Annotated in this window: 54 protein-coding genes, 1 tRNA gene, 1 pseudogene and 2 riboswitches (1 of these 58 only partly in view); of the genes and pseudogenes, 28 read left to right on the top strand and 28 right to left on the bottom strand. The window is 67.0% G+C overall.

Annotated features, from left to right (window positions below; all coding sequences use genetic code 11):
* Positions 1–310, bottom strand: the 5' portion of a protein-coding gene (locus AC06FD_RS12695; protein WP_259209761.1) for an alpha/beta hydrolase. 764 nt of this gene lie to the left of the window's left edge; only the first 310 of its 1,074 coding nucleotides appear in the window; it begins with the start codon at positions 308–310; its stop codon lies beyond the left edge, outside the window.
* A gap of 141 nt (positions 311–451) precedes the next feature.
* Positions 452–778 (bottom strand): nuclear transport factor 2 family protein, encoded by a 327-nt coding sequence (locus tag AC06FD_RS12700; protein ID WP_478077994.1) that lies wholly within the window; start codon positions 776–778, stop codon positions 452–454.
* A gap of 87 nt (positions 779–865) precedes the next feature.
* Here AC06FD_RS12700 and AC06FD_RS12705 point away from each other — a divergent pair, with 87 nt between their 5' ends.
* Positions 866–1,210 (top strand): winged helix-turn-helix transcriptional regulator, encoded by a 345-nt coding sequence (locus AC06FD_RS12705; protein ID WP_478077995.1) that lies wholly within the window; start codon positions 866–868, stop codon positions 1,208–1,210.
* A gap of 55 nt (positions 1,211–1,265) precedes the next feature.
* Positions 1,266–2,243 (top strand): DUF2268 domain-containing putative Zn-dependent protease, encoded by a 978-nt coding sequence (locus tag AC06FD_RS12710; protein ID WP_478077996.1) that lies wholly within the window; start codon positions 1,266–1,268, stop codon positions 2,241–2,243.
* A gap of 774 nt (positions 2,244–3,017) precedes the next feature.
* Here AC06FD_RS12710 and AC06FD_RS12715 read toward each other — a convergent pair.
* A complete protein-coding gene (locus tag AC06FD_RS12715; protein WP_478077997.1) occupies positions 3,018–4,304 on the bottom strand; it encodes a hypothetical protein in 1,287 nt (428 codons plus the stop codon).
* 979 nt (positions 4,305–5,283) lie between these two features.
* Between AC06FD_RS12715 and AC06FD_RS12720 the strand changes: the two genes are divergently transcribed.
* From AC06FD_RS12720 to AC06FD_RS12730, 3 genes are all read left to right on the top strand, one after another.
* Positions 5,284–5,616, top strand: coding sequence for a hypothetical protein (locus AC06FD_RS12720; protein WP_478077998.1), 333 nt, complete (start codon positions 5,284–5,286; stop codon positions 5,614–5,616).
* A gap of 807 nt (positions 5,617–6,423) precedes the next feature.
* Complete coding sequence (locus tag AC06FD_RS12725; RefSeq protein WP_478077999.1) at positions 6,424–7,599, top strand: ImmA/IrrE family metallo-endopeptidase; 1,176 nt, start codon at positions 6,424–6,426, stop codon at positions 7,597–7,599.
* Positions 7,596–8,066 carry a PIN domain-containing protein gene (locus AC06FD_RS12730; protein WP_478078000.1) on the top strand — a complete coding sequence of 157 codons (471 nt, stop codon included), beginning with the start codon at positions 7,596–7,598 and terminating at the stop codon, positions 8,064–8,066. Before AC06FD_RS12725 ends, AC06FD_RS12730 begins: the two co-directional genes overlap by 4 nt.
* A 147-nt stretch (positions 8,067–8,213) precedes the next feature.
* Here the strand turns inward: AC06FD_RS12730 and AC06FD_RS12735 are convergent, their stop codons facing one another.
* On the bottom strand, positions 8,214–9,005 hold the full coding sequence (locus tag AC06FD_RS12735; RefSeq protein WP_478078001.1) for a hypothetical protein: 792 nt from the start codon (positions 9,003–9,005) through the stop codon (positions 8,214–8,216).
* Positions 9,006–9,287: 282 nt separating this feature from the next.
* Complete coding sequence (locus AC06FD_RS12740) at positions 9,288–9,656, bottom strand: hypothetical protein (RefSeq protein ID WP_478078002.1); 369 nt, start codon at positions 9,654–9,656, stop codon at positions 9,288–9,290.
* Between the two features lie 6 nt (positions 9,657–9,662).
* On the opposite strand from AC06FD_RS12740, the pseudogene AC06FD_RS12745 reads away from it, so the two are divergent.
* Positions 9,663–10,493, top strand: a pseudogene (locus AC06FD_RS12745) (contractile injection system protein, VgrG/Pvc8 family); the annotation flags it as partial.
* On the opposite strand, the gene AC06FD_RS12750 reads toward AC06FD_RS12745, so the two are convergent.
* Positions 10,490–11,890: a PIN-like domain-containing protein gene (locus AC06FD_RS12750; protein ID WP_478078003.1), complete on the bottom strand. Its 1,401-nt coding sequence runs from the start codon at positions 11,888–11,890 to the stop codon at positions 10,490–10,492. The pseudogene AC06FD_RS12745 and the gene AC06FD_RS12750 sit on opposite strands and share 4 nt — an antisense overlap.
* Positions 11,891–12,030: 140 nt before the next feature.
* Entirely contained in the window at positions 12,031–12,492 is a 462-nt protein-coding gene (locus tag AC06FD_RS12755; RefSeq protein WP_478078004.1) for a helix-turn-helix domain-containing protein, read from the bottom strand.
* A gap of 84 nt (positions 12,493–12,576) precedes the next feature.
* On the opposite strand from AC06FD_RS12755, the gene AC06FD_RS12760 reads away from it, so the two are divergent.
* The 4 genes from AC06FD_RS12760 (at position 12,577) to AC06FD_RS12775 (ending at position 14,255) form a co-directional block, all read left to right on the top strand.
* Entirely contained in the window at positions 12,577–12,792 is a 216-nt protein-coding gene (locus tag AC06FD_RS12760) for a helix-turn-helix domain-containing protein (RefSeq protein WP_478078005.1), read from the top strand.
* A 9-nt stretch (positions 12,793–12,801) separates the two neighbouring features.
* Positions 12,802–13,128 (top strand): ogr/Delta-like zinc finger family protein, encoded by a 327-nt coding sequence (locus AC06FD_RS12765; RefSeq protein ID WP_478078006.1) that lies wholly within the window; start codon positions 12,802–12,804, stop codon positions 13,126–13,128.
* Between the two features lie 55 nt (positions 13,129–13,183).
* Positions 13,184–13,447, top strand: coding sequence for a hypothetical protein (locus AC06FD_RS12770; protein WP_478078007.1), 264 nt, complete (start codon positions 13,184–13,186; stop codon positions 13,445–13,447).
* A gap of 274 nt (positions 13,448–13,721) precedes the next feature.
* Positions 13,722–14,255 (top strand): site-specific integrase, encoded by a 534-nt coding sequence (locus AC06FD_RS12775; RefSeq protein ID WP_478078008.1) that lies wholly within the window; start codon positions 13,722–13,724, stop codon positions 14,253–14,255.
* A 69-nt stretch (positions 14,256–14,324) separates the two neighbouring features.
* Here the strand turns inward: AC06FD_RS12775 and AC06FD_RS12780 are convergent.
* The 4 genes from AC06FD_RS12780 to dtd all read right to left on the bottom strand — a co-directional run bounded on the left by AC06FD_RS12780 (position 14,325) and on the right by dtd (position 18,607).
* Positions 14,325–14,400, bottom strand: a tRNA-Ile gene (locus tag AC06FD_RS12780).
* Positions 14,401–14,478: 78 nt separating this feature from the next.
* The gene (gene yjjJ / locus AC06FD_RS12785; RefSeq protein WP_478078009.1) at positions 14,479–15,879 is read right to left on the bottom strand and encodes a type II toxin-antitoxin system HipA family toxin YjjJ; all 1,401 of its coding nucleotides are present in this window, start codon (positions 15,877–15,879) and stop codon (positions 14,479–14,481) included.
* Positions 15,880–16,230: 351 nt separating this feature from the next.
* Entirely contained in the window at positions 16,231–18,078 is a 1,848-nt protein-coding gene (rpoD, locus tag AC06FD_RS12790) for an RNA polymerase sigma factor RpoD (protein ID WP_259209798.1), read from the bottom strand.
* An 88-nt stretch (positions 18,079–18,166) separates the two neighbouring features.
* Positions 18,167–18,607 (bottom strand): D-aminoacyl-tRNA deacylase, encoded by a 441-nt coding sequence (dtd, locus tag AC06FD_RS12795; RefSeq protein ID WP_259209799.1) that lies wholly within the window; start codon positions 18,605–18,607, stop codon positions 18,167–18,169.
* A gap of 85 nt (positions 18,608–18,692) precedes the next feature.
* Between dtd and AC06FD_RS12800 the strand changes: the two genes are divergently transcribed.
* From AC06FD_RS12800 to AC06FD_RS12815, 4 genes are all read left to right on the top strand, one after another.
* The gene (locus AC06FD_RS12800; RefSeq protein ID WP_478078010.1) at positions 18,693–19,610 is read left to right on the top strand and encodes a lauroyl acyltransferase; all 918 of its coding nucleotides are present in this window, start codon (positions 18,693–18,695) and stop codon (positions 19,608–19,610) included.
* A 68-nt stretch (positions 19,611–19,678) separates the two neighbouring features.
* The gene (gene ribA, locus AC06FD_RS12805; protein ID WP_478078011.1) at positions 19,679–20,815 is read left to right on the top strand and encodes a GTP cyclohydrolase II RibA; all 1,137 of its coding nucleotides are present in this window, start codon (positions 19,679–19,681) and stop codon (positions 20,813–20,815) included.
* A gap of 144 nt (positions 20,816–20,959) precedes the next feature.
* On the top strand, positions 20,960–21,439 hold the full coding sequence (locus AC06FD_RS12810) for a PH domain-containing protein (protein WP_478048472.1): 480 nt from the start codon (positions 20,960–20,962) through the stop codon (positions 21,437–21,439).
* The gene (locus tag AC06FD_RS12815) at positions 21,436–22,983 is read left to right on the top strand and encodes a PH domain-containing protein (RefSeq protein ID WP_259209806.1); all 1,548 of its coding nucleotides are present in this window, start codon (positions 21,436–21,438) and stop codon (positions 22,981–22,983) included. The genes AC06FD_RS12810 and AC06FD_RS12815 overlap by 4 nt, the downstream gene beginning before the upstream one ends.
* Positions 22,984–23,093: 110 nt before the next feature.
* Here the strand turns inward: AC06FD_RS12815 and AC06FD_RS12820 are convergent, their stop codons facing one another.
* The gene (locus AC06FD_RS12820; RefSeq protein ID WP_259209850.1) at positions 23,094–24,152 is read right to left on the bottom strand and encodes a CDP-glycerol glycerophosphotransferase family protein; all 1,059 of its coding nucleotides are present in this window, start codon (positions 24,150–24,152) and stop codon (positions 23,094–23,096) included.
* On the opposite strand from AC06FD_RS12820, the gene AC06FD_RS12825 reads away from it, so the two are divergent.
* Positions 24,151–24,969, top strand: coding sequence for a glycosyltransferase family 2 protein (locus AC06FD_RS12825; RefSeq protein ID WP_394164816.1), 819 nt, complete (start codon positions 24,151–24,153; stop codon positions 24,967–24,969). The two genes, AC06FD_RS12820 and AC06FD_RS12825, sit on opposite strands and share 2 nt — an antisense overlap.
* On the opposite strand, the gene AC06FD_RS12830 is transcribed toward AC06FD_RS12825, so the two are convergent.
* From AC06FD_RS12830 to def, 5 genes are all read right to left on the bottom strand, one after another.
* Positions 24,954–26,252 carry an O-antigen ligase family protein gene (locus tag AC06FD_RS12830; protein WP_478078012.1) on the bottom strand — a complete coding sequence of 433 codons (1,299 nt, stop codon included), beginning with the start codon at positions 26,250–26,252 and terminating at the stop codon, positions 24,954–24,956. The genes AC06FD_RS12825 and AC06FD_RS12830 overlap by 16 nt on opposite strands.
* A 108-nt stretch (positions 26,253–26,360) precedes the next feature.
* Positions 26,361–28,085, bottom strand: coding sequence for an ArnT family glycosyltransferase (locus tag AC06FD_RS12835; protein ID WP_478078013.1), 1,725 nt, complete (start codon positions 28,083–28,085; stop codon positions 26,361–26,363).
* 25 nt (positions 28,086–28,110) lie between these two features.
* A complete protein-coding gene (rsmB, locus tag AC06FD_RS12840; RefSeq protein ID WP_478048469.1) occupies positions 28,111–29,451 on the bottom strand; it encodes a 16S rRNA (cytosine(967)-C(5))-methyltransferase RsmB in 1,341 nt (446 codons plus the stop codon).
* Between the two features lies 1 nt (position 29,452).
* Positions 29,453–30,376: a methionyl-tRNA formyltransferase gene (gene fmt / locus AC06FD_RS12845; protein WP_259209814.1), complete on the bottom strand. Its 924-nt coding sequence runs from the start codon at positions 30,374–30,376 to the stop codon at positions 29,453–29,455.
* 99 nt (positions 30,377–30,475) lie between these two features.
* The gene (gene def, locus AC06FD_RS12850; protein WP_259209815.1) at positions 30,476–30,988 is read right to left on the bottom strand and encodes a peptide deformylase; all 513 of its coding nucleotides are present in this window, start codon (positions 30,986–30,988) and stop codon (positions 30,476–30,478) included.
* A gap of 126 nt (positions 30,989–31,114) precedes the next feature.
* On the opposite strand from def, the gene AC06FD_RS12855 reads away from it, so the two are divergent.
* The 9 genes from AC06FD_RS12855 (at position 31,115) to AC06FD_RS12895 (ending at position 40,927) form a co-directional block, all read left to right on the top strand.
* On the top strand, positions 31,115–32,245 hold the full coding sequence (locus tag AC06FD_RS12855) for a LysM peptidoglycan-binding domain-containing protein (protein WP_259209819.1): 1,131 nt from the start codon (positions 31,115–31,117) through the stop codon (positions 32,243–32,245).
* A gap of 73 nt (positions 32,246–32,318) precedes the next feature.
* On the top strand, positions 32,319–33,458 hold the full coding sequence (gene dprA / locus AC06FD_RS12860; RefSeq protein WP_478078014.1) for a DNA-processing protein DprA: 1,140 nt from the start codon (positions 32,319–32,321) through the stop codon (positions 33,456–33,458).
* Positions 33,459–33,500: 42 nt separating this feature from the next.
* Positions 33,501–33,974 (top strand): DUF494 family protein, encoded by a 474-nt coding sequence (locus tag AC06FD_RS12865; RefSeq protein ID WP_259209824.1) that lies wholly within the window; start codon positions 33,501–33,503, stop codon positions 33,972–33,974.
* Between the two features lie 37 nt (positions 33,975–34,011).
* A complete protein-coding gene (locus AC06FD_RS12870) occupies positions 34,012–34,773 on the top strand; it encodes a GYF domain-containing protein (protein ID WP_478048466.1) in 762 nt (253 codons plus the stop codon).
* A gap of 45 nt (positions 34,774–34,818) precedes the next feature.
* Positions 34,819–35,775: an RDD family protein gene (locus AC06FD_RS12875; RefSeq protein WP_259209828.1), complete on the top strand. Its 957-nt coding sequence runs from the start codon at positions 34,819–34,821 to the stop codon at positions 35,773–35,775.
* Between the two features lie 221 nt (positions 35,776–35,996).
* Complete coding sequence (locus AC06FD_RS12880) at positions 35,997–38,495, top strand: DNA topoisomerase I (protein ID WP_394164809.1); 2,499 nt, start codon at positions 35,997–35,999, stop codon at positions 38,493–38,495.
* Positions 38,496–38,601: 106 nt separating this feature from the next.
* Positions 38,602–39,162: an L-threonylcarbamoyladenylate synthase type 1 TsaC gene (gene tsaC, locus AC06FD_RS12885; protein ID WP_478078015.1), complete on the top strand. Its 561-nt coding sequence runs from the start codon at positions 38,602–38,604 to the stop codon at positions 39,160–39,162.
* A 44-nt stretch (positions 39,163–39,206) separates the two neighbouring features.
* The gene (locus AC06FD_RS12890; protein WP_478078016.1) at positions 39,207–40,019 is read left to right on the top strand and encodes a DUF4124 domain-containing protein; all 813 of its coding nucleotides are present in this window, start codon (positions 39,207–39,209) and stop codon (positions 40,017–40,019) included.
* A gap of 110 nt (positions 40,020–40,129) precedes the next feature.
* Positions 40,130–40,927, top strand: coding sequence for a hypothetical protein (locus AC06FD_RS12895; protein ID WP_478078017.1), 798 nt, complete (start codon positions 40,130–40,132; stop codon positions 40,925–40,927).
* Positions 40,928–40,934: 7 nt separating this feature from the next.
* Here AC06FD_RS12895 and AC06FD_RS12900 read toward each other — a convergent pair whose 3' ends face one another.
* Positions 40,935–41,711 (bottom strand): SDR family oxidoreductase, encoded by a 777-nt coding sequence (locus tag AC06FD_RS12900; protein WP_259209835.1) that lies wholly within the window; start codon positions 41,709–41,711, stop codon positions 40,935–40,937.
* 173 nt (positions 41,712–41,884) lie between these two features.
* Between AC06FD_RS12900 and AC06FD_RS12905 the strand changes: the two genes are divergently transcribed.
* Positions 41,885–42,097 carry a hypothetical protein gene (locus tag AC06FD_RS12905; protein WP_478078018.1) on the top strand — a complete coding sequence of 71 codons (213 nt, stop codon included), beginning with the start codon at positions 41,885–41,887 and terminating at the stop codon, positions 42,095–42,097.
* A gap of 629 nt (positions 42,098–42,726) precedes the next feature.
* Here the strand turns inward: AC06FD_RS12905 and sppA are convergent.
* The 4 genes from sppA to AC06FD_RS12925 form a co-directional block, all read right to left on the bottom strand.
* Complete coding sequence (gene sppA, locus AC06FD_RS12910; protein WP_259210281.1) at positions 42,727–44,631, bottom strand: signal peptide peptidase SppA; 1,905 nt, start codon at positions 44,629–44,631, stop codon at positions 42,727–42,729.
* A gap of 85 nt (positions 44,632–44,716) precedes the next feature.
* Positions 44,717–46,087: an MATE family efflux transporter gene (locus AC06FD_RS12915; protein ID WP_478048463.1), complete on the bottom strand. Its 1,371-nt coding sequence runs from the start codon at positions 46,085–46,087 to the stop codon at positions 44,717–44,719.
* Positions 46,088–46,233: 146 nt separating this feature from the next.
* The gene (locus AC06FD_RS12920) at positions 46,234–46,809 is read right to left on the bottom strand and encodes a DUF3106 domain-containing protein (RefSeq protein WP_478078019.1); all 576 of its coding nucleotides are present in this window, start codon (positions 46,807–46,809) and stop codon (positions 46,234–46,236) included.
* Complete coding sequence (locus AC06FD_RS12925) at positions 46,802–47,803, bottom strand: hypothetical protein (protein WP_478078020.1); 1,002 nt, start codon at positions 47,801–47,803, stop codon at positions 46,802–46,804. Before AC06FD_RS12925 ends, AC06FD_RS12920 begins: the two co-directional genes overlap by 8 nt.
* A 494-nt stretch (positions 47,804–48,297) precedes the next feature.
* On the opposite strand from AC06FD_RS12925, the gene AC06FD_RS12930 reads away from it, so the two are divergent.
* Positions 48,298–50,472: a primosomal protein N' gene (locus AC06FD_RS12930; protein ID WP_478078131.1), complete on the top strand. Its 2,175-nt coding sequence runs from the start codon at positions 48,298–48,300 to the stop codon at positions 50,470–50,472.
* Between the two features lie 69 nt (positions 50,473–50,541).
* Here AC06FD_RS12930 and AC06FD_RS12935 read toward each other — a convergent pair whose 3' ends face one another.
* Positions 50,542–51,162 (bottom strand): glutathione S-transferase family protein, encoded by a 621-nt coding sequence (locus AC06FD_RS12935; protein ID WP_259210288.1) that lies wholly within the window; start codon positions 51,160–51,162, stop codon positions 50,542–50,544.
* 99 nt (positions 51,163–51,261) lie between these two features.
* Here AC06FD_RS12935 and AC06FD_RS12940 point away from each other — a divergent pair, with 99 nt between their 5' ends.
* Positions 51,262–51,450, top strand: a complete 189-nt coding sequence (locus AC06FD_RS12940; RefSeq protein ID WP_259210290.1) for a hypothetical protein — start codon at positions 51,262–51,264, stop codon at positions 51,448–51,450.
* 51 nt (positions 51,451–51,501) lie between these two features.
* Here the strand turns inward: AC06FD_RS12940 and AC06FD_RS12945 are convergent, their stop codons facing one another.
* Entirely contained in the window at positions 51,502–52,263 is a 762-nt protein-coding gene (locus tag AC06FD_RS12945; protein ID WP_478078021.1) for an NYN domain-containing protein, read from the bottom strand.
* 162 nt (positions 52,264–52,425) lie between these two features.
* Here AC06FD_RS12945 and AC06FD_RS12950 point away from each other — a divergent pair, with 162 nt between their 5' ends.
* Positions 52,426–53,745, top strand: coding sequence for an NAD(P)/FAD-dependent oxidoreductase (locus AC06FD_RS12950; protein WP_478078022.1), 1,320 nt, complete (start codon positions 52,426–52,428; stop codon positions 53,743–53,745).
* On the opposite strand, the gene AC06FD_RS12955 is transcribed toward AC06FD_RS12950, so the two are convergent.
* From AC06FD_RS12955 to AC06FD_RS12970, 4 genes are all read right to left on the bottom strand, one after another.
* Positions 53,742–53,882, bottom strand: coding sequence for a hypothetical protein (locus AC06FD_RS12955; protein WP_478078023.1), 141 nt, complete (start codon positions 53,880–53,882; stop codon positions 53,742–53,744). The genes AC06FD_RS12950 and AC06FD_RS12955 overlap by 4 nt on opposite strands.
* Positions 53,883–53,941: 59 nt before the next feature.
* Positions 53,942–54,388, bottom strand: coding sequence for a nuclear transport factor 2 family protein (locus tag AC06FD_RS12960; protein WP_478078024.1), 447 nt, complete (start codon positions 54,386–54,388; stop codon positions 53,942–53,944).
* Between the two features lie 31 nt (positions 54,389–54,419).
* Entirely contained in the window at positions 54,420–54,854 is a 435-nt protein-coding gene (locus tag AC06FD_RS12965) for a hypothetical protein (RefSeq protein ID WP_478078025.1), read from the bottom strand.
* A 113-nt stretch (positions 54,855–54,967) separates the two neighbouring features.
* The gene (locus AC06FD_RS12970; RefSeq protein ID WP_259210302.1) at positions 54,968–55,240 is read right to left on the bottom strand and encodes a GIY-YIG nuclease family protein; all 273 of its coding nucleotides are present in this window, start codon (positions 55,238–55,240) and stop codon (positions 54,968–54,970) included.
* Between the two features lie 44 nt (positions 55,241–55,284).
* Positions 55,285–55,379: riboswitch (glycine riboswitch) on the top strand.
* 8 nt (positions 55,380–55,387) lie between these two features.
* A riboswitch (glycine riboswitch) is annotated at positions 55,388–55,479 on the top strand.
* Positions 55,480–55,534 lie beyond the last annotated feature (55 nt).

Below are 55,534 nucleotides of genomic sequence, written 5' to 3' on the forward strand. Positions count from 1 at the left end.
GCAGCGCCAGCATTTCATCGGTGCCACGCCGAGCCAGCAATGCGGCCACCTGGTACGGCGCCCGCAGTTGCGCGCGGTCCTCGCGGCTGGCGGCCAGGTACAGCGCAAGGGCCTGCAGCTCGTTGCTGTCTTCCATGGCATCGGCGCGCTTGACCAGATCCTGCGCGTCATCGGCATTGATCAGCGCATTCACCACCGGACTCAGCACCGGGAAGGTGGCATCTTCGACCTCGTCGGCCGTAGCCGCGTGCAGTGCGGGCGCGCAGGACAGGAGGGCGGCAGCCAGGGCGAAACCGAACAGACACTTCACGCGGATCTTCCTTGAGGTACGACGGCAGCGGCGGAGTCTATCCACCCTGCCCGGTTTCGTCACCCTCGGCGTGGCGCACGTGCGCCTGGGTTACCGCGCCTACGCGACATTGCCGACGCCTGCTATCGATGCGTGCGTGCGTCAACCGATCTTCAGCCCGCTGATGCGCGCGTCGGCCACGACGAACCGGTGGGTCAGCACCACCGGGCTGCCCGGGAAGGTGCCACTCACCCGTGAGGTCACCACATCCTGGCCGTCGCGGCGCTCCCAGTGCAGCGGTTCGGTACGATGCTGATAGCGCGCGCGTGCGTGCGCCATCCACGCGGCAATCGCCGCCACGCCCCGATGGTCCTGGCGCTCGTCGTGGACCGTGGCGTCGACAGCAAAGCAATCCTCGATGCGAACGCCGGGTCCACCATTACTGAGCGCAAAGTAGCGCGAAAGCGGCAAAGGCAGATCGAGCGTCATCACACGTGCTCCGCAGGGGTCTGGCGATATTCTCGACGCGGCCCGGGCCGCCCACAAGAACGCACGAAAAGGTAAGTAACCGTCGCCATGAGAAAGGCATACACACCAGACACCGCCGCATCGGACGTGGCCGCCGCCCTGGACGTGCTGGACGGCCGCTGGAAGCTGCTGATCCTGTTCCACCTGTTCGACGGAAAGATCCAGCGCTACTCCGACCTTGAGCGGCTCATCCCGGCCATCTCGCAGAAGATGCTCGCCCAGCAGCTGCGTGCACTGGAAGCCGATGGCATCGTCGAACGAACCGTCTACCCGCAGGTGCCACCCAGGGTGGAGTACCGCCTCACCGCATGGGGGCAGGCGCTCTGCCCGGCACTGGATGCGCTGTTGCTGTGGCGGGAGCAGAAGCCCCCTGCGGCGGATGCGCCGGCTTAAACCTTTCGCGTGTTTGCTGCATCCAACGGGGGATACCCACCGCAAGGCGAACGACATGAAGGCATGGAAACGGCTGCTCCTGGTGTTGCTCATCGCTGGTACGTTGCCGTTGAGCCTGGCCAACGCGGGTCACCCCGTGGCGCAACAGGTCCATACCCGCGACATCGACAACTTCTGGATCGCCTACGACGCGGTCCGCGGCGAGGCCGATCCTGCGCGCAGGCAGCAGCTCATCAAGACCCTCTACATCGACAAGGGCACGCCGGGGCTGCATGCGCTGATGCAGGCGCGCCACTACAGCGGCGAGCAGTACGTGGCGGCCATCGATGCCTGGCCGCGCTACTGGGCCTCGATACGCCCGCTGACCGGCCGCGCGTTGGCCGCCACCACCGCCCTCGATGCCGACCTGGCCAAACTCAAGCGCCTGTACCCGGCGCTGCGTCCGGCCAGCATCACCTACGCGATCGGCGTGCTGCGCACCGGCGGCACCACCCTGGACGACAAGGTGCTGATCGGCGCCGAGCTTGCCCTGGGCGATGACAGTGTCGACGTGTCGGAGCTGCCCGAACCCCTGCAGACCCGCCTGCGCACGTTCTACGCCTCGCAACCGTTCCACAACAACCGCCAGAACAACATCCACGAGTACATCCATACCCAGCAGGTGGAGGCCGGCGACACCCTGGCCCAATATGCGTTGCGCGAAGGCGCGGCGGAGCTGGTGGCGGAGCTGGTCACCGGGAAGAAGCCCGACCTGCCGCTGTACGTGTACGGGCCGGCGCATGAGGATGCACTCAAGGCGCAGTTCCAGGCCGACCGCCGCGGCAACGATTACCGCGACTGGCTGTATAACAGCAGCGCGAATCGCTTCGGGGTCAGTGACCTGGGGTATTACGTGGGGTACCGCATCGCCCGTGCCTACTACGACGCGCACCCGGACAAGGCCAAGGCGGTCGCCGACCTCCTCGAGCTTCGGTATGACGACAGGGAGGCCGTGGATGAGCTGATCGAGCGCTCCGGGTACTTTTCCGGCTAGTCAGGCTGGGGGCAAGGCGACACTCGCCGACCATGCACGTTGATCACCTACGAAGTGCCGCGACATCAGCGATTGCAACGCTTACCGAACTGTCTTCAGTCTGCTTCGGCCAGCTGAAACGTTTTAGCGTTTGAGGTTCTTGGGCTGCAGACCAAGCGTTGGCAGGGAGTGTTTCCTATCCTCCGCAGGAACGTCGCTCTCTTTGTCCTTCGGCGTTTCCCCAGTTAAATCCTCACTGGGTCACCACCGGGCGCTACGACAACGATCTGCCAGCCGTGAAACCATCGCGCAAGCGCTGAATTTTTCCAACCATTTTCTCAAGCGTATAAAAAAGGCACCCGGGCCGTCGCCTGAGTGCCTGTTTTTTTTGGTGGCCCACCATCAATCACATCATCATCGCCTCCAATTGAAATACAAGGATACATGCGAATTTGACAATGAACGTTACCGCCAAAGTTACCGCCAAAATGTCGCGGTTAGATCATTGCTGAGCAGTGACGCCAGGCAGACTCGTCCGCGACCGACTGACGTCTCACGGCAAGCTAATCAACTCCAACCTTGTGTGAGCTCAGGAGTGTGACGACACCCCTGCGCTGATGATCACGTGCGTCTGGGGAGTACTGTCTTTCCATTTCTTAGGAGACGGCGAGCCTTACGAATGGACCATTCCTTCTATAGTAGGTAGCCGATCTGACTGGCCATTACCCCCTCATGGAGAGGGGGACAGTCGAAATATTCACCGCAGGGAAGCGGAGACTATCCAGCCACAGGCGATCAGAAAGTAACCTTCCAGACGCCGCCTCCCTTGCAGCGACTACAGTGTAGAAACGACCTCCAATCCTTGCGAAGTTCAAGCCTCTCCACCCCTTTCCACGCCTTGTCTGCGGCATGCGCGCTTTCCCAGCTATTGTGTCCGCAATCGCCTCGGCGGCGCATGATGTCGAAGTTCGGGGTAGAACTCACTTTCTTGTAGAAAATGGCTTGCCCAGCCTGGATATCGCCTTGCCTACCGTCTTCATCGTCAACCGCGTGCTCTTCCGAATCAGCCGGATTCGCATCATTTTCTGTGGTGGTTTTGCGCGCATATCCCAGCTGAACCTCCGCGTTCTCTGCCCTAGTTTTCTCAACAGACAACTCGGTCTCTAGGTCGGTTATTCTGCGGTTTGCCTTGTCGAGGTCGTCTGCAAGGCTATTGGCAATCTCGTATACGCCGTCGATCATGCTTGCATTACCCTGCAGCTCTGCCAGCTTCTTCCGCGTTTGCGCCCTGAAAACAGACCCAATCTCTGCAGGCTCTGTGATCGACAGGGCGGATGCGGCCATAACACGTTGCCGTAACTGTTCGCGAAAGCGATCCTCCGCGTTCGTGTTGGCGGGTGCGTCAAGCATCCTTTCTGAAGTCCACACCGTGCTCACCAACTGATCGAGTGAGGTGCCAATGTTCGGCCAATAGATACGCACTGCGCCATCGAAGCAAGCAGCCCTCCTGCCTAGGCGATTTGATATCTCCCAAGCTGCATCGGAGTCAACGGATGACACATAACCAAGTCCAACCAAGTCAGACGCCAGCTTCTTATCTAGCCCATCCCACACAAATTCGTCATCATCTTCGGATACAAGGATTAGTGGGAATTTTCGCTGGCCGGAGAGGATGATCTTGCAAACCTCCGCCCCACCCTCCGGGCCTGTAAATGCGCGCGGCCTCCCCGACGGGATCTGAGCGCCGTCAATCTCCCAGTCCCTATGCAGTCGAATCATTTCGCGAAGAACGGCAGGGCAGCGAGCGCTGGTCGATCTTGGCGCGATCTTTGTTCCAAGGTTGGATGCTGACACCGAAGCAAACACCACAACGCGCTCATCGGTGGCACCAATACATACACGGGTAACGAACTCCTGCGCTTCGTTCGCCCTCTCCCTCAGAATTAGCTCTTCAGCGTACTGATCGTCGACCTCTACGGTCTCGCGGGTGAACGTACCACCGCCACCGGGAGTTTCAGACGCGAATGACCCAGATCGCTCCGCCGCGTCCAGCACACCTTTCGACGTAAGCCAACCGGTCATGCTTTCGTGTACGGAACGGATTCGTTCCGCACGCATCTGCGTACCAAGTCCCTTTCTCTCTAGCAGATAGGCTGACACAGTTTGCATTTCTTCCCCCTATTGGAAATGTAACCGCCAGTTTCACTCAACGCCCCCACCCCTGCAATGGTGCCCGTCCGGCCCCACCTCGTGAACCTAGGCCTCGTGGAACGGCCAATGGTAGAACGGGCGCCAGCGGGATCTCTGGCGCGCACTTGTCCCCCTCCACGCCTGCGCGCTTAATGGGGCGCTTTTTCCGCACCCACTGCATTGGGGCAATAAGCAGACGCACCAACGATGACACCAGCCATGAATGGTCGTCAATTCGCCTGCGGATCCCTGCGCCCGAAGGGCTGCTGAGGGACTCGGTAGCCGACAAGACTTGCCTAGGACAGAGATGACTCACCGAGAGACTGGGATGGCACCTTCCAGCAGTGTCCGACAGGTAAAGCCCCAGTACTTGGAGTGTTTTAGAAAGACTATGAATTGCAATTAGGTATCGCCGTTTCGGTAACACCATCCGCTCCAGACTACCCCGAAGCTGAATCAGCACTAATGACTGCCATCAACGGGGCTCGCGAGCTAACGGCTGAGTAGCAGCCCCTGAACCCGTTGATTTAACGGGGCTAGCTATTTCCGCTGGTAACATTGGTAACACTGGTAACGCCGGGTTCAAACTCTAGTGTTACCAACGGTTTTCAGGCTTATCTGACTGGCCGACACAGTGGTTACAGCCGGTAACATTGGTAACACGCGGGACCTGCGCCATGCGAGGGCGCTTAGCTTACCTAGATCCCGTCAGCTGTCGCGCCGCAGGCACCGTCATGCCGAGTGGCCCAGCCTGTCATACAGGCAGGTTCTGCGGCACGTGTCATTAGGCCCCTCAGGGTGAGATGGTTGCGCCTGGAATCGTCCTGTACTATTTCTGGAGTATCCCGAAACCAATTTTGGCGAGGATGACGTGCGTATCGCATACTTTGTAATTCTGCTGCTCGCGGCCGGCGCAGCCGAAACCTCTGAACCGGTCAAGAACTCAATCGCACGACCCTACTATGAGTGCGTTCGGAGTTCCGCCGTTCGATACGCCAAGAAGGCGGAAGAGACCGCTGCGGTAATCCAGGCAGCGGAAGCGTCGTGCCAAGAGAAGCGGGACGACCTGCTCGCCGAGATCATTGCCAACATCATCATAAGAGGATCGTCTGGAGATGCTGAGGATGGCGGCAAGCGAATCCTGAGCCATTTGGAGTCAGAGTGGAGGCCCTATGTTGTTCTGGCAATTCTTGAGGCTCGTTGACCTCAGGGCCGCTCAAGGCACTGCGGCCTGACGCACCCACTGCCGCCGCCCGTTAGGCGCAAAACTAATGAGGGCAAGACCGAAAAGAAAAGCCCGAAAGTAACCACGACGGGACACTCAGGCGAACCAGCGATTACGGCTCGACGCCGTGTTTCGTGCGGAAGTCCTTTTCCATCAGCTCGCACGCACTGGCAACGAACCTCTGCGTACCAGGGTCTAGAGACTTTCGCTCGCACTCCTCCCAGCATAAGGCGATGGCATCGCGTTCTCTGCCCTTCTCCTTCGCTTGGGGCGATGAGCCATTCATTATCAAGATAACAATCACGACCGCGAATCCGACGCCGCCTAGCAGTACAAGCGTACCGCGCCCGGCCGCCTTCGTCGCAGGTGCGATGGGCGCGGCAGATTGGGGGGGCGACAGGGCCTGGCGTCTGCACCGCTCCGCACGACGGACATGCCTGGGCAGTAGTGCTAATGGTATGCCCGCTTTCCGGGCAGGTTATAAGAGCGATCCTTGATTCCCCCTGGTTAGAGTTGGGATTGTAGCTCCAATAGTGAAAATGAGCCCCGAGGGACATCTCAGCCCGCGCCCCGAGCCGCTTCCGGATGTGTACCAGCTAGCGCGCCTCGACACCAGACGCGGGCCGCATCCACTTCCCGTCCTCCGCCTTCCCCGCCTTGATCGCCCTCGCTACTCCATCCAGCCAGCCGATTCGACCACGACCAGGCTGAGCCCAGGTCGGTCGCACTCCTTGGGACTGGGCAACGGCGCCCTGCGGGGCGATACTGGCCCCATGGAGCATCGAAATGACTAGGGAGACGGTAGCCGGCGTTCAGCCGGCAGTGATGCGCTGGGCACGCGAGTCCATCGGCATGTCGGTGGCCGATGTTGCTGTGCGCCTGAAGCGACAGGCCATTGAGATCGAGTCCTGGGAGCGGGGCGACACCTCTCCGACCTATGCCCAACTGGAAGCGCTGGCTTACGACCTATACAAGCGCCCACTTGCGGTTTTCTTTCTTCCAACTCCGCCCAAAGAAGCGTCTCCCAGACAAGAATTCCGTACCCTTCCCGAAGAAGATCTTGCCACGCTGGATAGGGACACCTACCTCCATCTACGCAAGGCGCGCGCCTACCAACTGGGCTTGGCGGAGCTTTACGAGGGCACCAATCCGGCACATTCCAAGATTTGGAATGAGGTGAAGCTGAGAATCGGCGACGACCTCGCCGCCAAAGCTCGTCAGATTAGGGCCACCCTTGGCATTGATACCGAGATCCAAGCGTCTTGGGCGCGAGACGAGGATGCGCTAAAAGCGTGGCGCGAAGCCATCGAGAAGCGCGGGATATTTGTTTTCAAGGACAGCTTCAAACAGACCAGCATTTCAGGGTTCTGCTTGCGCGATGAAGAATTCCCGTTGATCTACATCAACAACAGCACTACCAAGACTCGCCAGATATTTTCATTGCTACATGAGCTAGCACATGCACTGTTCGCCATCAACGGTATATCGAAGTTCGACACCTCGTACATCGACGACCTTCCCAAGCGGGAGCAGGCTATCGAGGTGTTCTGCAATGCGGTGGCCGCCGAGGTATTGATTCCGTCTGCAGTTTTCGACCACCGCACCCAAAGCGCACCACACTCCGTTGATACCCAACCCGACTCCTTCTTCTCAGATCTTGCGCGCGCATTTGGAGTGAGTCGAGAAGCGATCCTCCGGCGCTTCCTCGATCGAGGCCGAGCAACCAAGATCTTTTATGAGGCAAAAGCCCTTGAGTGGACCCAACAGAAAAAGGAAGGCGCTGGCGGCGGCAGTTGGTACGCATCAAAGGGGGCATATCTCAGCGACAGGTTACTGAGAGATGTCTTCTCACGGCATCTGCGAGGTCAACTCAGCCAAGAGAAGGCGGCAGATTTCCTGGGCGTAAAGCCGTCCCAAGTACCAGGCCTTGAGGAGCTTGTTTTGCGAAGGAAAGCGCAATGATCTATGTTTTCGACACTGGCTCCTTTAGCAAGCTCAAGCACTACTACCCCGGCGTTTTCGCGACGTTGTGGGCCGGATTGGACGACATGGTCAAGGCCGGGTCCTTGCTCTCCACAAAAGAGGTCAGGCGGGAGCTCCAGAACGGCGCGCCTGACCCGTACGTTGATGGATGGATCACGAAGAACGGCCACATCTTTACCACGCCTTCTATGCAGGAGCTTCAGATCGTCGCCTCGATCTTGGCGGTCAATCATTTTCAGAGCATCATCGGCGAGAAGCAGAGACTGAAAGGCACTCCGGTTGCGGATCCTTTCGTAATTGCTGCCGCTAAAGCCCGCGCAGGCACCGTCGTCACCGAGGAACTGTTCAAGGACAAGTCCGCAAAGATGCCGAACATCTGCAAGCATTTCAATGTTCAATGCACCACCCTTGAAGGATTCATGGCACAGCAAGAGTGGACGTTCTAGGCTGACACGAGCCGCATAAGCAACTCGCCAGTCGAGGTGGACTACGGATTCGGCGCAGTACTCACGCCTCGTCAGCCTACTGCCATTCCACTGGGAATCCATCAACGCGGTGACCCGGGCCCGTTTTTTGGCTCCTGATGCGGCCGATCATGCGTCCATCTTTAGTTCGATGCTCCGCTGTATCCTTGACATGGCTGCAGGACTGGCAACCAACTGCATATCGACATCGCCCAAATCAATAGGCGGCAATGCCATTTGCTGCGCGACTTGTTTTGCAATCGAAGGTCCACCCAAGCGGCGTACGGCGCTAGTCAGCCCACCAAAGAAGCGGCTGGCGAGGTCATCCATGTCGGACTTTTCTCGGTGAGGCTTCCCTGCGTTGTCAGCCAACGCGAAAAGAGCGTAAGCGACCGCAATTTCCTCGCCGGCTTGGCTGAGCAGATGCTCGCAGGCCTGCTCCGCCACTTCCTTGGCAACGTCATGCTTACCCTTGGTGCAACTATCCGCGACCACTGTCAGTTCGAGTTCCAGACGCGGCAGTTCAGCGGCAATCTCCGACTCCATAGCCCGGTACTCCTCGGCCAGCGACAGCGCCGAACGCTCGGCCGCCCTCAGCTTCTGAATGTCGCGGGTCAGCATGCCGTCGCTATCGCGGAGCTTGGCACTCCACTGCTGCCTCGCCTTTACCGCCTCACCCCGCGCAGCCTGCTGGGCGCGGCTCATCGTTTCGACCTTGGCCCTCAGTGCCCGCTTACGCTGCGCAGCCTCGGCCAATTGCTGGGCCAGTTCACCGAGTCGCTGCCGCTTTGCTGACACCGGCACTGGCACCATCTCGGTCCCGGTAGCTTCGGTTGTCACCTGGGGCGCACCACCATTTGCTTCGCTCTCATTCATTGCTGTTCCTCCATTGAAATCGTGTTGTTGAATTTTTGCGGCCATGGCAATCACAGCCGCCGTTGAACCGACTCGCACCACGCTCGCAGAGAGCCGTCATGCACCTTGCGCGAATCGAAGACGAAGAGCCGGACTGCGCCCAGCCCCGGTATGCGTACAACTTGTGATGGCCGGCCATCGGCGCAGGGCTTGAGCCAGCCCGCTTCGACAAGCGCACGCGTGGATAGGCGCGCATCGTGTCCGGCGCACAGTTCGCGGTTGAACGCCTCTGGCAGCACCATGTACTCGGTGACGCCTTCCTCATCGAACCGCTTGAAGTCCGCCCGATCACGAACCTGCGGCGTGCCGGGCGCGGCTCGGTTGCTCTAGGCGACTTCCACCGTGCGCTTCAAAAAAGGCGCGGATGCGCGACAGCAGCGCATCGGTATCGGCACCGCCGGAGCCACCGCGCCGCTGCAGCCACGCTTGGAAACACGCCGCCGCGCCTTTTGTCGCCTCGCCCTTTGGCCAGCCGGTGAGTTGGTGGCGGCAGGTGCTGGCCAACTCGCCCGCGAAGGCCACAATGGCGAACCGCTCGGCCACCCGCTGTACCTCGCCAGAAGCATCATCCGGCAGGTAGGTGGCCAGGAACCGGTCGGGTGATGCGCGCAGCTGCGCGGTGACCTTGGGGCTGTCGATGTGGGTCAGGTATTCCATCCACAGCGGCGCGGCGTCACCTTGACCCTAGCGTTCGGCTGGGCCGACACGGGGATGGTGAACAAGGGCAGCTTCGTGGTGGATGAGGCCGAGCACAGCGGTCCACCCGACGTCATCACCATCCGCGCTCGGAGCGCCGACCTCACCCACTCGATCCGCACAAGGCGCGAGCGCAGTTGGCACGACGCCACGCTGGGTGCGGTGCTTCGCACCCTTGCCGAGGACCACTCGTTGAAAGCCGCAGTGGCCGCCGACCTGGCCGCCGTTGCCCTGCCGCACCTGGACCAGGCCAACGAGAGCGATGTGAACCTGCTCACCCGGCTGGGAAAACGCTTCGATGCGGTCGCCACCATCAAGGCCGGCACGCTCATCTTCAAGCCCATCGACGGCACCACCACGGCCGCCGGCATCGACCTGCCCCGGTACACGCTGACGCGCGCCTCCGGTGACTCGCATCGCTACACCGTGGTGGACCGCGACGCGGTCACTGGCGTGCGGGCCTACTGGGGTGATCGTGGCGCGGCCCGCCGCAAGGCCGTGCTGGTGGGCAGCGACAAGAACGAGAAGAAGCTGCAGGCCACATACGCGAGCGAGGACGAGGCGCGACAGCATGCGAAGGCGGAGCTGCAGCGGTTGGCACGCGGGACGGCGACGTTGGCGGTCAACCTGGCGCTAGGACGTGCAGATCTGTATCCGGGTCAGAAGGTGGATGTCGCGGGCGTCAAGCCGGAGATCGATGGCACAGCATGGCTAGTCGTCAAAACTACCCACACAATCGAAGGCGGCGCGGGGTTCCGAACCGCCATCGAACTAGAAAGAAGCGCGAATCCGACTTAGGCTAATCCTTGGTTTACGCGCTCATCCAATAGCGATGTAAATACAACAGATCCTTCAACCATTGAAGCCCCTCTAATTTCCACCAAGAACGGTATTCGCTCTGCCGCATTCAGTGCCACCGTCATTCCCCAACTGTTGCTCCGCCAAAAATCTGGACTCTGAGCTCCGTCAAAGAGCACCAAGCAGTCATTGTCCCCCAACGCTTCAACAGCAGCATCCACAACGCTACTGAAGTCAATAATCGAGCCTATATCCTTCGGTCGCGCGGTAACGTCCATCAGCGCATACGTCATAGCTCTGGTGACATCCGATGGAGGCCTCGTCGCCACCGCCACGCCCTGGCCCGAAATTCTCATGTCAGTAGCGCCGAGCGCTTCCGAAAGTGCAGGTAGCGCAAGGCCAAATGGGATGAATAGTCGCTTGGGCCAGTTGTGCGAGACGAACAGCTTTGAGTTCACGATTCTATATGGACCTGAGTTCGAATCCGCCTGCGCCACATCCGAAATGGTGTCGTCGGATACAGTCGAATGCAAAAATGTCTTCGACTTTTTTACAAAGTCAGAAAGCGTATACATCCAGAAATTTTTGACGCCCGCGCGTCGCCGGATGTCCATTACGAGCTCAGGTTGCGGCCGCAGGCCAGCTGCACTCTTGGTGTCCTGCCACCAGTCTTCCTTTACGTCAGACGTGATCAGCAACACTCCTTTTGGTTTTGGATTTGCTTTTACTGCGTGGTCAAGTAGTTGCGTCCAAAGAAGATAGTCTCCGTATTGCCGTTCATAGATCAGGCCGTCCGCCATGTACCGGTCGCCGGCCTTGCCTTGATCAAGATAGCCTGGCCCCATCTTCACCTCATACCTTTCTGCAGCCTCGCGGTAGCAGCTGTCCAGCGCCGCTTGGCCCTGAGGTCGCTCCCCTACACGACCGCCGAGCAGCTTCGTCAGGAACGAGTTAACCTCATCCTTGCCGCCTGGCGCCACATAGCCGTCAGCCAGCCCACCAGCCAGCTTCGCGAGTTCCCCTACGCTTTCGGCGATCTTCTTCATGATCGCCTGCACCTCTTCGCCCGAACCACGCTCACCGAACTCAATAGTTTGGATGCTCTGACGAAACGTTGAATGTGCCTTGTTGACGTTGGCAGCCAAAGACTTGGCCTTGTCGTGCTCGTCTCGCATCGCCTTAAGGCGGTTTCTCTGAAACTCCACCGCCACTTGGTAGGGAATCCACAAACGGTCCTTCTGGGATTCAAGCAGCCCCATGATCTCTCGGCGAGCCGTTGGAGAGACTCGGTAGAGGTTCAAGAGAACGTTCGTGTCGAGAACGATGAGAGCGCTGGTCCAAAGCGAGCGGATTTCCGCATCGGTGGGATCGTAATAACCTTCGAAGAGCGGCTTCATTCGAGTTCCTTCCTTTGGACCTGAATTTAAGTTCGAACGGGGGACAACGATTTTTCGCCTGTCGCGCTTGCCTCTACAGGCGGCTTGTACGCGATGGATATTTTGACCTACGGCCAGTATTAGCTGGCCAATGTTCAGCTCTATCGTTTGCGGCTTGCCTTATGGCGCGAGCCTATCTGAAAGCTGACATCTCGCTGGGTCACCGAGCCGGCATTGACCTGGCCTTGGTTGTCGCCGCCCACCATCGCCAGTGCCCCTGCCTGCGGCTGTACGGGGACTTCGTCCTTTGTGGCGGTAAGCATCATGCGCAGCGCGGCGCGCATCTTTGGCGGTGCCGCGCGGAAGCAAATGAGCATCTCCGCTTCCTCCTCCACCAGCTCGGAGGGGAAACCCGTCAGCACGTATCCGATATCCACCCCCAGCTCGCTCACTTCATGGAGGTAGGCCGCCGTGGGTGAGTTGACCCCGGTCTCGTATCGCATCTGGGTGTTTTTGTTCTTGCCCGCGTGCGTTCCCATCTCGTCCTGGCTCATCTCCAGGCGCTCCCGCTCCGCACGCAGCCGGGGGCCAACACCGAGCTTCGAATCCTCAATCAGTGACATATTTCGCACCTCGCATATTGACTAGTTCGTTTTTACGAACTATCTTTAATTGACTTACCCGATAATCAGACCTTGGCGCCTTAAATGTACAACCAAGCACTAAAAACCGCACTCCAGGTCCGCGAAGAGCTGGATCGCCAAGGCGTCTCGATCGCCGAGTTCGCCCGCACCCACAACCTTGATGCACGGGCCACTTGGCTGGTCTTGTCCGGCCGCAACAAGGGCCGCCGGGGCGCAGGCCACAAGGCAGCCGTCGTGCTGGGCCTCAAGGCCGGCATCATCGCCACCACCTCCAACTGAGGAACACGCATGTCTTTGCACAGTGCTCGTAGGAAGGAGGTCTTTCGCTGCCCTTTCTGTGGTTCGCCGCTGGTGAAGCGCACCAGCCACCTGAGCCATGAGCATCTGAGGCACGACTCGTACAACTGCACCGATCCCATGTGCTCCGCGGCCTTCACCGGCCACAGCGAACTGACCGGCGTAGCCAGCCCCAGCGGCCTTCCCGGCGCCAGGCCTACCGACCTCCCCCCATCCCCGGCGTACGCATGCGAGGTCGACCAGCGCCCCCACCGGATGCACTGCAGCGGCAACCAACCCGATCTGCTGGACGGCTTGCCGCTTCGCGCCAACAGCTGAGGAAACCACCCATGGCTGTTCTTGAACTGGCGACACTATCGCCAACGGCAACGCTTTGCCTGAATTCACCATCCGCTGCGGCGGTCTGGTCGCTGGCCACCACGGATACGCCGGACGCAAAGGCGAGTCGGTCGATGTCTTCACCGCCGCCCCGGTATGGCAGTTGATGGCCTTACGCCTGGTCCGCTGCGCCCCCGGCGATGACCGCGTGGTGGAAGCTACTGACCTGGGTATCGAACTGAACGACTGCGGCATCGTGGTGAACTCCGCCGTTCACATGGGCGATGCCGGCACAACGAACAGCGAGGCAGCGCCATGATGCCGCGCGACGCCTGGTCCACCGCGCAGGCGCCCGTGTTCATTTCAGGGCCGTCCGGCCACGTCCCCACAGACCCCGGCGGCGAAGGCCACAGAGGCCGCCACACTGGCCGAGCGGGCAGCCGCCTTCCGCAAAAGGCCGGCGGCAGCGTCCAGGTCATCACGGGGCTACAGGGCCGTCAGCAGACGCGCAACACCCGCCGTAACGCGAAGGCCTGAACTGCCCATGCAAGAAGATATCCGCCAGCACGTGCTGCAGCGTATCGAGCGGGACTATGGCCCCACGCATCGTCCCAGCACCCCATACATGCGCGGCGGCAACCGGCGTGCGCCAAGCAAAGGAGGTGCGCGCCCATCGCATGCCCGCGCCGGACGCATTCGCCAAGGTGCTTGCCTTTGCACGCGAGCGCGGCAGACGCACGCCGCACACCAAAGGCAGCTGCCCGGGCTACCTTGCACCGGCGGTGGTCCTGGCCTACAGCGCCCGTCTACGGGGTATTGAAGTGGGAACGCTGACCGAGGCACACCGGCTTGACCAGGGCGTGCACGGGCAGCGCTGCAAGGGTTCCCGCGACTCGATCACCGAGTGGAATGCGGAGATGACAGCAGCGTGGGACCAGCTGCTCGCACGACGCGCGGCCATCGAGCAATCGGAGAGATTCTCTCTGCACGGTCTTAAGCATCGGGGCGTCACCGACACCGCCGGAAATCGCGGTGACAAGCAGGACGCTGCTGGGCATAAATCCCCCCTCACCACGGGTCGCTACGATCACGACCTCCCCGTCGTGAAACCACCGCGCAATCGATGAATTCTCCCGGCAATTGTCCCGGCGGCACAAAAAAGGCACTTGGGCCGACGCTTAAGTGCCTGTTTTCTATGGTGGGCCCAGAAGGATTCGAACCTTCAACCAAAGGATTATGAGTCCTCTGCTCTAACCGTTGAGCTATAGGCCCTTGCGGCCGCACAGTGTAGTGGACGCCAACGGCTGCTTTCCACTGCGAACGTCACCGAAATCGTCTCAGTCGCCGCTTTCAGCCAAACCGCTGCCCCATTGCCTGCACCCTGCCGGCGTTCTCGGCCGCCAGCGCCCGCAGCGCCGTCGAGCGCAACAGCCGCGACCCGGCCACCCGCTGCCAGAAGTCCAGCGCCAGTGGCGCCGCCCATTGCAGGTGCGCAAGGTCGCCACTGCGCTCCGGCGCCACCTGCGCCAGCGGGCGTGCCGCACGCAGCACGCCGCTGCGGGAGGGGGCCAGCGACATCGGCAGCATGTCGTACACCGGTGCCAGTGGCAGCGGGCCGCGATCCACCAGATGGAAGCCGAGGTTGCCCTGATGCATGTCGCTGTTGCCGATCAGCCGGCCGAAGGCGTGCAGGCGCGCCATGGCCGTGGCGGTGTCGCGATCCACCCAGCGCTGCGCCAGCAGCGCCTCTGCAGCCACGCCCCAGGTCGTGGTCGCCTCGCCGACGAAGGCCGAGGACAGCGCCAGCAGCGAGACGAAGCCGCGTCGCCCCAGTACGTCCGGCGTGCGGTCGAAGCGCTCTACTTCGAGGAAGGTGTGGCTGTCGGTCTGGATCAACTGCGATGCAGCAGCAGGCACGCCTGCATCGCGCAGGCACGTCAGTGCCAGGTGCTCGCATGCCAGCAGATCGGCCCAGCGCTCCGCGGCGTCTCCTGCGGCGGGCTGGGCGAACTTCACCAGTGCGGCGTAGCGGCCATTGGCATGGTCGACGGTGGCGGTGAACTTCGGCTGCTCGCCACCGGGAGACGAACCGACGTCTTCGCCTTCCAGCGCAGCGGCGGCGCGCGCCGGGTAGTGGACGGCGCGCTCGTCGGCCCGCACCCGATCCGGTGGCGCATCCAGCGCGCGCAGCGCCGCATCCACCGCATCGCCTCCGAGGAGCAGATCGCCGGTTTCAGTACCCCCTGCACGTACCAGGGCCATCAGGGTGTCGCCGAGCTGCCAGCGGTTGAGGTCGTCGGGAACACCCAGCTCACGGCCACGACGGTGTGCGAAGGTGCGGCCGAGAAAGCCCTGCGGGCGCAGGTCGTCCAGGTACCACGGCAGGCCGGGGAAGTGGCCTTCCACGCCGGAGTCAGGTGGCCGGGTGAGGTTGGGGCGCGCGGTATCGGGTTGCACGTGGAAGGTATCGCCGGTGAGCGCCACCACGGTCCCGAGCTCTTCCAGGGTGGCATCGGCGCGCAGCCGGAACAGCGGCCACTCGCTGCCGGCCGCGGTGGGCTGGCGGACGGCGTAGGTGGTAGCGCGGGTATGGCCCAGGCGTACGACGCGGTCGCCCGCCTCGGCGACCAGGCGTGCGAGCGTGGGCCGGGTGATCCCCAGACGCGCCGCCAGGGCACCTGCTGGCACGGCGTCGCCGGCGGGCAGGCTGTTGAGCAGATCCTGGGGCTCGAGGGTGCGAGGGCGCGCCATGGGGAGGACCAACGGAATTAAGTTACGAATCTATACGTCAAAAGATGGCTTTTAGCAACACCGCATTATTTCAATCCATTGATTAATAATAATTCTATTGGATGTAACGGCTTTCTCACTTGATAATTACGTTACGTATTTGTTTACGTAAAAAGTTGCGTGTCGGGACCGAAAAGCAGCCAGCCATGGGCTGGCTCTACGATTGTGGGCGGCCGATCCGATGCGCAGCGAGGTGACGACTTGGGGCAGCCGATCCAGCGCGCAGCGAGGTAACGCCCACCGCCCCGCCGTCGCCCACAAAAAAGCCCCGCCGAAGCGGGGCTTTTTGAACGCCTTACCGGCCGCCTGGGATCAATCGATATCCAGGAAGCTGCGCAGCTGCTCGGACCGGCTCGGGTGACGCAGCTTGCGCAGCGCCTTCGCTTCGATCTGGCGGATGCGCTCGCGGGTGACGTCGAACTGCTTGCCGACTTCCTCGAGGGTGTGGTCGGTGTTCATGTCGATGCCGAAGCGCATGCGCAGCACCTTGGCTTCCCTCGGGGTGAGGCCAGCCAGCACGTCACGCACGGTTTCAGACAAGTTGATGTTGGTGGTGTTCTCGATCGGGGACTCCACGTTGGTGTCCTCGATGAAGTCGCCCAGATGGGAATCCTCGTCGTCGCCGATCGGGGTTTCCATCGAGATCGGCTCCTTGGCGATCTTCATCACCTTGCGGATCTTGTCTTCCGGCATGTCCATTTCCTTGGCCAGCTCCTCCGGCGTGGCCTCGCGGCCGTACTGCTGGAGCATCTGGCGAGAAATGCGGTTCAACTTGTTGATCGTTTCGATCATGTGCACCGGGATACGGATGGTGCGCGCCTGATCGGCGATCGAACGGGTGATGGCCTGGCGGATCCACCAGGTCGCATACGTGGAGAACTTGTAACCACGACGGTATTCGAACTTGTCCACGGCCTTCATCAGGCCGATGTTGCCTTCCTGGATGAGGTCGAGGAACTGCAGGCCGCGGTTGGTGTACTTCTTGGCGATGGAGATCACCAGGCGCAGGTTGGCCTCGACCATTTCCTTCTTGGCCTTGCGCGCACGCGCTTCGCCGTAGGCCATGGCGCGGCTGATTTCCTTCAGCTCGTCCAGTTCCAGCCAGGTGGTCTTTTCGATGTCGAGCGTGGCCTGCTGCTCGGCAATGATCTGGTCCTTGACGTCACGCAGGGCCGAGGACCACTTCTGCTTGCGCTTCAGTGCGTCTTCCACCCACTCCAGGTTGGTCTGGTTGCCTTCCCAGGACCGGATGAAGTCCTTGCGCGGCATGCGCGCGGTCACGGTCGCCAGGTTCAGCACGCGGCGCTCGTGGGACTTGATGTCGGCCATTACGTCGCGCAGCTGCTTGACCAGCACGTCGGTCAGCGGCAGCGGCAGCTTCAGGGTGACGAACACGGCAGCCATGTCGTCGCGCAGCTTGGCCAGCGGCTTGCGGTCGCCCTTGGCGGCGGCCTTCTTGAAGGCGGCGTAGGCATCGGCCAGCGCCTGCATGCGGCGGGCGACTTCTTCCGGGTCCGGACCGGTCGGGCCGGCTTCTTCCTCAACGTCGTCGCCGTCGTCGTCTTCATCGGCGTCTTCGTCGGCGTCGTCGCTGGTGTCTTCAGCCACGACCGGGGCCGGCACTTCTTCGACCAGGTCGTTGAAGCCGACGATCACTTCGGCCAGGCGCTTCTTGCCTTCCTTGTGCGCGTCGTAGTCGGCCAGCAGCGATTCGACCGACACCGGGAAGGTGCCGAGCGCGGCCTGGACCTGGCCCAGGCCTTCTTCGATGCGCTTGGCGATGGCGATTTCGCCTTCGCGGGTCAGCAGCTCGACGGTACCCATTTCGCGCATGTACATGCGCACCGGGTCGGTGGTGCGACCACCTTCGGTGTCCAGCGCGCTCAGCGCGGCGGCAGCTTCTTCGGCCGCGGTGTCATCGACTTCGCGGTTGCCGGTGTTGCCGTCGTTGAGCAGGAGGGTTTCTGCATCGGGCGCAACTTCATGGACATCAATGCCCATGCCGTTGATCATGCCGATGATGTCTTCGATCTGCTCCGGGTCGACGATGTCGTCGGGCAGGTGGTCATTGACTTCGGCGTAGGTCAGGTAGCCCTGTTCCAGGCCCTTGCTGATCAGAAGCTTGATGTCGTTTTGCTGGGCAGGACGTTCGTTGGCCATGTAGTGCTCGCGCCACCGGCAGGGAGAGGAATAGAACCTAGCATTATACCAGCCCGGCGCCCTGCCGGCCCGGGCGGTGGTCCCGGGGTCAGGGTCTGAGCAGGAAGGTCACTGGACCATCGTTGACCAGGCTGACAACCATATGGGCGCCGAACTGGCCGGTTTCCACCCCCGGAACGTGTTTTTGCCTGCAGATCTCCACCAGTCGGTTGAATCCGCGTTCAGCCTCCACGGGTGGTGCGGCGGTGCTGAACCCCGGGCGCATCCCGCTGGAGGTGTCGGCGGCCAGGGTGAACTGGCTCACCAGCAGCAGCCCGCCGCCCGTATCGGCCAGCGACCTGTTCATTTTTCCGCCCTCATCGGCAAATACACGGTAGCCGAGCAGCCGATCGGCCATGCGTGCGATCCCGGCCTCGCTGTCGCCCGGCTCCATGCCCACCAGGGCCAGCAATCCCGGGCCGATCCGACCCACGACCGCGTCCTCCACGCTGACACTGGCCTGGGTGACGCGCTGGATCAGAACAAGCATGGGCCGGCTTCCTGGGACGGGGCGGCCTACCTTAACGCGCCCGGCCCCCGGCGAGGATGGCGGCCAGCGGCTAGACTTCACGGTGATGAAACCGCATACCACTGCCCGCCTGGCCTACCGCGCCGCCGTCCTGTTCACCCGCCTGCCCTGGTCCTGGCTACGCGGCATCGGGGCTGCGCTGGCCGGCCTATGGATCCGTCTCAACGCCCGTGAAAGCCGGGTCACCCGGCGCAACCTGGAACTGGCCTTCCCGGACATGGGGCCCGCCGAACGCACCGTGCTGCATCGCCAGGTGCTGCGCTCCACCGCGATGCAGGCGATCGAAACCCTGCGCCTGTGGACCCGCCCCCGCCAGGACAACCTGGCCTGCCTGGTCGAGCGCCATGGCGAGGCGCTGTACGACGCCGCGCTGGCCGCCGGCAAGGGCGTGATCGTGGCCGCCCCGCACCATGGCAACTGGGAGCTGCTCAACCAGTGGCTGGCCTCGCGCGGCCCGATCGCCATCGTCTACAAGGCCCCCGACGAAGCGGTCGGCGATGCATTCCTGCAACTGGTGCGCGGCGGCGACAACGTCCGCCAGGTCCGCGCCGAAGGCCCGGCGGTGCGCCAGTTGTTCAAGGTGCTCAAGGACGGCGGCGCCACCGGCATCCTGCCCGACCAGCAGCCCAAGGCCGGCGACGGCGTGTTCGCGCCGTTCTTCGGTGTCGAGGCGTTGACCATGACCCTGGTCAACCGGCTGGCCGAGCGCACCGGGGCCACCGTGCTGTACGGCTGGTGCGAACGGGTCGGGCCGGACATGCAGTTCGCCCTGCACATCGAGCCCGCCCCGCCGGCGGTGGCCGATCCGGACCCGCGGGTGGCGGCCACCGCGCTCAACGCCGGGCTGGAGCGGATCGCGCGGCGCGACCCCAGCCAGTACCAGTGGACCTACAAGCGCTACACGCTGCGCCCCCCGGAAAGTGGTGAAGTGGACCCGTACGCTACCGAGCAACATCCGCACTGAATGCGACGCTGTGTCGCGCCGTCGGCGCAATTGGAATCGGCGCCTTCCGTCCCCACTGTGAACCCACGATGTCCCCCACGGCCCCTGCCATGTCTGATGCTGCTTCTCTCCTGTTCGGCGATCCGGCCGCGATCCGCTGCGAGCGGGCAGTGGCCGAATTGCGTGCCGGCCGCCCGGTGGTGATCGATGACAGCCACGGCCAGCGCCTGGCCTTCATCGCGCTGGACAGCAGCACCCGCAGCAGCTTCAGCGCGTTTGCCCAGGCCGCCGATGCGCGCCACTTCCTGTTCCTCACCGCTACGCGCGCGCGGGTGCTGGGTGTGACGGCCGAGCACGGCGCGCGGGTGCCGTTGGCCGGCGTCGATTTCGATGCCCTGCCCTTGCTGAGCTACCTGCGCGAGCCGGGGGCGATGCCCGCGGGCTGGAGCGCCGGGCAGGCGCTGGACGACGGTGCGGTGGAAGTGGCGCGGCTGGGCCTGCTGCTGCCGGCCATGGTCGGCGTACTGCTGGATCCGGCCGATACCCGTTTCGACGGGTGCGCGCAGGTCTCGCTGTGCGACCTGCACCAGGGCGCCGAACAGGCCGCCCACGCCTATGAGCTGGTGGCGCGCTCGCCGGTACCGCTGCGCGAGGTCGGCATGACCGAGTTCGCGGTGTTCCGCGGCGGCGTGGCCCAACGCGACCAGGTGGCGATCATCGTCGGCACGCCGGACCTGTCTGGCGTGGTGCCGGTGCGGGTGCATTCTTCGTGCCTCACCGGCGACCTGTTCGGCTCGCTCAAGTGCGACTGCGGCGACCAGCTGCGGCGTGGCCTGCGCAAGCTCAAGGACCTGGGCGGTGGCATGCTGCTGTACCTGGACCAGGAAGGCCGCGGCACCGGCATCGCCGCCAAGATGCGTGCCTACGGCTACCAGCACGACGGCCTGGACACCATCGACGCCGATGCGCAGCTGGGCTTCGGCGCCGACGAGCGCCGCTACGGCAGCGCGGTGGCAATGCTGCAGGGCCTGGGCGTGCAGCGCGTCCAGCTGCTCAGCAACAACCCGACCAAGGCGCAGCGCCTGCGCAATGCCGGCATCGAGGTGGTGGACTGCGTGCCGGTCACCGGCGACATCACCACCGAAAACGAGCAGTACCTGCGTACCAAGGCCGAACGTGCCGGGCACCTGCTCGATGTGGACGCACTGATCCAGGCCGCGCAATAGCGCGCGGCAACCTGCTACCGTCTGCGCGACGGGCGCAGCCGCACTGGAACGACGCCCGGCACGCATCCCATTGCCGAGCGCCCTGCCTTGCCCGACGCCATCGACACCCCCGTCCTTCCCGCCCCGCCCCCGCTGCCGCCGCCGTTGCAGGCTGAACCCCGCTGGCAGCCGTTGCCGTTGCGCGCCGCCGGCATCGCGGCCATCGCCGGTGCCATCGGCGGCACCGCGCTGATCGGCGGCGCCTGCGCGGTCGGCTGGATCGTGCTCGACCTGCCGCTGCGCTGGTATGGCGCGGCCGGCATGCTGGTGCTCGGCGGTCTGATCGGGGCCGGCTTCGGCTTCCGACGCCAGCGCCGCACCTATTGGCGGTTGGACGAGGCGGGGCTGGGCATGCGCCGCGACCTGATGTGGCAGCTGGAAACGCACGTGCCGATCTCGCGCGTGCAGCACCTGGACCTGCGCCGCGGCCCGATCGAGCGTGGCGCGCGACTGGCCACGCTGGTGGTGCACACCGCCGGCAGCCGCTTCAGCGCGGTGACCCTGAGCGGGCTGGATGCCGCAGACGCCGAACACCTGCGCGATACGCTGGCCCACCAGCTCGACCGGGACGACGACGCCCTGTGAGCAGCGTGCCACCGATCGACGACGCCGCGGTCGATCCCGCGCAGGAGCAGCGGCTGCATCCGTGGTCGTGGCTGTTCGTGCTGCTGATGCAGATGCGCCAGTTCCTGCTGCCGCTGGTGGCGTTGCTGGTGTTCGGCAATCGCGGGGACCGCGACGAGATGTGGTCCTATGCGGCGGCGGTGGTCGTCATCGCGGTACTGGTCGGCGTCTCGATCCTGCAGTTCCTCACCTACCGCTACCGGATCGGGCGCGACGGGATCAGCGTGCGCAGCGGGGTGGTGTCGCGCAACCGGCGCGAAATCCCGTTCGCACGCATCCACAACGTGGTGGTCCACCAGAACCCCCTGCACCGCCTGTTCGGCGTGGCCGAGCTGCGCCTGGAGTCGGCCGGCGGCGCGCGCCCGGAAGCGGAGATGCGCGTGCTCAAGCTGTCCCAGGCGTTGGCCCTGGAGCAGTTGGTCCGCCACCGCGGCCAGGCGCCGGCCGTGCCGACCGCCGCGACGGCGGAGGTTGCCGCCGCCACGCCGCCGCGTGGCGACGATGCGGTGCTGCTGCGACTGAGTCCCTGGGACGTGGTGCGGATCGGCCTGCTCTCCAACCGCGGTTGGGTGGTGGTGCTGGCCGCGCTGGGCGCCACGATGCAGTTGTTCCCGCGCGGCACGATGTCCGATGCGATCGAATACGGCAGCCGCCAGGCATTCGGCTACGCCAGCCACCTGCATCCGGCGACGTGGGTCTGGGCGCTGCTGGCGCTGCTGGCGGTGCTGGGCTTCTGGGTGCTGCTGCGGGTGTTCTCGGTGGCCCTGGCACTGCTGCGCTATTACGGGTTCCAGCTCAGCGAGCACGAGCGGCGCCTGACCGTGGTCAGTGGCCTGCTCACTCGCCTGCGCAGCAGCGTTGCACGGCGCCGCATCCAGGCCTGGACGCTGCGCGAAAGCCCGCTGCAGCGCTGGGCCCGGCGTCGCCACCTGCGCATCGACATCGCCGCGGGCGCCGCCGTGGAGAACGAGCGCCGCGACCTGCGCGAGCTGGCCCCACTGGCCACGCCGGAGGCCTGTGATGCGCTGGTGCGGCATCTGTTGCCGCAACTGCAGTGGCCGCCGGCACGCTGGCAGCCGGTGCAGCAACGCGGCTGGTGGCGACTGTGCCTGCCGGCCCTGCTGTGGCTGCCGGTGGTGGCGGCCGCAGCCGTGTGGAACGGGCTGCCGATGGGGGCCCTGATCCTGCTGTGGCTGCCGTGGTCGGCCTTCCGCGCGCACCGTCAGATGGCCCGCATGGGCTATCACCTGGATGCGCAGTACGTGGCCGCCCGTGGCGGCTGGTGGCAGCGCTGGTGGCGCTTTGCCGAACTGGACAAGCTGCAGTCGCTGCGCCTGAGCCGCTCCCCCCTGGACCGCTGGCTGGGCACCGCCAGCGTCTGGCTGGACACCGCCGGGGCCGGCGGCAGCATTCCCCTGTGCCTGCGCTACCTGCCCGAAGCGGATGCCCGCGCGGTGTATGCGCAGCTGGGCCAGGCCCTGGCCAAGCGCCGCCTGCACTGGTAGTGCCACGCCACGCGTGGCAGCCGTCCGACCCACCGCCCTGTAGTGCCACGCCATGCGTGGCAGCCGTCCGACCCACCGCCCTGTAGTGCCACGCCATGCGTGGCAACGCCTCAACGCTTCGCCGGCCCCCAATACCCCAGCTCCCTGCGGATCTGCAGCCCGCGCGTCCACGCGCCGAACGGCTTGCGCTTGAGCACGCCCAGCTCACCGGCCAGGAAGTCCTCGGTGGCGGCGATCACCCGCTCGCTGGAGCAGCCGTCCCGATAGGGGTGGATCGTCTCGGCATAGCGCCGGATCTCGGCCATCAGTGCCGGTTCCGGAGCCAGCGCACGGTCCAGCATCGCCGGCAATGCCGTTGCCTCATCGAAGTCGATCATGTGCGGCTGCGGCACGCGGTTGCGGAAGGTCACCACCGGTTTGTGCTGCACCAGGAACTCGGACACGATCGAGGAGGTGTCCGACACCAGCACGTCGGCGGCGCGCTGCGCGGCCATCACCTGCTCCGGTTCGATGAAGGCGGCATGCGCGCCGGCCAGCGCGCGATACCGCGCGAACAGCGCCTCGCTGCACTTGGGGTGCAGGGTCAGGAGCCAGTAGCGTTCACCGCGCGCGATGTCGGCCGCGATCTGCTCGTACAGGTGCGGCGCCGCGCTGAGGCGCTCGGTGAAGGTGGACCCGAACAGGATCACCGGGCGGCCGGCAGCCGGCGCCCGCAGTGCGGCACTGGCACCGCCATCCTCGCGGAACAGCGGGTCCAGCTTCGGCCACCCGGTCTGCGCGACGGCGAAGTGCCCCTCGCGCTCGGCCAGCGCACGGAACGGATCGGTGGTGGCGGGGCCCTGCGTGCAGTACAGGTCGAACAGGCCGCGCACCCGGAAGTGACCGCGGGCGCTGTCGCGCTTCTGCACGTTGAAGCCATGGAACACCTGCACCTTGGCCCCGGCGATGAACGGCGGCACCCAGTTGGCGGCACTGAACACCGCCCGCGGGCGCAGCGCGAGCGCCTGCCGGAGGTCCACGTTGGGCACGCCCGGCAACTGCGATCCGGCGGCCCCATCGGCAAACCAGGCCGACACCGATTGACCGGACGCGTGCAACGCCTGGGCCAGTGGGGCGAGAATGGGCAGCGCATAACGCTCCGTCGCAAACAGCAGGTACTCGGCCATCATGTCCTCCACGACCGCTCCCACTGAACGGCCTCGCATCTCGGCCTGCATTATCGCGTTCAATGAAGCCGACCGCATCGGCGACTGCCTGGCCTCGCTGGCCTTCTGCGACGAGATCGTCGTGGTGGACTCCCAGTCCACCGATGCAACCGTGGCGATCGCGACAGCCGCCGGGGCCCGCGTGCTGCAACGCCCGTTCGATGGTTTCCGCAGCCAGAAGGCGTTCTGCGTGGAGCAGGCCGCGCATGACTGGGTGCTGTGCCTGGATGCCGACGAGCGCATCAGCGAGGAGCTGCGCGCGGCCATCCTGGCAGCCCAGGCCGATGGCTTTGCCGGGCACCACGGCTACCGCTTCGCGCGGTTGTCGGCGTACTTCGGCAAGTTCCTCCGCCACGGCAATGCCTACCCGGACCGCGTGCTGCGCCTGTTCGACCGCCGCCACGGCGGCTGGCGCGGCAAGCGCGAGATCCACGAGGCCGCCAGCGTGGATGGCAGCGTCGGGGTGCTGCGCGGCGACCTGATCCACTATCCGTACCGTTCGCTGGAGCAGCAGCTGATCAAGACCCAGCGCTACGCGCGGATGATGGCCGAGCACGAGTTCGCACGCGGCAAGCGCGCCACCCTGGCCAAGCTGGTGCTGGCACCGGCGTGGCGGTTCTGGCGCGGGTTGCTGCTGCGTGGCGGCTTCCGCGACGGCTGGCACGGGCTGGTGTACGCCTATGTGCGCGCCAACTACGTGCGCCAGAAGACCATCATGCTGTGGATGCTGCAGCACGGCCAGCCGGTGACCGACCCGCCGCGCGATCAGCCCGGCGCCTGAGCCCGGGCCTGGGCAAGCGCCTGCCGGCGCTGGTGGCCCTGCATCACCGACAGGCCCGCCAGCAGCGCCACGATGGTGACGTAGAAGCTGGCGGTGATCTGGTGGGCGAACATCGACTGGGTGATGCCACACAGCACGTAGGCCACCACGATCATGATCCCGGCCGCGGCCGGCCCGCGGAAGGTGGTTTCACCGCTGCGCCGGTGCAGGCCCACAAACACCCACAGCGGCACGCCGTACACCGCCAGCAACAGCAGCACGCCCGGCACGCCCTGCGTGGCCGACCACTCGGCCAGGTCGTTGTGCGCGTGGCCAAGGTGGCAGCGCAGCTCACCGGGATCGTCGCGGCATACCGGCAGGCGTTGCATGGCGCTGTCGAAATGGCCGATGCCCACGCCCGTCAGCGGATGGTCCAGGAAGGTCTCATAGGCCACCTGCAGGCGCTCCACGCGCGCCCCGGCCGAGGAGTCGCTGTCGCCGCGCTCCATGCGCACCACGTCGTGCTTGAGTTCGGTCAGGCGCACCTGCTCGCGCAGGCTAGGGATGGTCAGCGCCAGCGCGATGGCGATCGCCAGCACCGCCAGCAGGACCCCGAATCGGGCAGGCCCGGTACGCCAGCGCAGGCTCATGGCCATCACCGCCAGCAGCGCCAGCAACGCCAGCCAGACGCCGCGGCTGCCGCTGAGCACGATGGTCACGCAGCCGGCCACCATGCCCACGATCACCCAGCTCCAGCGCCGGTGCGGGCGGCAGAACACCAGCAGCACCATCAGCACCAGCACGATGTCGGCCAGCACGATCGCGTTGGTGCTCAGGTCGGCACGCGGCGCGCCGCCGGCCACCTGCAGGATCGCCAGCAGCATGGTGCCCAGCAGGCCCACCAGCGAACCGGTCCACAGCCAGCGCAGCTCCGGCCGGAACGCGCACACCCACAGCGCCAGCCAGGGAATCACCGCGAACCGCGATCGGTTGTCGATGTCGCGCAGGCCCTGGTCGAACAGATACATCGACAGCAGCGCCAGGCCGATCGCCGCCAGCATCATCCAGGTGAGCATGGCCACCGGCCGGCCGGCGAGGTGGCGCGCACGCCACAGCAGTTCCGGCGCCAGCAACGTGCTGAGCAGCAGCACGATGCCGTAGGGCAGCAGGTTCTGCGGCACCGTGAGGATCAGCGCCGGCAGGCAGAACAAGCCGAGATTGGCCAGCTGGTGGGCGAGCCGTCCCCGGCCCTGCAGCGGCGGCAGGGACATCTCGGGCAGCGGACGGGGGTTGGTGTGCTTCATTGCCACGCTCGACCACACACAGGCATGCATGCCCTTGCACTGCTCGGACGCAACCGGCGCCCGCGGGCATGAACGACGTGCCCTGCGGCGCGCGCCCTGTCATTCGGCTCAATCTTCATCGCCATCGATCTTGTGCAGGGTGCGCTCGCGCTCGGCCTCGGCCGCGGTGGCCACGCAGGGCCCATGGATGTCGCTGGCCGTCACCAGCCACCAACGGCGACGGTTGGCGACCCCGGCCAGGGTCGCGGTATCGCGGTCCACGCAGCCAAGCAGTGCGTCTTCCTGCACCACCAGCCAGCGTCGCGTCGGTTGCGCGGCCTGCCAGGCCACGCCATCGCGCAGCTGCCGGTCCCAGCGGCGGTTGAAACCGAAGGTGGTGGCAGGACGGTCGGCCATCAGCAGGTTCTGTTCCTTCCAGGCCACCAGCCCCAGTTCGCCGTCCGGGCCGATGCGCTGGCCGATCTGCTGCATGAGGCCGCGGGCGGAACTGGAATCATTGAACAACGGGTAGCCGACCAGGCCGTAGGCCACCCAGGCCATGGTCAGCGTGGCTGCGGCCGCCAGGTGGAAGCGCCGCGCGCCGGCCGCGCACAGGCTGAACACCGCCCAGCAGCCCAGCGCCACGCCCACCCAGCCCAGCGCCGAGGTCAGCTTGGTATTGATGCCGCGCTCGATGATCAGCCGGCTTTCAAACCCGGGCTGGCCGGTCAGCATGGCGATGCCCGCGCCGAGCAGGCCCAAGGCCAGCAGGCCGACGAAGCCGGCCAGCACCCACTGCACATCGCGCCGGCGCAGCAGCCCCGGCAGCAGCGGCGCCAACGCCAGGCAGAACATCGGCAGCGACGGCAGGATGTAGACATCGCGCTTACCGTGCGGAATCGAGAAGAACAGCACGATCAGCAGCCACCAGCCGAGCAGCAGCAGGTAGCGCGGATCGCGCCGGCGCAGACGCCGCCACCAGGCCGGGATGGCCCACGGCAGGGCCAGGATCGCCGGCACCCACATCGACGGCATGGTGCCGAGGAAATACCACCACGGCTGGTGGTGGTCCCAGGACTGCGCGTAGCGCTTGGCGGTCTGGCGGAACAGGATGTCGTCCATGTAGGCGCGGTACTCGACCGAGCCGCTGGCGGTGGCGGCCAGCACCATCGGCAGCAGCCACAACAGCACCGCCAGCACGAAGGCCAGCGGCCCCAGCCAGAATCGCCAGTCGCGCACGTGCAGGCGCACCCGCGGCCAGCCGAGTATCGAGGCCACCGCCGCCGGCAGGATCATCAGCAGCGCGAGCACGCCCACGCCCTTGGTGATCACCCCCAGGCCGGCGGCGAACCAGCCCAGCCACCACCAACGCCACGCCGGCCCGCACAGCAGGTGGCGCAGCAGGCCGTAGTTGGCCAGGGTGATGAAGAACACCACCAGCGGGTCGATCTGGGCCTTCTTCGCCTGGAAGGTGAAGTGCACCGCGAACAGCAGCGCCCAAGCCGCATACAGCCCGACCTGGCGCGTCCACAGCCGCCGGCCCAGGTCGTAGACGCAGGCCAGCGTGCCCAGCGCGGCCAGCAGCGACGGCAGCAGGAAGGCCACCCGCCAGTTGCCGAACACGCTGTAGAAGGCCGCCTGCGCCCACATCAGCATCGGCGGCTTGTCCGAGTACAGCTCGGTGCCGCGATGCGGGAACAGCCAGTCGCCGCCGAGCACCATCTGCTTGGCCACGAGGGCGAAGCGGGGCTCGTCGGACGGCCAGGGATCGCGCATGCCCAGCCCGGCGCCGAGGACCAGCAAGGCCATCAACGCAAGCAACCAGAACTCTCGGGACGCGCGGGAATTGAGCATGGGACGCATGGAGGGCAGCAGTGGATCAGCCCTTTTTTAGCAGACGCGCGTAGAAGAAACCGTCAGCACCCTCTTCACCCGGCAGGCGCTGGCGCCCGGCCCAGGAGTCGTGGCCGAAGCGTTCATCCAATGGCAGGAAGCCTGCGCGGGGGGTGCGCTGGAGGAAGTCTTCGACCTGGAACTGGTTCTCTTCACGCAGGATCGAGCATGTCGCATACAGCAGGGTGCCGCCGGGGGCGAGCATCCGGAAGCAGGCATCCAGCAGACGCCCCTGCAGGGCCACCAGCGCCTCGATGTCGGCCGGGCGGCGGTGCAACAGCACGTCCGGCTGGCGGCGGATGATGCCGGTGGCCGAACAGGGTGCATCGAGCAGGATGGCGTCGAACGGCTGCCCGTCCCACCAGCTGTCCGGGTCGGTGGCATCGGCGGCCAGCACCCGCGCCTGCGCGCCCACGCCGGTCCGCGCGAAGGTCTCGCTGATCCGCTTCAGCCGGCGCGGATCGATGTCCAGCGCCAGCAACTGCAGGGTCGGGTCGCGCTCCAGCAGGTGCGCGGACTTGCCGCCCGGGGCGGCACAGGCATCCAGCACTCGCGCGCCGGGGCGCGGCGCCAGGGCGTCGGCCACCAGCTGGGCCGACAGGTCCTGCACCGACAATGCGCCGGCGGCGAAACCGGGCAGCGCCGACACCGCCACCGGCACCGGCAGGCGGACCGCGTCGCTGCCCAGCGTCGAGCCCTCGGCCGCCATGCCGCCGTCGGCCAGTTGCGCCAACACCGCCTCGCGGCTGCCGTGCTGGCGGTTGACCCGCAACCACAGCGGCGCGGCCACCAGGCTGGCACTGAATACCGCGTCGGCCTGCTCGGGCCAGTCCTGTTCGATCTTGTCGGCCATCCAGTCCGGGAAGGCTTCGCGCGCCGGGCGCTGCGGAATGCCTTCGCGCTGGGCGCGGCGCAACAGCGCGTTGACCATGCCGGCCTGGCGGTCGCGGCCCATCGCCCGTGCCGCATCCACCGTGGCCGAGAGCGCCGCGTGCGCCGGCAGTTCCAATGCGTCGAGCTGGGCGAAACCAACCAGCAGCAGCGCGCGCAACTCATCCTCGCGCACGCTCAGCGGACGCTGCATCCACTGCGCCAGGGCGGCGTCATAGGCGCCGCGCCGGCGCAGCACCGCAAAACACAGTGCCTCCAGCAGCGCGCGGTCGCGGCTGTCGTCCAACTCGGGCAATGCCTTGGCCAGCTCGGCCTTGAGCGAGCGGCCACGGCCGATCACCTGGGCCAGCACCTTGGCGGCCAGCACGCGGGTGGGCACGCCGGGGGCCATTGCCACGCGCTGCGGGGCCTGCTTGTCCTGCTGGATACGGGTCATCTCAGGCGCCCACGCTCAGGTCGCGGCGCGCGTTGAGGTAGTCGGCGGCGGTGATCGCCTTGCCGCCTTCGCGTTGCAGCACGCGCAGGCGCAGCGCGCCCTGCCCGCAGGCGATGTCGATGCCTTCGCGCGCGGCCGCCAGCAGGGTCCCCGGGGCCTTGCCCTGGTTGTCCGGCAGCGCCACCGCCCCGTGGATGCGCACGCGTTCGCCGGCCAGCTGGGCCTCGGCGATCGGCCACGGGTTGAAGGCACGCACGGTGCGCTCCAGCGCCTGCGCATCCTGCGCCCAGTCCAGCCGCGCCTCGGCCTTGTCCAGCTTGTGCGCGTAGGTCACCCCGGCCTCCGGCTGGGGCTGGGCGATCGGCTTGATCCCTGCGCGCAGCAGGCCGAGGCCATCGGAGAGCACCTGCGCGCCCAGCTCGGCGAGGCGGTCATGCAGGTGGCCGCCGGTATCGCTGGCGCCGATCGCGACGTGCTGCTTGAGCAGGACCGGGCCGGTATCCAGGCCGGCCTCCATCTGCATCAGGCAGACCCCGCTCTCGCTGTCGCCGGCCTGGATGGCACGCTGGATCGGCGCGGCGCCGCGCCAGCGCGGCAGCAGCGAGGCGTGCACGTTCCAGCAGCCGTGGGTCGGGATGGCCAGCACCGCCTTGGGCAGGATCAGGCCATAGGCCACCACCACCATCAGGTCCGGCTGCAGGTCGCGCAGCTGCTGCTGTGCCTCGGGGGTCTTGAGGTTTTCCGGCTGGAACACCGGAATGCCGCGCGCGATCGCCTCCAGCTTCACCGGCGAGGGCATCAGCCCACGCCCGCGTCCGGCCGGACGGTCCGGCTGGGTATAGACGGCCACCACTTCATGGTGGCGCGCCGCCGCGCGCAGCGAGGACACGGCGAACTCCGGCGTACCGGCAAAGACGATTTTCATGGCGACCCCACTTGCAGAAAGAAAAACGGCGCCGGTGGCCGGCGCCGAACAACCGGGTGCGGCGCGCGGTCAGCCCGCGCGGCCGTGCCCGTGGCCATCTCAGGCAACGTGCTTGCGCTGCTTGGCCAGTTTCTTGCGCACCATCTCGCGCTTGAGCGGCGAGAGGTAATCGATGAACAGCTTGCCGTCCAGGTGGTCCATCTCATGCTGGATGCACACCGCCAGCACGCCGTCGGTGGTCAGTTCCTGCGGCTGGCCCTGACGGTCCAGGAAGCGCACGGTGATCTGGTTGGCGCGGGTGACGTCGGCAAAGATGCCCGGCACCGACAGGCAGCCTTCCTGGTAGACCTGGCCGCCCTCGTTGGCGACGATCTCCGGGTTGATGAACACCTGTGGGGTGTCCTTCTCCTCGCTGACGTCGATGACCATGAAGCGCTTGTGCACGTCCACCTGGCTGGCGGCCAGGCCGATGCCGGGGGCCTCGTACATGGTGTGGAACATGTTGTCGATCAGTTCCTGGAAGGCCGGGGTGGTGACCTCGGCGGCCTCCATCAACGCAGCCTTGGTGCGCAGGCGCGGATCGGGAAACTCAAGAATAGGCAGGATAGCCATGGCAAATACCGGTAGGGGGCGCCGGTCGAAGCGGCGTACGTCGCAATTCTATCGCCAACGCTTGCCCTGCGCCCCGGTTTCTGGACTATAGTGCGCGAACCTGTTGGGGAATCAGGCACCACACCTATGTTTGAACGTACTCGTACGGTCGTCGCCGTGGCGATGTTGACCGTCGCCACCTATGCTACCGCCGTTGAAGTGAATGGCGGGCACCCGGATACCTACGTCGTCCGCAAGGGCGATACCTTGTGGGACATTTCCGCGCGCTTCCTTAAAAAGCCGTGGTTGTGGCCGGAGATCTGGCAAGCCAATCCGCAGGTCAAGAACCCGCATCTCATCTACCCCGGCGACGTACTGAGCCTGGCCTACCTGGACCGCGTCGTGGCCCAGCCCGGCCCGCGCCAGGAAGCGCCGATCAACGGCATCCCGCTGGACCAGGTCGAGCCGTTCCTGAAGCAGCTCAGCGTGGTCGACGAGATCAAGTCCCTGCCGTTCGTGGCCGGGCTGGAAGACAACCGCCTGCGCGCCACCAGTGGCCAGGTCGCCTATGTCCGCGGCCTGGACGGGGCCGAAGTGGGTCAGCGCTGGGCGGTGGTCCGGCCGAGCGTGCAGTACGCACTGCCCAAGCCGACCGAGGACCTCACCTACCGCGGTGACGTCACCCCGGGCAGCGGCAACCTCTGGAAGAACTACATCGTTCCCAGCAAGCGCAACCAGACGCTCGGCTACGAGCTGGTCCAGGTCAACGTGGGCACGGTCACCAAGGTCGCCGCTGGCGACGTGGATGTGACCACCATCGCCCTGCAGACCCAGGTCGGCGGGCGCGAAGTGCGCAAGGGCGACCGCCTGGTTCCGGTCGAGGCCAACCCCTACGACCTGCAGTTCTTCCCGCACGTCCCGGCCGCCCAGACCGAAGGCCTGGACATCCGCGTGCTGGCGGTGACGGACATGTTCCTGGCCGGTGGCCCACGCGATGTGATCGCCATTTCGGCCGGCAGCGCCAATGGCATCGACAACGGCACCGTGGTGTCGCTGTGGCGCCAGGGGCGCCACGTGGCCAACACCATGAAGTACGGCAACTCGTCGCGGATGGACGATTCGCTGACCGACGGCGCCGGCCGCATCACCCTGCCCGACGAGTACGCCGCCCACGCGATGGTGTTCCGCACCTTCGACAAGGTCAGCTACGCGCTGGTCATGCAGGGGCTCAAGCCGGTCCAGGTGGGTTACGCGGCCAAGCATCCGGACGCGCAGTAACGCGGCATTGCCCTACGCAACACTCCGACGGCGCCCCAGGGCGCCGTCGCTGTATCCGGCCTAGCCTGAGCGGATGTGCCCTTTCTTTACCGATGACACCGAGGCGCTGCTGCGCCTGGTCCTGGCCGGCGGAAGCGTGCCGCCGCGACGGCGGCTGATCGAGCGCCACGGCGATGCCCTGCAGGCGCTGCGCGCCGGCCCGGCCGCCTGGCGTGGCGCCGGCTGCGGCCCGGCCCAATGCGCCCGGCTGGCCCAGCCCGACCCCGCCTGGCTGGCCTGTGCAACGGCCTGGCTGGCCCAGCCCGATCACCACCTGGTCGGCATCAACGACCCGGACTACCCGATCCTGCTGCGGCACCAGCCCGAGGCGCCGCCGGCCCTGTTCGTGCAGGGCGACCCGGACGCGCTCTGGCACCCCGGGGTGGCCGTGGTCGGCAGCCGTACCCCGACGCCGAGCGGGGCCGAACTGGCCGCCGAGTTCGCCGGGGCGTTGGCGCGCAGCGGGCTGTCGGTGGTCAGCGGGCTGGCCGCCGGCGTCGACGCGCGGGCCCACGACGCCGCATTGAAGGTGGCCGGGGGCCGCACCGTGGCGGTGGTGGCCACCGGCCTGGATCGGACCTACCCGCCGGCCAACGCCGGTCTGCACGCCCGGATCGCGGCACGCGCGGCCGTGGTGAGCGAGTACCCGCCCGGCATGGGCCCGGCGGCGCACCAGTTCCCGGCCCGTAACCGGATCATCGCCGGGCTGTCGCTGGGCACCCTGGTGATCGAAGCGGCGGCGCGCTCCGGCGCCCTGATCACCGCCCGCCTGGCCAGCGAGGCCGGGCGCGAGGTGTTTGCCGTGCCTGGCTCGGTGCGCAACGCCCGCGCCCGCGGCTGCCACCGCCTGATCCGCGACGGGGCCCAACTGGTCGAGCATCCCGACGAGGTGATCGCGGGGCTGACTGCCCTGGCCGGCAGCCTGGGCCAGGCCTTGCGAAGCCGGCTGGGCGCCCCCACTGAACAGGCACGACCGGCGCCGCCAAGCGCCCCTGCCCATGCCGACCCGAACTACCAGCGCTTGTGGCAGGCACTGGATGACAACCCAACCAGTATGGATTCATTGATCCAGCGCAGCGGATTGACGACGGCTCAGCTGTCGGCCATGCTGCTGGTCATGGAACTGGATGGAAAGGTGGTTGCCGCATATGGGCGCTACTGTCGAAAACCCTAGTTTCTTCACCTCCACAGCGTCGTTGACGCAGGCCGAGGGGCAATGAAAGAGAGCATTCTGGATGTCCTGCTGTACCTGTTTGAACATTACTTCAGCGAGGATCCGGACCTCGTCCGTGACCGCGACACCCTCCAGAACAGCCTGATACAGGCCGGCTTCAGCCCCACCGAAATCAAGAAAGCGTTCGACTGGCTCGATGCCCTGGCCGACCAGCGCCCCGCCGTGACCCTGGCCCGGGTCGATGGCCCGGTGCGCATCTACCATGGCCCGGAACTGGACAAGCTCGACGTCGAAGGACGGGGCTTCCTGATGTTCCTGGAACAGCACGGCATCCTCGACGCCAACCAGCGCGAGCTGGTGCTGGACCGCGCCATGGCCCTGGACCAGGACGAGCTGGACCTGGACGACCTCAAATGGGTCGTGCTGATGGTGCTGTTCAACCAGCCGGGTTCCGAGGCGGCGTACGCCTGGATGGAAACCCAGATGTTCGTTGACGAACCGGAACCGCTCCACTGACCGTACACTGGGCGCCTTGCGCATTCAGGAGCGTGCCGTGGGCCAGTGGTTCTATGCAGAAGGAAATCGCCAGCAGCGTGGGCCGCTGGCGTCTGACGAGCTGATCGCGTTGTATCAGTCCAGCCGTATCGCCGCCGATACGCTGGTCTGGCGCGACGGCATGGCGCAGTGGCTGCCGCTGCGCGACGTCGCCGAGGAAATCGGCCTGGTGCTGGCACCGCCGCCGGCAGCCAGCACGCCCGCCCCCCCACTCGATGCCACGCCCGGCCCTGCCCCGGCGCCCCGGGTTGCGGTGCCGCCGCAGATTCCCGTGCCACCGACGACGCCCGCCACCGGCACCGCGGTCGCCCCGCGCACCGGCATGTCCGGCTGCGCGATCGCGGCCCTGATCGGCGGCGCCTGCCTGGTGGTCGGGATCGCGGTGGTGGCCATCCTGGCCGCGATCGCGCTGCCCGCCTACCAGGAGTACGTGATGCGGACCAAGACCACGCTGGCCCTGGCCGAACTGGGTGCGGTCAAGGCGCAGGTCAGCCAGTTCGCCAGCGCCAACGGCCGCTGCCCGGTCAACGACGACGACGGCTTCCAGGCCGCCGACGGCTACGCCAGCAGCATGCTGGCGGCGGTGCATATCGGACGTTTCGACAACGGCCATTGCGGCATCGAGGCCGAGCTGGAGGCCAGCAGCCACGCTGCGCTGGACGGCAAGCTGGTGTGGCTGGATTACGACCCGGAGCAGCAGCAATGGGAATGCACGTCGGAAGTCGATGACAAGTACCTGCCGCTGGAATGCCGCGGCTGAAATCGGACGGATGTCCACGGATGAACACACATGGGGATCGAAGCAATGACTGAGTGGTATTACGCCGATGGCCAGGATCGCCAGGGCCCGTTGAGCGCCGACGAACTGCGCCTGCGTTTCCAGCGCGCACAGATCACGCTGGCCACGCTGGTCTGGCGGGAGGGCTTCCCGCAGTGGAAGCCGCTGTCCGAGGCAGTCGATGAGCTGCAGCTGCAGAACCTGGCCAGCGCCGCCGACAACGTCGGCACCGGCATCGACCTGCGCGGGGATTACACCGCCATCGACAACGGCACCGCGCCATTGCCCGGCACCGGCGGCGGCACGTTCTCGCCGTACACCGCGCCCACCTCGGGCGGCAGCCATGCCGAGGCCATGGTGGTCGGCGGGGGCGAGGTGGTGTATGCCGGTTTCTGGAAGCGCTTTGCCGCGGCCATGATCGATGGCCTGGTGATGTCCAGCGTGCTGGTGCTGGTGTTCCTGGTGGGCATGCTGCTGTTCGGCGGCATGGCCAGCTTCATGGGGGGCCTCAATTCGCCGGAAACCTCCCCCGGCATGGCGATCTTCATCGTGCTGGGCGTGTACGTGCTGCCGATGATCATCCAGGCCCTCTACTTCACCCTGATGCACGCCTCCACGCGCCAGGCCTCGCTGGGCAAGCTGGCGGTGGGCATCAAGGTGGTGCGCGGCGACGGCCAGCGCCTGACCAAGGCGCGCAGCCTCGGCCGATGGGCGGCGCTGTTCTTCTCCTACCTGATCAGCTGCGGTATCGCCTACCTGGCCTCGGGCATCATGGCCGGCGTGACCCAGCGCAAGCAGGGCCTGCACGACATGGTGGCCGACACGCTGGTGGTGGACAAATGGGCCTTCACCGACCAGCCCGAGCGGCAGCGCCGCGAGCTGGGCACGGTCACCCTGGTGGTCATCGCGCTGACGGTGCTGGCCGTGCTGGCCTATGCCGGCTTGATCGTGATGACCATTGTGATGGCCGCCGCACAATCGTAAGGAAACCCGGGCAGATCGCCGTACGGCGGCGATCTTCCTCACACCGGGCCGCTTGACACGGATGGCTCGGACGTGATTCCTCTAATAAGCACTAAAGCTGAACGCCCGGCGCATACCCGGGCGTTCAGCGTATGGATATCGCCCGCTGCCCTTCACTAATGCGGCCATTTGCTCCACCCTAGCGCCCTCTCCCGGGCTGCTGCCCACAGAAATAATCAGACATGCCCAAGCACCTGCTCATCGTCGAATCGCCCGCCAAGGCCAAGACGATCAACAAATACCTCGGCAAGGACTTCACCGTCCTGGCCTCGTATGGGCATGTGCGCGACCTGGTGCCGAAGGAAGGCGCGGTCGACCCGGACAACAACTTCGCGATGCGCTACGACCTCATCGAGAAGAACGAAAAGCACGTCGATGCCATCGTCAAGGCCGCCAAGAGCGCCGACGACATCTTCCTGGCAACCGATCCGGATCGCGAGGGTGAAGCGATCAGCTGGCACATCGCCGAAATCCTGAAGGAACGCGGGCTGGTCAAGGACAAGCCGATGCAGCGCGTGGTCTTCACCGAGATCACCCCGCGCGCCATCAAGGAAGCGATGGGCCATCCGCGTGAGATCGCCGGCGACCTGGTCGATGCCCAGCAGGCGCGCCGCGCGCTGGACTACCTGGTCGGCTTCAACCTGTCCCCGGTGCTGTGGCGCAAGGTTCAGCGCGGCCTGTCCGCCGGCCGCGTGCAGAGCCCGGCGCTGCGCATGATCGTCGAGCGCGAGGAAGAGATCGAAGCCTTCATCGCGCGCGAGTACTGGAGCATCGATGCCGCCTGTGCGCATCCGTCCCAGCACTTCAACGCGCGCCTGGTCAAGCTGGACGGGCAGAAGTTCGAACAGTTCACCGTGACCGACGGCGACACCGCCGAGGCGGCGCGCATGCGCATCCAGCAGGCCGCCCAGGGCGCCCTGCACGTCACCGACGTGGCCAGCAAGGAGCGCAAGCGCCGCCCGGCCCCGCCGTTCACCACCTCCACGCTGCAGCAGGAAGCCTCGCGCAAGCTCGGTTTCACCACGCGCAAGACCATGCAGGTCGCGCAGAAGCTGTACGAAGGCGTGGCGATCGGCGAGGAAGAAGGCACCGTCGGCTTGATCTCGTACATGCGTACCGACTCGGTCAACCTGTCCCAGGATGCGCTGGCCGAGATCCGCGACGTGATCGCCCGTGATTACGGCATCGCCTCGCTGCCGGACCAGCCCAACACCTACCAGACCAAGTCCAAGAACGCCCAGGAAGCGCACGAAGCGGTGCGCCCGACCTCGGCCCTGCGCACGCCGGCCCAGGTCGCCCGCTTCCTCACCGACGACGAGCGCAAGCTGTACGAGCTGATCTGGAAGCGTGCGGTGGCCTGCCAGATGATCCCGGCCACGCTCAACACCGTCAGCGTCGATCTGTCGGCGGGCAGCGAGCACGTGTTCCGCGCCAGCGGCACCACCGTGGTGGTGCCCGGCTTCCTGGCCGTGTACGAAGAGGGCAAGGACAACAAGAGCGCCGAGGACGACGACGAAGGCCGCAAGCTGCCGGCGATGAAGCCCGGCGACCGCGTGCCGCTCGAGCGCATCGTGGCCGACCAGCACTTCACCCAGCCGCCGCCGCGCTTCACCGAAGCGGCCCTGGTCAAGGCGCTGGAAGAATATGGCATCGGCCGTCCGTCGACCTACGCCTCGATCATCCAGACCCTGCTGTTCCGCAAGTACGTGGAAATGGAAGGCCGCAGCTTCCGCCCGTCCGACGTCGGCCGTGCGGTGTCCAAGTTCCTGTCCAGCCACTTCACCCAGTACGTGGACTACGACTTCACCGCCAAGCTCGAAGACGAACTCGATGCCGTCTCGCGTGGCGAGGAAGACTGGATCCCGTTGATGGCCCGCTTCTGGGACCCGTTCAACAAGCTGGTGGTGGAAAAGAACGAATCGGTCGACCGCGCCGAGGCCAGTGGCGCGCGCGAGCTCGGCACCGACCCCAAGACCGGCAAGCCGGTCAGCGTGCGCCTGGGTCGCTTCGGGCCGTATGCAGCCATCGGCAGCACCGCCGAGGACGCCGAGGACAAGCCCAAGTTCGCCTCGCTGCGTCCGGGCCAGTCGATGCACACCATTGCCCTGGAAGACGCGCTGGAGCTGTTCCTGATGCCGCGCGCGCTGGGCCAGGACAAGGACGAGGACGTCAGCGTCGGCATCGGCCGCTTCGGCCCCTTCGCCAAGCGCGGCAGCACCTATGCCTCGCTGAAGAAGGAAGACGACCCCTACACCATCGACCTGGCCCGGGCGGTCTTCCTGATCGAAGAGAAGGAAGAGATCGCGCGCAACCGGATCATCAAGGAATTCGAGGGCAGCGAGATCCAGGTGCTGAACGGTCGCTTCGGCCCGTACATCAGCGACGGCAAGATGAACGGCAAGATCCCCAAGGATCGCGAGCCGGCGTCGCTGACCCTGGCCGAGGTGCAGCAGCTGATGGAAGAAACCGGCAAGCCGGTGCGCAAGGGCTTCGGCAAGAAGGCCGCCAAGAAGGTCGTGGCCAAGAAGGCGCCGGCCAAGAAGGCGGCGGGCGAAGCGACCAAGAAGACCGCCACCAAGAAGGCCGCGGTGAAGAAGGTCGCCAAGAAAGCCACGGCGAAGAAAGCCACCAAGAAAGTAGCCAAGAAGGCCGTCAAGAAGGCCGTCAAGAAAGCGTCCTGACCGCCGCGGGCGGCCACGCCCCAAGGCGGTCGGCGCGTGCGGCCAGGGTTGACCCCTCCGGCTACGGCGGGAGGATAATGCCGCCCATGCATCCGGCCTGCCTGTCATGAACGAACTCACTGTGGACACCGCCCCGCCCGTGCTGCGTGCTGGCGGGGTGATCGCCTATCCCACCGAAGCGGTCTGGGGCCTGGGCTGCGATCCCAGCCACGAGGCCGCGGTGATGACGCTGCTGCAGATCAAGCAGCGCCCGGTCGAGAAGGGCATGATCCTGGTGGCCGCCGACCTCGCCCAACTGGAGGGCTGGGTGCGGATGGACGCCCTGCCCGCCGAGTGCCGGGACACGGTGCTGGCCAGCTGGCCCGGCGCCAACACCTGGGTCCTGCCGGCCGGCAACCGCGCCCCGCGCTGGATCACCGGCGACCACAGCGGCATCGCGGTGCGGGTCAGCGCGCACCCGCTGGTGGCTGCGCTGTGCCGGGCCTGGGGCGGCCCGCTGGTGTCCACCAGCGCCAACCTGGCCGGTCATCCGCCCGCCCGCACCCGTGCCGCGCTGGACCCGGCGCTGCTGCCCTTGCTGGCTGGCCTGATCGACGGCGAGACCGGCGGACTGGCCCAGCCGACCCCGATCCGCGATGCCCTCAGCGGCCAGGTCCTGCGCACCTGAACCGGGCTTTTGCGCCGCTGCCGGCAAAGCGGCACACTGTGGCCATGCGCCTTCCGACCGCCCTGAGCCTGTCCGTGCTGCTTGCCGTCAGCCTGCCGCTCGCCGCGCAGGACGCTGGCAGCACCGGCAACAACCTGCGCGTGTATCGCTGTGTCGGCAGCAATGGCGCGGTGTCGCTGCAGGATGCCCCGTGTCGCGATGGACGCCAGGAAGTGCGCGACATGCAGCGCCCGCGCGATCCCGCGCCGCGCGTGGTGCGCAGCGACGTCGACCCCACCGCCACGCCGAATGCACCGCCACAGCGCGAGGTACGCCACGTCTACGTGCAGCCGCCGCAACCGCTGTTCGAGTGCGTGCGCGATGACGGCACCCGCTACACCAGCGACAACGGCGACGGCAATCCGCGCTGGGTGCCGGTCTGGACCAGCGTTTACCTGCCCTACGGCCGCGGGCATCGCCCGCCGGGCGGAGGGGGCGGGCACTACCCCACCCCGCAGCCGCTGCCGCCGATCGCGCCGATGGGCGCCGGTTCGATCACCTCCAGCGGCGGCGGGCTTGCCGTCTCCGGCGGTGGCCCGCGTGGTGGCGCCAGCGTCAGTATCGGCAGCAGCAGCACGCAGTGGGAAGGCAGTCGGCAGGCCTACCCGGGCACCTACACCGACACGGTGGTGCCGGCCGGCAACGTGATGGTGCGCGACCAGTGCAACGTGCTGCCGCAGCAGGAGGTGTGCGCGCGCCTGCAGGACCGTCGCTGGGAGCTGGTGCGCCAGTACAACAGCGCCCTGCAGGGCGAACGCGATGCGCTCAACCGCGAACAACGCAGCGTCGATGCACGGTTGCAGCGTGATTGCCGCTAGCGGCAGCACCGACCGGCGCGTGCTTCAATGCGCCCTCGCCTGATTCTTGTCGAACCGCCTTGATGCCGCCCGCCTGCCTCCCCTCCTCACCGCCGCAGCCCTTGCGCCGCATGCTGCTTGCCGCGGCGCTGGCCGTCGCCGCATGGACGGCCGGGCTGCCCCACGCCGCGCACGCTGGCGAGGTGGTGCTGTTCCGCTGCACCGACGCCGATGGCGCACTGACCGTCCAGAACGCGCCCTGCCCGGCCGGCAGCACCCAGCGCATCCAGCGTTTCGCCACGCCCGCTGCCGGGTCGCCGGCGCCCTCCGTGGCGGCGTCCACGAGCGGTACGCCGTCGGCGCAGTCACTGCCGCCGGCAACGGCACCTGCAGCGCCACCTGCTGCCGCACCTGCTACGTCTCCCGCTGCCAGTGCGGCACCCGGCAGCAGCGCGATGTTGCAGCGCGCCCCGCTGCCGGTGCTGCAGGGCGACGTGCAGACCTCGGTGGAGGCCGAAGGCACCGAGATCCTCGACAGCGACGTGCTACGCCGGGAGGCGCGCGAAAAGGCCGCCGCCGCGGTCGACGCCGACGTGGCCAAGGCGCCGCTGCCGGAGATCTACCGCTGCCTGGGCAGCGATGGCAACGGCTACCTGCACGAGCGCGAACCGGCGCCGCCGCACTGCGTGCTGATGACCGTTACCGGGCTGGGCGGCACGACGCCGGTCAACGCCGCCGGCTGCGAAGTGATCCGCGACGCCTGCGTGGCCGTCCCCGGCGAGCAGCGCTGCAACGCCTGGCAACAGCGGTTCCGCGATGCCCGTGGCAGCGAACGCTTTGCCACGCCGGAAAACCAGGCCGGCGCCAGCGCCGAGCGCGAACGGTTGCAGGCGGTGCTGGCGGGCAGCGATTGCCCCATTCCCGACTGAGGCGCGGTCAGAAGCCGTACCGCAGGAAGCCACCGTCCACGGCGATGCATTCGCCGGTGACGTAGCTGGCCGCCGGCAGGCACAGGAAGCCCACGGCGGCGGCCACTTCCTCCGGCTCGCCGATGCGGCGCATCGGGGTGCGATCGATTACTTCTTCGTAGTAGTCCGGGTCGGACAACGGGCCGGACGTGCGGCGGGTACGGATGTACCACGGCGCCACGGCGTTGACGCGGATGCCGTCCTCGGCCCATTCCACCGCCAGGTTGCGGGTCATCTGGTGCATCGCCGCCTTGGTCATGCCATACACCGCGCCGCTGCGCACGTGGGTGAGCCCGGACACGCTGCCGACATTGACGATCGCCGATGCCGCGTGGCGGGCCAGCAGCGGGTGGGCGTAGCGCGACAGTTCGAAGGCCGAGAACAGGTTGGTCTCGAAGATGCCGCGCCACTCGTCCTCGGTGTACTCGGTGGCCGGCTTGGTGATGTTGCCCCCGGCGTTGTTGATCAGCAGGTGCAGGCCATCGCTGTGGTCTTCGACCCAGTCCAGGATCTCGCGACGGTCTTCGTCGTCGGAGACGTCGGCGGCCAGGCCGTGGATCTCGCGGTCGGGGAAGGCATCGAGCAGTTCATCGCGCGCCATTTCCAACGCGTCGGCATCGCGGCCGACGATCAGCACATCGGCGCCGAAGCCGAGCAGTTCCCGCGCAATGGCCAGGCCGATACCGGCACTGGCGCCGGTGATCAATGCGGTCTGTCCGTCCAGTCGCCAACGTTGCGCGCTCACATGCATCTCCTGCGTCGGGGCCGGGCCCCGTGTTGCGTGCGCGCGGCACCGTGCCGTGCGCTGTGCTCAGGATAGCGCAGCCCCCGCACGCGGTCCGCCGCCCCCTGCCGTCACACACGCGCTGGCGCAGCGGTGCGACACTGCGCTCCCCGGCCCATCGCGAGGAGCCCGCCATGAACATCCGTGTCGTCCTGCCACTCACCGCGCTGCTGGCCCTGGCCGGCTGCAATCGCCCGGTGCCCCCGGCCCCGGACAAGCCACCGGAGCCGCAGGCAAGCGCGCTCCGCGATGCAATGCAGCAGCCGCTGGACAAGGCCAACGCCGCGCGCGAGTCGCTCGAAAAAGCCCCCGACACCCGCGCCGCCGACGAAGCCGAAGGCAGGTAGAGCCACCCCATGGGTGGCTGCGCGCAGTGCCGGATCAAACGTAGAGCCACCCCATGGGTGGCTGCACGCAGTGCCGGATCAAACGTAGAGCCACCCCATGGGTGGCTGCACGCAGTGCCGGATCAAACGTAGAGCCACCCCATGGGTGGCTGCGCGCGGTGCCGGATCCAGGCGCAGCCACGCATGGCGTGGCTCTACGAGTCATCCCATCGCATCGGCGACAACGCACCGCATGATCCCAATGCCCATCCATCGGCAACAACGTGCCGCGTGATCACGTAGAGCCACCCCATGGGTGGCTGCGCGCGATACCGGATCCAAGCGCAGCCACGCATGGCGTGGCTCTACGGGTCATCCCATCGCATCGGCAATAACGCGCCGCATGATCCCAATGCCCATCCATCGGCAAAAACGCGCCGCGTGATCACGTAGAGCCACCCCATGGGTGGCTGCGCGCGGTGCCGGATCCAGGCGCAGCCACGCATGGCGTGGCTCTACGAGTTATCCCATCGCATCGGCGCCAACGCACCGCATGCTCCCCATGCCCGTCCATCGGCGACCACGCGATTCGGCCAAAAAAAACCCGGCTTTCGCCGGGCTTTTTCATGCCGATCCGCTGGCCTCCCGCGTCAGAAACCGCAGAAGCAATACGCCAGCGCCTTGACCGGGCTGCTGCCGCGCGGGTCGCGGGCGGCGTCTTCGACGAAGCGCAGCTGGGTGTCCAGCTCCGGCATCGAACGCGCCAGCATCAGCCGGGCCATGCCCGACTCACCCAGCATCCATGCACCGGCGTGGCTGCCGGCGAAGCCGCTCATGAACTGCGCGAACGGCGTGGCGCCCTTCTCGATGTAGCGCACGCGGACCTTGTCCACGTCACCCAGCTTGGCGCGCTTGGCGGCGTCGGCGACGGCCACCTTGAGCCCACCGAACTCGTCGACCAGGCCACGTTCCTTGGCCTGCGCACCGCTCCACACGCGGCCGCGGGCGACTTCATCGACCGCCTCGACCGGCTTGTTGCGCGCATCGGCGACCTTGCCGGTGAAATCGGCGTAGCCCTTGTTGATCACCGACTGGATGACCTGGCCGACGGCCGGGTCCATCGGGCGGGTGATGTCGAACGCACCGGCGAAGCGGGTGGTGCCCACGCCGTCGGTGTGCACGCCGATCTTGTCCAGCGAGCGCGCCACGTTCGGGATCATGCCGAAGATGCCGATCGAACCGGTGATGGTCGACGGGTCGGCGTAGATGCGATCGGCGTTCATGCTGATCCAGTAACCACCGGACGCAGCCAGATCGCCCATCGACACCACCACCGGCTTGCCCGCGGCCTTCAGCGCGACCACTTCGCGACGGATCTGCTCGGAGGCGAACACTTCACCGCCGGGCGAATCCACGCGCAGCACCACCGCCTTCACGTCCTTGTCGTCGCGCGCTTCGCGCAGCAGGGCCGAGGTGGACACGCCGCCGACGCGACCGGCCGGCAGGTCGCCACCGGCGATTTCACCGGCGGCCACGATCACCGCCACCTGCGGACGCGAGTCCACCGGCGAACGACGGGTATCGAGCACGGACAGGTAGGCATCGAGATTGACGCTGCGGAAGCCGCCATCGGCGTCCTCGTCGGCCACGCCGCGATCGGCCAGCAGGTCCTCGACCTCCTCGCGGGTCTTCAGGCCGTCCACCAGCTTCTGCTGCAGGGCGAACTTGGCCAGGTCGCCACCGGCGGCGGCGATCCCTTCGGGCATGGTGTCGATGCCGGCGGCCAGCTGCGCGGCGTCGAGCTTGCGCGCCTTGGCGATGTCGCCCAGGTAGCGCTGCCACACATCGTTCATCCAGAACAGGTCCGCTTCCTTGGCCTGCGCCGAGGCGGCGTCGAGCACGTACGGCTCGGCGGCGGACTTGTACTCGCCCACCTTGAACAGGTGCACGTCCACGCCCAGCTTGTCCTGCAGGCCGGCACGGAAGTACTGGCGGTAACGGCCGAGGCCTTCCAGCACCACGCCGCCCATCGGGTCCAGGTAGACCTCGTTGGCCTGCGCGGCCAGCAGGTACTGCGACTGGCTCATGTTCTCGCTGAAGGCGACCACCTGCTTGCCCGAGGCGCGCAGTTCCTGCAGCGCGGCGGCCACTTCACGCATCGAGGCGAAGCCGCTGGGCTGCAGCTTGTCCAGCTCCAGCACCACCCGCTCGATCTTCTTGTCCTCGCGCGCCGCGTCGATGGCGCGGACCAGGTCGCGCAGCTGCACTTCCTCCGAACCGTTGTCGCCCACGACCTTGGCCAGCGCACGGCTGACCGGATCGGCGCTGTACTGCTCGACCAGCCGGCCTTCGGGTGCGATCACCAGCGTGGTGCGGTCCTGCAGCGACTTGCCCGCACTGGCGCTCTTGCCCATCGCGAAGACGAACAGGATCAACACCAGCAACAGCAGGCCGAAGAACATCAGGTTGAGGATCAGCCTGCGGGTAAAGTTCATCACATCCCACAGCCCGATGAAGAAGCTGGCGACGGGGTTGCGACGCGCGGGTTGGTTCATGGGGAAAACTCCAGTTGGCTTCTTGCCGTGGTGCCAGCATAGCCGTTGCCGGCCAGGCCGGCATCGGACACAAGTAAGGGGGTCGTCAAGCGGCGGAGGGCAGTCTGATCCCGACACGGCGGCTGCTGACGCGCAGCCGCCAGGCCATCAGGATGGCCGCGGCGGTCAGGCCCAGGATCAGGCCCAGCCACATGCCCTGCGGCCCCATGCCCAGCCCCAGTCCCAGCCCGGCGCCGAGCGGCATGCCCAGGCCCCAGTACGAGAACATGGCGATGAACATCGGCACGCGGGTGTCCTTGAGGCCGCGCAGCGCACCGGCCGAGAGCACCTGCACGCCGTCGGGGAACTGGAACGCGGCCGCATACAGCAGCAGGGTGGAGGCCAGCGCGGCCACGCCCATGTCGGCGGTGTAGACCCCGACGATGGCGTCGTGCCCGAACAGCAGCACCAGGGCCGACAGCGTCTGCGTGCCCAGGATGATCACCAGCCCGGCGATGGCCGCGCGGCGTACACCCAGCCCGTTGCCGCTGCCGACCGCATGGCCGACGCGCACGGTGGTGGCCTCGGCCACGCCCATCGGGATCATGAAGCACAGCTGCGCCACGTTGATCGCGATCTGGTGCGAGGCCGCCTCGGTGGCGCCAAGGCGGCCGATGAGCAGCGCGGTGACGATGAACAGCCCGCCCTCCATCAGCACGGTGATGCCGATCGGCAGGCCGGTGCGCAGCAGGTCCCAGATCGCGGCCCAGCGCGGCGCCTCGAAGTGCGAGAACAGGTGCAGGTGGGCAAAGCGCTTGGTCGTGAACAGGTACCCGGCAAAGCACAGCGCCTGGATCCACATCATCGTGGCCGAGGCGATGCCCAGGCCTTCGGCGCCCAGTTCCGGGAAACCCAGCTTGCCGTAGCAGAGGATGTAGCCCAGCGGCGCCAGCACCAGCAGGCCGCCGAAGCCGAGCAGCATGGTCGGCAGCGTCCAGTGCATGCCCTCGCTGAGGTAGCGCATGCAGAAGTACAGGGTGAGCGCCGGGCCGCCCCAGCGCACCGCATGCAGGAACGCCGTCGCACCCGGCACGATGTCCGGCGCGATGCCGAACGCCGGCAGCAGCGGCGGCACCACCGTGAGGAAGGCGAACATGATCAGGCCCAGGCCGAGCGCCAACCACAGCGCCTGGCGGAACAGCGGGCCGATCTCGCGTTCGCGGCCGGCGCCATGAAGCTGCGAGACCGAGGCGGTGAGCGAGATCAACGTGCCGATCGGGATCAGCATCGGCAGCCACAGCAGTGCGGTGCCGATGGTGACGGCAGCCAGCGTCTGGGTGCCGTGGTGGCCGGCGATGACGTTGTCGACGAAGGAAATCAGGCCGGTGGAGACATGGCCCAGGACCAGCGGCAAGGCAAGCAGGCCGGTGGCGCGCACTTCCTGGGAGAGGCGCGGCGTGGGGGAAGCAATGGACATGGAGATCACGGACGGCAACTACGGCAGCGCGCGGAGGGCACAGGCACCGGGTTGCGGACGCACATCTTACGCGCGCGGCCGGGCAAAACCCACGATGGGCGGTGAATGCACGGTTTTGCCCGCGATGCGCGGCGGCGCTAAGCCGGTCAGTGGCCGACGTTCTGCTTCAGCCACGCATCGCGCGCGCCCGGCGCCAACGCCAGGAACTGGCTGCGCACCTGGTCGCGTTCCTGCGGCGGGGTGCGCTGGGCGACCAGGCTCAGCTGGGCGAGCTGGTCGCTGCTGAGCTGGCGCAGGATCGCCAGCGCCGGTTCGCGCTGTTCGGCCGGCAGGTAGCCGAACAGGCCCTGCAACTTGGGGAACAGCTGGCCCAGCTGCGGGCCCAGCAGCCAACCGTCGCGGAAGCGCTGGTCCTGTTCGGCGAAGCGTTGGCGCAGGGTCTGCTGCTGCGCCGGCGGCAGCGCGGCGACCGCGCGGGCGGCCTCGCGGATGCGCGCGCGTTCGGGCTCGGGCAACGCCTGCCACGCCGCATAGCGGCTGCGCAGCGCGCGCAACTGCGCCGGGTCCAGCGCGGCGGGCGTGGCCGGGATGGCCGGGGCGGTGACAGGTGCAGGCGTGGCGCTGGTCGGCGCAGGGGGCGGCAGGTCCAGGGCGTGCGGCGCGGCGGATGCGGTCGCCGCCAACGCGAGGCCGAGGACCAGGCACGGGAACGACTTACTCATCGGTGCTGGTCTCCAGGCCGGCGGTGGCCGGCTCGGGGCGGCTGGGCTGCGGTTGCGATTCGTCGACCGGGACCGGGCCGCCGGCGGCGAACCACGCGTACAGATCGGCATCGCGGGCCAGCCCCAGCTCCGGGTCGGCCAGCATTGCCGCGTCGCTGGCGGCATCGGCCGGGTCGGCGGGCGCGATGACCGGCAGGTCGTCGGCCGGCAGTTCTTCTACCTGGACCGGTCCGGCGTCGGCCACGGCACCGTCCGGCGCGCTGGCCATCGGCTCCCCCACCTGACGCGCGTGCTTCCACCAGGCCGCGCCGCCGAGCAGCACGCCGGCGGTGACCACCACGATCAGCAGGCCCTTCCATGGCAGGCGACGCCCGCCTTTGCGGCGCGGGCGGGCCCGCGCAGGCGTGGCGTCGGCCTTGTGCGGGGTGCGCCAGGACGCGGCCTCGTTGGCGGCAGCGGGCGCGGCCACCGGCTGCTGCAGGCGCTGCAGCCGCGAGAGCGGCAGGTCGCGCAGGCGCTGCTGGACCTGCTCGGCCAAGGCACGCCAGGCGGCCGCGTCCGGATGCCCCTGGGCATCCCGCGGGCAGGCCTCGGCCAGCGCCTGCTGGTAGTCGGCCACGGGCAGGTCCAGGATCTGCGCGGCGGCCGCTTCGTCCAGGCCGCCGCCGATGCGCAGCAGCAGGGCCAGCCGGGCGGGCGGCGCCAGCGCCGGCAGGTGGGCCAGGCCAGGCGACCACTGCCCGCCCTCGGCCGGCATCCGGATCGGGGTGCGGTGGGCCAGCAGGATCCAGAAACGATCCGGCCACTGCGCCATCGGCACGTCGCTGGCGATGCCGGCGAAGGCACGCATCACCGAGACCAGGGCCTGCTCGGCCACGGCCGGGTCGCCGCACTGCAGCTCGGCCACCACCAGGGCGCGGCGCTCAACGCCACGCAGGAACGCCGACAGCGCACCGGCTGCGGTAGAAGAAACGGGGGCCGTCGCAGCCGTCATAGCAACTCCATCAAGTGCCGAAATGATAGCGATTGCGTCATCGATCGGGCGTGCCGATGTAGGCCGCGTGTGAAGGGATCCGGGACAGGGTGACGCAGCAACGGGCGCAGGTTGTGCACAGCATCAATGAAAACCCGGGTATACAGGCACGTGAGGGGCACGACCCGTATGTTTCAGCTTTGTTTCACAGTTAGGTTGTTGTTTTTATTGACTATTGTCGTATGGCTATTTTTTGACCAAGTTGAGCAAGAGGTCGGAACTCCCTGACCCTGAGCGCGGAGATCAGGAGTGGCGCACAGACTTATCCACAGAAGATGTGGATAAGCCTGAATCTCTCGGCAGGACAGATATTTAGCCGCTATTTAGGTTCACCGGCTCAGGTCCGGGGCGTGTGCCCGGTCGCTGCCGGGGCGTGGCCGGGCCGCTACACTGCTGCGATGCCCAGCTCCGATCCGGCCCCTTCGCTGTCGCTTACCGGCGGCCCCGCCCCCCTGCTGAATGCGCCGACGATCCAGGTCGCGCTGCCCCTGCCCCTGCCCCAGTGGTTCGACTACGCGCCGCCGCCGGGCGAGCCGCCGCATGCGGGCATGATCGGCCGCCGGGTGCGGGTGCCGTTTGGCACGCGCGAGCTGGTCGGGGTGGTGGCGGCGATCGGGGGGGTGCCCGACGGCGGCACCCTGCGCGCAGCGCTGGCGTGGATCGACCCCGCGCCGCTGTTGGGCGGCGAACTGTGGGGCTCGCTGCAGTGGCTGGCGCGCTACACCCACGCCCCGCTCGGCGAGGTGGTCAGCACCGCGCTGCCGGCACCGCTGCGCCGTGGCGATGCCGTGCCCGACACCCACCGCTGGGGCTGGCAGCTGACCCCTGCCGGCGAGGAACAGCGCGCCCGCCTGCGCGCCGGCACCCGGCCGCAACGGCTGGCCACGCTGCTGGCCGACGGGGTGATCGACGAGGACGTGCTGGACACGCAGATGGACGGGTGGCGCACCGCCGCCCGCGCGCTGGCCAAGCGCGCGCTGGTGGAGCGGGTCGCACTGGACCACCAGGTGCCGGCGGCACGCGCCGGCGCCGGCCCGCGGCCCAATCCCGAACAGGCCGCCGCCATCGCCGCGATCACCGCCGCCCCCGGTTTTGGCGCCTACCTGCTGGACGGGGTGACCGGCAGCGGCAAGACCGAGGTCTACCTGCAGGCGATCGTGGCCTGCCTGGCGCGTGGTCGCCAGGCGCTGGTGCTGGTGCCGGAGATCGGGCTCACCCCGCAGACGCTGTCGCGCTTCCGCACCCGCCTGGGCATCCCGGTGCACGTGCTGCATTCGGGCTTGAACGACAACGAGCGTGCCCGGGTGTGGGCGGCGGCCTCGCGCGGCGAAGCACAGGTCATCGTCGGCACGCGCTCGGCGGTGTTCACCCCGCTGCCCAACGCCGGGCTGATCGTGGTCGACGAAGAGCACGACGGCAGCTACAAGCAGCAGGATGGCATCCGCTACCACGCACGCGATTTCGCGTTGGTGCGGGCCAAGGCGCTGGACGTGCCGGTGGTGCTGGGCAGTGCCACGCCGTCGCTGGAATCGCTGCACAACGCGCAGGCCGGGCGCTACACCCACCTGCGCCTGAAGGTACGCGCCGGCGACGCACGCCCGCCGCGGGTGCGGGTGCTGGACGTGCGCAAGCGGCCGTTGCGCGACGGCTTGTCGCCGGAGGTGCTGCAGGGCATTGCCGACCATCTGCAGGCCGGCCACCAGGTACTGGTGTTCAAGAACCGCCGCGGCTACGCGCCGGTGCTGCTGTGCCACGACTGTGGCTGGACCGCGCCCTGCCAGCGCTGCGATGCACCGATGACCGTGCATGCCGGTGGCCGCCGCCTGCAGTGCCATCACTGCGGTGCCCGCCAGGCCGCGCCGCTGGCCTGCCCGGACTGCGGCAGCCTGGCGCTGCAGCCGCAGGGCATCGGCACCGAGCGCCTGGAAGAGCACCTGGTCCAGGCTTTCGCCGACTACCCGGTGATCCGCATCGACCGTGGCACCACCCATCGCCGCGATGCACTGGAAACCCAGCTGGCCACGCTCGGCGAGCGTGCCGGCATCCTGGTCGGCACGCAGATCCTGGCCAAGGGCCACGACCTGCCCAAGCTCACCCTGGTGGTGGTGGTGGGGATCGATGAAGGGCTGTTCTCGGCCGACTTCCGTGCCAGCGAAAAGCTGGCCCAGCAGTTGATCCAGGTGGCCGGGCGCGCCGGGCGCGCCACCGATCCCGGCGAGGTCTGGCTGCAGACCCACCATCCCGGGCATCCGTTGCTGGAGACCCTGGTCAACGGCGGCTACCACGCCTTCGCCGAGGCCGAACTGCAGCAGCGCGAAGCCGCCGGGTTCCCCCCCTTCGCGCACCTGGCGCTGCTGCGTGCCGAAGCGCAGCAGGTGGAGCACGCCAACGCGATGCTCAGCGCGGTGCGCGGCCTGATTCCCGAGGATGCGCCGGTGGAGCGTTATGGCCCGATGCCGGCGCCGATGCCGCGCCGCGCCGGTTACCAGCGCACCCAGCTGCTGCTGTCCGCGCCGTCACGACGCCCGTTGCATGGCCTGCTCGATCTGATCACGCCGCAGATCCACGGCCTGCCGCAGGCACGCAAGGTGCGCTGGTCGCTGGATGTGGATCCAACGGACCTGTACTGAGGCGATGGGCTCGCTGCAGATCCGCCGCCCGCGCATGCCGCCTAACCGCCGCGCCCTCGGCAGGGTGCCTCAGGTCAGTGCGGTCATCACGGCGCGCTGGTAGGCCGGGCGCTGTTTGAGGCGTTCGTACCAGGCGGCCAGGTGCGGCAGCTGCGGGCGCTGGATCGGCATTTCAAACCACGCGTAGATGAAGGCGCCCAGCGGGATGTCGCCCATGGCGAAGTCGTCGCCGGACAACCACGGCTGCCGCGACAGCGCCTCGTCGGCCATCGCCAGCAGCTCGCCCGAGCGGACCAGCGCGGCGGCGATGCGGGCTTCGTCGCGATCGGCCGGCGCCGTGCGCAGCGTGCCCCAGAACAGGTCGCGGAAGGTGCCGGCAAAGGTCGAGGTGGTCCAGTCCATCCACTTCTCCGACTGCGCACGCGCCACCACGTCTTCCGGGTACAGCGTGCCCAGCGCATAGCGTGCCGACAGATAGCGCACGATGGTGTTGGACTCCCACAAGGGCAGGCCGTGGTCTTCGATCACCGGCACCAGCCCGTTGGGATTCATCGCGCGGTAGTCCGGCGACTGGGTGCCGCCAAACGCACCGCCGACCTGGATCGACTCGTACGGCACGCCGATCTCCTCGGCACACCACAGCACCTTGCGCACGTTGCTCGAATTGTGGCGGCCCCAGATCTTCAGCATGGTGGGTATCTCTGTCGTAATGAGCGTGGCAGCGGGCCACGCGGTGCGGCTACGATACGCCGATCGGCGGCGTGGCCGTCACCTCATGGATGAAATGGAATGTTCGCGCAGATCCTCGAAATCAGCCTGATGTGCGTAGGCCTGGTGCTGCTGGTGGTGGGCTATCGCCGCAACCACCGCAACCTGATGCTGGCCGCCGCGCTGCTCCTGATGGCGTTCGGAACGCTGCAGGACTTTGGTCGCGGCGTCATCGACGGCTACCAGCAGGCCGACGCGCGGACGCTGTAGCCGGATCCACGCCGCACCCCGCGCGGTGCCCGTCCGCGGGCCCTGCCGGCCTCACTTGGCCGGCTTGCCGGCGCTCTTCCTGGGCAGCGCGCGCACGTAGGTGGACTTGCCGTCCTTCTTCATCTCGAACAACCCGGTCGCCGCCAGCAGTTCGCTGAGCTTGCCGTACCCGTAATTGCGCGAATCGAACGAGGCCTGGTTGCCGATCTGGCTGCCGACCGGCCCCAGGTGCGACCAGCCATCCTCGGCTTCGGCCGAGGTCACCGCACGGCGCAGCATCTGCACCAGCCGGGTGTCGCTGCGCAGCTCCGGGCCACTCTTGCGCGGTCGGGTTTCCTCGTTGTCCTGCTCCACCTCCGGGTCGGTGGCGTGGCCCTGGCCCAGCGCTTCGAGGTAGGTGAACTTGGAGCAGGCGTTGACGAACGGCTCCGGGGTTTTCTTCTCGCCAAACCCGTACACCTTGACCCCATCGGTGAGCAGGCGCATCACCAGCGGGGTGAAGTCGGCATCGCTGGAGACAATCGCAAAGCCATCCAGGCTGCGTGCGTAGAGCATGTCCATCGCATCGATCACCATCGCCATGTCCGAGGCATTCTTGCCACGGCTGTAGGCGAACTGCTGGATGGGGCGGATCGCGTACTCGTGCAGCACCGACTCCCAGCCTTTCAGCCGCGGGCTCTTCCAGTTGCCGTAGGCACGGCGCACGTTGGCCACGCCGTAGCGGGCCACTTCGGCCAGCACCACGTCGATCTTGGACGAGGGTGCGTTGTCGGCATCGATCAACAGGGCGATGCGCTTTTCCGGTTCGGTCATGTCGGCCTCCACAGCGAATGGACACGGCCACCGGCAAGCGCGATGGCCCCTGAACCCAGTATCTGTCATCGGCGTGAATACCCTGCTTCACGTGCGACGATAGGTCGCGTCGACCATGAACCCATGGGGCCGGACGGCCGGCCCCCGCCAAGGAGTCCTTGCATGACCCGCGATCCCCTGCCCCACTTGGTCATCATCGGTGGTGGTTTCGCCGGCCTTTGGGCCACCCGCGCCCTGGCCAACGCGCCTGTCCGCATCACCCTGGTGGATCGCCGCAACCACCACCTGTTCCAACCGCTGCTGTACCAGGTCGCCACCGCCGGCCTGTCAGCGCCGGATATCGCCGCACCGCTGCGCCACATCCTCGGCGAGCAGCGCAACGTGGAAGTGCGCCTCGGCGAAGTGACGTCGATCGACAAACACGCCCGCCAGATCACCCTGGCCGACGGCAGCCAGCTTGGCTATGACACCTTGATGCTGTGCACCGGCGCCACCCACGCCTACTTCGGCCACGACGAATGGGCCGCCGATGCGCCCGGCCTGAAGACCCTGGACGATGCGATCGCGCTGCGCCGCAAACTGCTGCTGGCCTTCGAGCGCGCCGAAGCCGAACCGGACCCCGCACGCAAGGCGGCATGGCTGAGCTTCGCCGTGGTGGGGGGTGGCCCCACCGGCGTGGAGCTGGCCGGCACCCTGGCCGAGATCGCCCGCCACACCCTGCGCAACGAGTTCCGCCATATCGACCCGGCCAGCGCCAAGGTGCGCCTGGTGGAAGCGGGCCCCCGCGTGCTGTCCACCTTCCCGGAGGTGCTCTCGCTGAAGGCACGCCGCCAGCTGGAAAAGCTGGGCGTGGAAGTGCTCACCGGCACGCCGGTCAGCGACATCAACGGCGACGGCTTCCAGCTGGGCAACCAGTTCGTTCCGGCGCGCACCGTGGTGTGGGCCGCCGGTGTCGCGGCCTCGCCGTTGGCACGCACGCTGGAGGTGCCGCTGGACCGCGCCGGCCGCGTGCCGGTGCAGCCGGACCTGACCCTGGAGGGCTACCCGGACGTCTTCGTCGCCGGTGACCTGGCCGCGCTCAGCCAGGCCGACGGCAAGCCGGTGCCGGGGGTGGCCCCGGCCGCCAAGCAGATGGGCAAGCACGTGGCCGCGATCATCCGTGCGCGGCTGGAAAACAAACCGGCGCCGGGCCCGTTCAAGTACCAGGATTTCGGCAACCTGGCCACGATCGGGCGCATGGCGGCCATCGTGCACCTGGGCAAGCTGCAGCTGTCCGGCGTGCTGGCCTGGTGGTTCTGGCTGGCCGCGCACGTGTTCTTCCTGATCGGTTTCCGCAACCGCATCGTGGTGCTGCTCAACTGGGCGGTGGCGTACTGGAGCTACCAGCGCAGCGCGCGGATCATTTTCGGGGATGACCGGGAGGACCGGCGCGCACGAGCGCCGGCCCCACAGGTGGAAGCTGACACGACACCACCCCGCTAGCGCTGCGGCGCCGCTGCATGGGGCGCCGCGCGGGCGTCGTCCCAGCCCTCGGCATTGCGCAGACCCCAGACTCCTTTCCCATCGGCCACGCGTTTGACGAAGTAGTCGTAGCGCACCTCCGGCCGCGTCTGCAGCACGGCATCGAGCTCGTTTGGCCCGAATCGATACCCCGACTCAGTGGCGGGGTGCGTCGTCGTCACTTGGCTGTTGCCTTGGGCTTGCTGTACCACAGCGCATTGACGATGACCCAGCGCTCGCCGAACCGGCCCATGTGGAAGTAGTCCACGAACCACGGCGTTTCCAGCCGCACCGAGGCGGCGTTGCCGGTAACGTCGAGCAGCGTGCAGCGGCGGTTCCACTGGTCCTTGGGGGTTTTCAACGCGCCCTGCCGGGTGAGTTCAACCAGCTCCTCCTTCGACATCCGGCGCAGGCCGAGGCGCTCATCCGGGGTATCGCCGAGGATCGCGCGCTTGGCCAGGTCCGGGTGCAGCGAGCGCGCCACGCGGGCCGGGTCACCCTCGAGCTGGCCGTCCACGTAGTCCAGGCAGGTGGCTTCAATCGCGGCACGCGTGCCGGGATCGATGACGGGGGCGGCAGGGTTCGTAGCGCCGGCAACGGCGAGCAGCAGGGCAAGCGGGGTCATCGCAGGGTGTCCCTCGGGTAGGTGGAGCAGCTCAGTCCTCGCGGAACAGCGCCAGTTCGGTCAGGCCCAGCTGCAGGTAGGTGAAGGCGGCGGCTTCGTCGCTCATCAGCCCGCCCACCGGCCGGCGGTCCAGCCAGGCGGTGATCGTCGCGTTGTGCAGTTTCACCGCGTCGGCCATCGCCTCCTTGCTCGCCTGGCTTTCCGCGTCCTGCATCCCTTCGCGGATGGCGTCGTCGCAGATGCCCCAGTACTCGGCCAGCGGCATGATGCCCCGGAGTTCGACTGGCACGTGGGTGGGATCGAGGCGAATGCGCGCGCGCTCCACGGCATCGGCGGCGAGCCTGGCGCGGAATGCGTCGGCGGTGCCGCTCTCGCCGTGACGCAGCGCTGGCGAGTACGCCGCCGTCGCTGCGGGTGGCGCGTCGTCCCGGCCCGGCGACCGGCGCAGGGCCGGTGGGCGGGACATGGCCGCGCGCAGCCAGGCAAGCCGTCTGCGATGGAGATCGAACATCCCGGTTCCCTCCGCGTGGTGGCCGATTGTGGCCTACCTCGCAGCCCCCAACCAGTACCGACGCACCCTCAGGACGAGGTGTCTGCCGCCTGCAACCAGGCCAGTTTGCGCGCGCGTGGCTGGCGCTTGAGCTGCCATTCGGCCCGGGAGGCGGCCGCCCGGTCCGGATAGGCGCGCATGGCCAGCAGCTTCAGCGGCGGGTTGGCGCGCGTGTACCTGGCCCCCTTGCCGGCCAGGTGGGCCTGGAAGCGCGCGTCCACGTCGTTGCTGATGCCGGCGTAGTAGCTGCCATTGCGGCATTCCAGCAGGTAGACGTACCAGGGGGCGGGTTCAGCGGGCATACCGGGATTATCCACCGGGGCGCGGCCGCTGGCTGCTAGAATCCGCCCCGGATGCAGGAGAGAGGTGCCACGCTGGCACCCGCCGAAGGCGCAGGCTCCCATAATCGCTCAGGCCGGTGGCTCGATACGCCACCAACCATGCATGCAGTACGCCGATCTGGAGAGAGGTCTTCAATGACCCGCCGAAGGGGCACGTGGCCTTGGCCACTGAACTCTCAGGCAAAAGGACAGCGGGAGCGGCAACGGTTTCCCCACCCCACGCCAGTGCCCTGCGCTGGCGTGCCGGGTGCGTGT

The sequence above is a fragment of the Stenotrophomonas sp. Steno-Z1 genome (assembly GCF_056393175.1).

Coding starts and splice junctions, on each gene's coding strand:
- AC06FD_RS12700 (WP_478077994.1), bottom strand. CDS start 778: ATGACGCTCGATCTGCCTTTGCCGCTTTCGCGCTACTTTGCGCTCAGT.
- AC06FD_RS12705 (WP_478077995.1), top strand. CDS start 866: ATGAGAAAGGCATACACACCAGACACCGCCGCATCGGACGTGGCCGCC.
- AC06FD_RS12710 (WP_478077996.1), top strand. CDS start 1,266: ATGAAGGCATGGAAACGGCTGCTCCTGGTGTTGCTCATCGCTGGTACG.
- AC06FD_RS12715 (WP_478077997.1), bottom strand. CDS start 4,304: ATGACCGGTTGGCTTACGTCGAAAGGTGTGCTGGACGCGGCGGAGCGA.
- AC06FD_RS12725 (WP_478077999.1), top strand. CDS start 6,424: ATGACTAGGGAGACGGTAGCCGGCGTTCAGCCGGCAGTGATGCGCTGG.
- AC06FD_RS12730 (WP_478078000.1), top strand. CDS start 7,596: ATGATCTATGTTTTCGACACTGGCTCCTTTAGCAAGCTCAAGCACTAC.
- AC06FD_RS12735 (WP_478078001.1), bottom strand. CDS start 9,005: ATGGCCGCAAAAATTCAACAACACGATTTCAATGGAGGAACAGCAATG.
- AC06FD_RS12740 (WP_478078002.1), bottom strand. CDS start 9,656: ATGGAATACCTGACCCACATCGACAGCCCCAAGGTCACCGCGCAGCTG.
- AC06FD_RS12750 (WP_478078003.1), bottom strand. CDS start 11,890: ATGAAGCCGCTCTTCGAAGGTTATTACGATCCCACCGATGCGGAAATC.
- AC06FD_RS12755 (WP_478078004.1), bottom strand. CDS start 12,492: ATGTCACTGATTGAGGATTCGAAGCTCGGTGTTGGCCCCCGGCTGCGT.
- AC06FD_RS12760 (WP_478078005.1), top strand. CDS start 12,577: ATGTACAACCAAGCACTAAAAACCGCACTCCAGGTCCGCGAAGAGCTG.
- AC06FD_RS12765 (WP_478078006.1), top strand. CDS start 12,802: ATGTCTTTGCACAGTGCTCGTAGGAAGGAGGTCTTTCGCTGCCCTTTC.
- AC06FD_RS12775 (WP_478078008.1), top strand. CDS start 13,722: ATGGCCCCACGCATCGTCCCAGCACCCCATACATGCGCGGCGGCAACC.
- yjjJ (WP_478078009.1), bottom strand. CDS start 15,879: ATGGCGCGCCCTCGCACCCTCGAGCCCCAGGATCTGCTCAACAGCCTG.
- rpoD (WP_259209798.1), bottom strand. CDS start 18,078: ATGGCCAACGAACGTCCTGCCCAGCAAAACGACATCAAGCTTCTGATC.
- dtd (WP_259209799.1), bottom strand. CDS start 18,607: ATGCTTGTTCTGATCCAGCGCGTCACCCAGGCCAGTGTCAGCGTGGAG.
- AC06FD_RS12800 (WP_478078010.1), top strand. CDS start 18,693: ATGAAACCGCATACCACTGCCCGCCTGGCCTACCGCGCCGCCGTCCTG.
- ribA (WP_478078011.1), top strand. CDS start 19,679: ATGTCCCCCACGGCCCCTGCCATGTCTGATGCTGCTTCTCTCCTGTTC.
- AC06FD_RS12825 (WP_394164816.1), top strand. CDS start 24,151: ATGTCCTCCACGACCGCTCCCACTGAACGGCCTCGCATCTCGGCCTGC.
- AC06FD_RS12820 (WP_259209850.1), bottom strand. CDS start 24,152: ATGATGGCCGAGTACCTGCTGTTTGCGACGGAGCGTTATGCGCTGCCC.
- AC06FD_RS12830 (WP_478078012.1), bottom strand. CDS start 26,252: ATGAAGCACACCAACCCCCGTCCGCTGCCCGAGATGTCCCTGCCGCCG.
- AC06FD_RS12835 (WP_478078013.1), bottom strand. CDS start 28,085: ATGCTCAATTCCCGCGCGTCCCGAGAGTTCTGGTTGCTTGCGTTGATG.
- rsmB (WP_478048469.1), bottom strand. CDS start 29,451: ATGACCCGTATCCAGCAGGACAAGCAGGCCCCGCAGCGCGTGGCAATG.
- fmt (WP_259209814.1), bottom strand. CDS start 30,376: ATGAAAATCGTCTTTGCCGGTACGCCGGAGTTCGCCGTGTCCTCGCTG.
- def (WP_259209815.1), bottom strand. CDS start 30,988: ATGGCTATCCTGCCTATTCTTGAGTTTCCCGATCCGCGCCTGCGCACC.
- AC06FD_RS12855 (WP_259209819.1), top strand. CDS start 31,115: ATGTTTGAACGTACTCGTACGGTCGTCGCCGTGGCGATGTTGACCGTC.
- dprA (WP_478078014.1), top strand. CDS start 32,319: ATGTGCCCTTTCTTTACCGATGACACCGAGGCGCTGCTGCGCCTGGTC.
- AC06FD_RS12865 (WP_259209824.1), top strand. CDS start 33,501: ATGAAAGAGAGCATTCTGGATGTCCTGCTGTACCTGTTTGAACATTAC.
- AC06FD_RS12875 (WP_259209828.1), top strand. CDS start 34,819: ATGACTGAGTGGTATTACGCCGATGGCCAGGATCGCCAGGGCCCGTTG.
- AC06FD_RS12880 (WP_394164809.1), top strand. CDS start 35,997: ATGCCCAAGCACCTGCTCATCGTCGAATCGCCCGCCAAGGCCAAGACG.
- tsaC (WP_478078015.1), top strand. CDS start 38,602: ATGAACGAACTCACTGTGGACACCGCCCCGCCCGTGCTGCGTGCTGGC.
- AC06FD_RS12890 (WP_478078016.1), top strand. CDS start 39,207: ATGCGCCTTCCGACCGCCCTGAGCCTGTCCGTGCTGCTTGCCGTCAGC.
- AC06FD_RS12895 (WP_478078017.1), top strand. CDS start 40,130: ATGCTGCTTGCCGCGGCGCTGGCCGTCGCCGCATGGACGGCCGGGCTG.
- AC06FD_RS12905 (WP_478078018.1), top strand. CDS start 41,885: ATGAACATCCGTGTCGTCCTGCCACTCACCGCGCTGCTGGCCCTGGCC.
- sppA (WP_259210281.1), bottom strand. CDS start 44,631: ATGAACCAACCCGCGCGTCGCAACCCCGTCGCCAGCTTCTTCATCGGG.
- AC06FD_RS12915 (WP_478048463.1), bottom strand. CDS start 46,087: ATGTCCATTGCTTCCCCCACGCCGCGCCTCTCCCAGGAAGTGCGCGCC.
- AC06FD_RS12920 (WP_478078019.1), bottom strand. CDS start 46,809: ATGAGTAAGTCGTTCCCGTGCCTGGTCCTCGGCCTCGCGTTGGCGGCG.
- AC06FD_RS12925 (WP_478078020.1), bottom strand. CDS start 47,803: ATGACGGCTGCGACGGCCCCCGTTTCTTCTACCGCAGCCGGTGCGCTG.
- AC06FD_RS12935 (WP_259210288.1), bottom strand. CDS start 51,162: ATGCTGAAGATCTGGGGCCGCCACAATTCGAGCAACGTGCGCAAGGTG.
- AC06FD_RS12940 (WP_259210290.1), top strand. CDS start 51,262: ATGTTCGCGCAGATCCTCGAAATCAGCCTGATGTGCGTAGGCCTGGTG.
- AC06FD_RS12945 (WP_478078021.1), bottom strand. CDS start 52,263: ATGACCGAACCGGAAAAGCGCATCGCCCTGTTGATCGATGCCGACAAC.
- AC06FD_RS12950 (WP_478078022.1), top strand. CDS start 52,426: ATGACCCGCGATCCCCTGCCCCACTTGGTCATCATCGGTGGTGGTTTC.
- AC06FD_RS12960 (WP_478078024.1), bottom strand. CDS start 54,388: ATGACCCCGCTTGCCCTGCTGCTCGCCGTTGCCGGCGCTACGAACCCT.
- AC06FD_RS12965 (WP_478078025.1), bottom strand. CDS start 54,854: ATGTCCCGCCCACCGGCCCTGCGCCGGTCGCCGGGCCGGGACGACGCG.
- AC06FD_RS12970 (WP_259210302.1), bottom strand. CDS start 55,240: ATGCCCGCTGAACCCGCCCCCTGGTACGTCTACCTGCTGGAATGCCGC.